The organism is Streptomyces sp. DG2A-72 (assembly GCF_030499575.1).
Classification (GTDB): Bacteria; Actinomycetota; Actinomycetes; order Streptomycetales; family Streptomycetaceae; genus Streptomyces.
Window position 1 is genome coordinate 452,023 of sequence record NZ_JASTLC010000001.1, and the last position, 55,592, is coordinate 507,614.

The window sequence follows — 55,592 nt, forward strand, 5'->3', positions numbered from 1 at the left end:
GGTAGGTGAGGTCAGTTCTGGTAGGCCGTGTCGTGGACGAGGGCGCGCTCACCCAGGTCGACCGGGGCCAGGATGGCCTCGGTGCTGCGCGGCTAGGTCAGCCGCCCCACCTCTATACGGCGGCCCTGGGGCGCCGCCCGGTAGGTGCCGTCGAACACTGATGAGGGGTCGTAACTCGCCCCTGGGAGAAACCCAGCCGGCAGCCGGCAGGGACTTCCGCCGCGCCGTCGATCTGTACGCCGCCCCAGTGCGCGGCCGTCACGGTCAGAGACGACCATGGCCTTGCCGTTCGCTCCGGCGATCTCCTCCCGACGGCCTCTGGGCCACGCTTCGTACGCGGCAGGAACGCCGCTTGCGCTGCTGCTGCCTGCCGCATCCGCGCCGAAGGTGGACCTAGGTGCAGTCATGGGAGTGCTCCTTCCTCGCCGCCGTGAACGCTCCGCCGCGGGGCTCTCGCGGCGGATTGTGGTGTGCAGGAGGGCTGTGCGGGCTCTGTCGCCCGGTCAACCGGGCCACTGCCTCAGGCGTCATCGCTTGCGCCTGAGGCAAGGCATGGGGTGCTGAGCTGCCGCACGGGCAAACCCCGTCGCGGATGGCGCGTCAGTTGCGGCGCGCGGCCCAGACCGTGCGCTCGGTACGTACCGCGAGGTCATCCCGGTGCAGGATGCTGTGCGGGCTGCTGGTGTCGAGCAGTCGGTCGAGCGCGGCGAGGTCTTCCGCCGCAAGCCCCGCGGCGGCAGCGCTGCGGATGCGCCGCAGTGCGCTCAGGGCGTAGCGGCCGATCGCCGTATTGCGGGACCCGTCGATGTCGACTGCGAGGGTGAGGTCGCCTTCGACGGTGAATCCGGCGGCGCTCAGCATGGGTCCCCAGTCGGCGCCGCGGTGGGGTACGTGCTCGGCATGGAAGCGGTCGGTCACGGCGTGGGCGCGCTCTTCCAGTCCCGGTCGGTCTTCGGGTGCGGTTTCGGGCAGGAAGCGGGGGAAGCCGGCCAGCTCGACGACGGCGAACAGGCCGCCGGGTGCGAGCAGGTCGTGGACAGTGCGCAGGGCGTGGTCGGGGTCGGCCATGTGGTGCATCGAGGCCGATGCCCACACCAGGTCGGGTGTGCCGAGATCGGGCCAGGTGACGTCGTCGAGGTCTGCCTGCACCGTACGTACGCGGTCGTCATCACCGCGGGCACACGCCTTCTCCCACAGTCGCTGCAGATGTCCGGGCGAGGCGTCGACGGCTATGACGTGCGCCTCGGGGAAGCGGTCGAGGAGCGCGAAGGTGCCCGCTCCCGTGCCGGAAGCCAGGTCCAGGATCTGGTGCGGGCCGGTCTTCAGGGGCAGCCACTCGGTGATGGCGGCGATGTGCTCGGCGAGGACTTCCGCGTCCAGGTCGAGGATCTCCGCCTGCCCGCTGTCGGTGCCGCGTTGCTGGTGGTGGCCGTGGTGGGAGGTATGCGTATGGGTCATACCGCGACAGTAAGCCGCTCATGCGTTTTCAGCATGCCTGCTTGCGGATTACGCAAGGTGATGGCCTTGCGTGCTGCCAGGCGCGCAAGATGCGCCCCTGCGGGCTGGCCGGCGGCAGCGGCTAGGGGCAGGTGCCTTGCGGGTCACCGTCTCCGTTGTCAGGCTGATCGCCGGTGTCGCGATGTCCGCGGCGGGCGTCGCGGTCGAAGATGCCCATGATCTCGCAGGGGCCGCCGTCGGCGCCGATGGCGTGCGGCATCATCGTCGGGAACTCGGCCGCCTGGTTGGTCTCCATACGGAAGCGGCGGTGGCCCAGCATCAGGATCGCGGTGCCGGACAGCACGACAAGCCATTCCCGGCCCGGGTGGGCGCGCATGCGCGACGGGTTGTCCGGCGGCGGCTCGGTCAGCCGCTGACGCATGACGCTCATGCCGGGCTCGCCCTTGATCGGCCAGCGCATCAGGCCGTGGGCACCGTGGATCATGGGGCTGATGACGACATCGTCGGCGGCGTTCTCGACGAGCTGATCGAGGGTGGTGTCCAGGGCGCGGGCCAGGGTGACGAGCTGGTCCAGCGCGAGGCGGCGCCGGCCGTTCTCGATGCGGCTCAGCGAGGACTGGCTGAGGTGTGCGCGGCTGGCCAGTTCCTCCAGGGACAAGCCCTGTGCGACCCGTAGAGCGCGGATGCGTTTGCGTACGAGGCTGTCCAGCGCACCATCTTCTTGCGTCATAGGCAAGAGTATATGCCCTTGATGCAACTCTGGATTAACGTCAAAGCCAGATGGCCCGGACGGGCTGGGGCCGCGCACGACAGAAAGGGCGCGAGAAGATGTCCGTGCAGACTTCCGCGTACGCGAGTGACGCACTGCCGGGTGAGACCGTGGGCGCCGTGGTGATCGGCGGCGGCGCCGCGGGCCTGAACGGTGCGCTGGTGCTCGCCTGCTCCCGCCGGGAGCAGGTGCGCCGGTACGACAGCCGGGTCGTCTTCGGCGAGGTGGCCTCGGCTGAGCCCGCCGCCCCCTCGCCCGACGGGGATCTGCGTTTCACCATCACCCTGGCCGCCACGGCATGCCGTGCGGTGGTGGCCACCGGCCTGCGGGACGTGCTGCCCGACGTCCCCGGGCTCGCCGAACACTGGGGACACAGCGTCGCACACTGCCCGTACCGCCACGGCTGGGAGGTACGCGACGAGCCCATCGGCGTCCTCGCCACCGGCCCTGCATCCATCCACCACGCCCTGCTGTTCCGCCAGTTGACCGACGACCGCGTCTACTTCACCCGCAACACCGCACTCGACGAGGACACTCGCGCCAGCTTCACCGCCCGGGGAATCCGTGTCGTCGACATCCCCTGGAAGAGGTCGTGAAGGCCGATGACGGCCGTGTCGCGGGCGTGCGCCTGGCCGACAGGGCGTTCAGGCCCGCCGCGTTCTCACGGTCGCCATCCGGATGCAGGTCCGCACCGAGGGCCTGGACGGACTGAAGCTGCCGACTGACCTGACCACCCAGGCCGGCACCCTGGCCGCATCCCACATCAACGCCCTGCTGGCCACGGCCGACACCGACGCGGCCCTCGCCACGGCCGAGAGCGGTACCGCCACCGCCTGACGTCGGCAGCGCGCACCGCTGCTCCTTCCATCCGCATCCGGCGTCCGGGCAGGGTCCGACGCCGAACTCCCCCATGCCCTTTTTGAGAGGAATCCATGAGTACGAACCAGCCCGCACAGGGGGCCGCCGCCGTAGCCGGCGGCGAAGGCGGCGCACCGGACGCGCGTCAGCTGCGCACCATCCTGATCGCCGTCTCCATCGCGCTGATGGCCGTCATCGCGTCGGTGTCCGGGCTGAACGTCGCCCAGACCCACATGGCAGTCGAGTTCGGTGCCTCACAGAACACGGTTCTGTGGATCATCAACGTCTACACCCTGGCCCTGGCCGCCCTACTGCTGCCGCTCGGGGCAATCGGTGACCGACTGGGCCGAAAGCCCATGCTGGTCGCCGGACTTGGCATCTTCGGTGTCGCAAACGTCCTGGCGGGCCTGGCCCCGACCGCCGAGATCATGATCGCGGCCCGTGTGACCGGCGGTATCGGCGCCGCGATGATCATGCCGATCACCCTTGCCGTCATCACCTCCACCTTCCCCGAGGAGCAGCGCGGCAAGGCGATCGGCGTGTGGACCGGCGTCGCCGGAGGCGGCGGCATCCTGGGCATGTTCCTCTCCGCCCTCCTGGTCGATGTCGCGGACTGGCGCTGGCTGTTCGTGCTGCCGGTAGCCCTGGTCATCGTGGCCCTGGGCATGACACTGAAGTCGGTGCCCAACTCCCGTGAGCGCTCGGCCCATTCCTTCGACACCATCGGCGCGCTGGTCTCCACCGTCGCCGTCATCGGCCTCATCTTCGTCCTGCAGGAGGGACCGCATCGCGGCTGGACCGCCCCCGCGACGCTGATCAGCCTCACCGTCGGCGTCATCGCCGGCATAGTCTTCGTGGCCTGGGAGCTGCACCGCCGGGACGCATCCCTGCTGGACGTACGCCTGTTCCGTGAGCGCGGCCTGGGCGGCGGCTCCATCACGCTGCTTGTGGTCTTCGGTGTCCAGGCGGGCATCGCCGTGGTCCTGTTCCCGTTCTTCCAGGCGGTGCTCGGCTGGTCGGGTCTGCTGTCGACGGTGGCCATGATGCCGATGGCCGTCATGATGATGACGACCTCCGGCCTGGCCCCCAAGACTGCCGCCCGCATCGGCTCCCGCTCGACCATGGCCGTGGGCATCGCGCTGGCCGGTGTCGGCCTGGTGCTGATGGCGCTGTTCGTCTCCGTGGACGGCGGCTACCTGACCATCCTGCCGGGCATGCTCGCCATGGGCATCGGCATGGGCCTGTCCATGACGCCTTCCACCGAGGCCATCACCAGCTCGCTGCCGCGTGAGAAACAGGGCGTCGCCTCCGCACTCAACGACATCACCCGCGAATTCGGCACCGCGCTGGGCGTCGCCATGCTGGGCGCGCTCCTGTCCGCCGGCTACCGCAGCGCCATCGACGACAGGCTTAACGGCGTCCCCCAGGGGACCGCGGACACCGCCCGCGAAGGCATCGCCAACGCCGTCGAGGTCTCGGGCAGCACGGGCTCGCACGCGCAGCAGATCGTCCATGGCGCCCAGCAGTCCTTCGTCGACGGCTGGCAGCAGGCCATGTGGGCAGGCGTCGCCGTCATGGGCGCGCTGTTCGTCTACATCGCCCTGCGCGGCCCGAAGAACCCCGCCCCCGTGGCGGTGGACGAGGCCGCGGCCGCGGCCGCCGAGACGATCGCCGCCCGGTGATCGCGTAGGAAGCACAGGCCGGCTTGAACAGAGGGCCTCTTGGATTCATGGCAGGGCGGCGGCAGACAATGCCCGCCGCCGCCCTGCCCCGGCTCAGCGGCGCACGCGCCACAGTCACAACGCCCACCCCACCCCGCAGACCGAAAGCTGGGCCCCACGAAAACGTCGCCGTATTCGGTGAGCCGTGGTGGCAGGTGAGGAGCGCAGGAGCGTTCCTCCCAGGGCGCCGGCATAGGGTGCGCCCGTGGACCGGATCTTGGTAGCGGGTGTCACCGGTGCGGGCAAATCGACGCTCGCCCAAACCTTGAGCAGTCGTCTGGGCCTGCCCTACCACGAGATGGACGCGCTGTACTTCAACGGCCCCGACTGGGCCACCAACAGCAAGTTGACCGAAGACGTATCAAGGCTCACCGCCGAGCCTCGCTGGATCATCGACTCTCTCGGCTATCCGGAAGTCCGTGACCTGCTCTGGGACCGGGCCGACACCGTGATCTGGCTGGACTATCCCAAACGCATCATCATGCCCCGCGTACTGCGCCGGTCCTTCCGGCGCACCCTAAGACGCGAGGTCCTCTTCGGCGGCAACAGGGAAACCTGGACGGGCTGGCTGAGCCGGGAACACCCGGCGTGGTGGGCCTGGTCCCAACACGGGGACCGCCGCCGCGAAGTCGAGCACCCTGTCCGCGATCCCCGCTTCGCCCCTCTCGACACCCTCCGCTTCGGCCACCCCAATGACACGGCGGCCTGGCTGGCATCCCTGTGACCCGGTAGGCCAGGCAGCTGGGCCCTGCTTCGTCAACGGGCCGGCATCCAGCAAGAGCGGCGCTGATCCCGGTCACCACCCGGTGAGTCGGCGGCCGGCCAGTGCACCGGCCACGGCCAAGGAGCCGACCTGAGCCGCGAGGTCTGCCCCGGCAGAAGTCCGCACTGGTTGCTACCGATCTCGGGACCATCCGCTGTCCAGGCCTGGGCCGTCATCCGAAAGGTCCCTCCCCGGACCATGAGGCACTCGGCCCCGATGCCTCAGACAGTGCAACAGTTGTCAACAGCCGCCACCAAGCTGGTGCGTCAACGGCAAAGGAGGTGACACCCGAGTCATGAGCCAGGAGTTCTGGCGGACGATCCGGACGGCCTTCGAGAACGACAATTGGACCGCCCGCCTCGTCGTGATTCTCTTCACGACCAGCCACTCCGTGTCGCGGCCTGTAGCCGCAGTCCGCCACACCATCCATCCCTGAGCGGGAACGGCAGAATGCCCTTGTGCAAGGGCCGTTCACCGGAAGGCCGCTGCTGTCCAGGGCAGCCCCGACGACCCCGGACGGCTGGGGTGAGCGGCGGAAGCACCAGCGGTGGCCGGTGCTATTCCTGCTCCACGGCTGCTGCGACACGTATGACGGCTGGACCCGCGAAACCGATGTCGCGTCGCTGCCGCAGCTGCGCAACACACTGGTCGTCATGCCCGAGAGCGGACCGGCCGGGTGGTACCGCGACTGGTGGAACCACGGCAACGGCGGTTCGCCGGCGTGGGAGAGCTTCCACCTGCGCGAGCTGCGCCCGTTGCTGGAGCACGGCTATGGTGCCGGCCACCGCCGGGTGATCGCCGGGCTGTCCATGGGCGGCCTCGGCTCTCTGCTCTACGCCGCGCACCATCCCGGCATGTTCCGGGCAGCGGCGAGCTACAGCGGCGTGGTGCATCCCCTGTACGGCGACTTTCCGTACGGACTGATGGACTTGTTGACGGAGTTCGGCGAGGACCCGCTCGCCCTGTGGGGCGACCCGGTGGCCCAGCGCGCCATCTGGGAGGCGCACGACCCGTACTACCTCGCGAACCGGCTGCGTTCGATCCCCGTGTTCCTGTCGAGCGGCAACGGCACCGCCGGCCCGTTCGACCCGCCCGGTGCCCACGACGACCTCGAGGCACTGCTCAACGACATGAACCACGCTGTCGCCGGCCGACTGAAGGCCGCCGGAGTGCGGCTCACCACTGACTTCTACGGACCCGGCACCCACGACTGGCCCTATTGGGAGCGCGCACTGCACCGCTCCCTGCCCCTGCTGCTGCACGCCCTCCAGCCGGGCCGTGACTGAGCTGCTCCGTTACACCAGGTGCGGCTGAGCAGGCCAGTTGGTGGTGGCCGCGCCCTCGTGATGCCTACACAGCAGCAAGGCAATCGGAGGCCGGCCCGCGCACGCACGACCCTCGTGGGAGCGGGGCATATCGGTGAACCACCGGCGTTTCTCAGCGCCAGGGATCGAGGGCGTGTTTGCCAAGGGTCTGGCCCGCTTCGAGTTGCTGCAGCACCGTCGGCCCCTCGGCCAGGGGATGAACCCTTGGGGTGCCAGGCGGGTATACGCCTTGGGCGATGAGTGCCTCGAGTTCGACGAGCAACGATCGATAGATGGACGGGGCCGCGGCCGCCAGCGCACCGATGTGCAGGCCCTTGACCTGGACCTGGTGGGTGAAGACCAGGTCGTGCGTGCTGAGGCCGGCATCGCCGGAAGCGGCACCGAACACGACGACGCGACCGGTAAAGGGTTTGGTGACCGACAGGCTGACCTCGAACGTGGCACGTCCCACCGATTCAAGGACCAGGTCGACACCGCCGGTCAGACGGGTGATCGCCTCGGCCAGACCTGGGTGTGCGCGGTCCAGGACCTCGTCGGCGCCGAGCGCTCGGACGGCGTCGTGCTTGGCTGGTGACGCCGTGGCGATCACGTGCGCACCGTAGTGGCGGGCGAGGCGGACAGCGGCCTGCCCCACGCCTCCGGCGGCGGCATGAACGAGCACCACGTCACCTGACTTGATCTCGCCCAACGGCTTCAGCGCCGCCAAGGCGGTTGCCCAGTTCAGCACCAAGCCGAGGACTTCGGCTTCGCTCCAGCCGGAAGGGACAGCAAGCGCACCCGCGGCCAGCATCGTCATGTACTGCGCGAAGGCGCCCGGTCCAGTGCCCACGACGTGGGTGCCGAGTGGGAGCGGGCTCTCGATTCCCGGGCCGGCCTCCACAATCTCGCCGGCGGCTTCGAAACCCGCCACGTAGGGCGCCTGCGGACCTCCTCTGTAGCTGCCGTGGGTCTGCATCACGTCCGCGAAGTTGACCCCCGCCGCGCCCACTCGGATCAGGTACTCGCCGGACCCTGGGGCGGGGAGGCGGTGATCTGTCGTGAGGGTCAGATCCGTTGGTCCTCGGCGTGACCTCTGGACCAGTGCCCGTACCGTCTGCTCAGCGGTGTGCCGCTGCTCATCGATCTCCATGCACGGGACCGTAGAAGCCTCACACCGACGTCAAGGTCAAGTCGCGGTCATCGATCAGTCCGGCGAGCCTCTCGCAAGTAGGCGTCGAGTGCCGCCCGCTGATCGCTGAGACTGACGATGCGCGCGGCGAGGCGATCGCGATACCTCTGCACCTCCTGCAGGAATTCCGCGCACACCACCTCCACGTCAGCGTCAGCTCCGGCAGTGAGGTGGGGCAGGACTTCCTTGATCAACCGCACGGGCAGCCCGGACTCCAGCAGTGAGCGGATGACGCGGACCCGGTCGATGGTGGACCGGCAGTAGTCACGGTACCCATTGCCGCATCGACCAGGAACGATCAAGCCCTCGTCCTCGTAGTAGCGCAAAGACCTGGCACTCACGCCGCTGGCTCTGGACGCTTCGCTGATCTTCATGCCCGTACAACGTCTGGGCGTTCCGCGATCTTCCAGCGCTCCGCGCTCCAACGAAGCGAAGACCCCGCTCAGGCGTCAACAACGTTCGTGTCCCGTCCTGTTGCTCACGTCATGCGGTGTCTGCGGATCCACGCGGCCTGACCGCCGTCGACGAGCAGGTCGGTGCCGTTGACGTACAGCGAGTCCGGGCCGGTGAGGCAGGCCACCGCGGAGGCGATCTCCTGGGGTGTCCCGGACCGGCCCGTGCCGCAGGCCTCCAGCAGCTTGAGCATGTCCGCATGACTCGTGCACCACGCCGGCTCCAGGCGAGGGCGGCAGCCTCGACCCGCACATGGTTGGCCCGTTTGGAGAGGATGTACGCCTTGATCCCGTCGTCTCCGACAGCGGTGAGGAAGTCCAGTGCGAGGAGTTCCTCCGCAGGCGCCGTCGCCAGCACGGACTCCTGCTCCTCGCTGAGCGAGGCGTAGTGGCCGGCCATGCTGGAGACGCACACCATCGCGGTGCCCCGGACGGCCAGTTGCTCGAAGGCGTCCAGCACATGGGCCGTGCCGACCATGTTCACCTCGAGGATCGTGCGGGCGGAGGCGGTTGCCGCGGAGAGGCCCGCGGTGTGTACGACCGCTGTCAACCGCCCGGCGTCGGCGACGGCTTCGGCGAGCCGATGGACCGACGCCCGGTCACACACGTCCACGACCATGCCCTCGACCTCGTACCCCTCGGCACGCAACGCATCGACGGCGCGGCCGAGTTGGCCGCGTGAGGCCTCGGCGAGGAACACGATGCGGCCGCTGCCGAGCCGGCGTGCGACCGCCGTCCCCATGCCGCCCGCGCCGGTGACCACTACGACGTCACGATGCCTGCGCAGCAGTGCCACCGCCGCCCGGTCGAGCTGCACGCCGGCCGGCGCCGCCAGCACGGCATGCCGCCGGGCACTGGCGTTCAGGTAGGCGACACGGGTGAGGGCCCGCTCGATCTCGACCGCTTCCGGTGACGGGGCGACCGTCAGCGATAAGGGCGACATGCCGAGCACCCTCCCCTTCTGCTTGCCCGACTCAAGCATTCCATCCCCTGTTGCTTAACTCAAGTAATGCATACCTGCTTGCCTGACTCAGCAGAAGACCTGCGTACGCGCCGCACCGGCCGCAGCACTCGCCTTGCGCCGCATGCGACCGACCAGGAAGCTCACCGCGCTCAGCGTGCAGCGCTCGGCAGGCTGCGGTCTGTCGTCCGGGGGGACGGTCAGGGGCTCGGAGTCACGGGAGCCAGCCAGATGCCGACGACCGCGTCCGTGAGCCCGGTCGCGGCGTCGTTCCAACTGGCCCTCGGGGTGGGAGCGTTCTCGGCGAGCGCGCGCTCCCGTTCGGCGGAGACGTGCAGGATCAGATGGCGTGCCATGTCGCCGCGTTCAGCACGCACGTCGGCCGGCAGCTCGGGCAGACAGCTCCGCAGACCGTCGATGACCTGCCGCAATGTGGGCGAGCCGAGAGACTCCTCGATCATGATCTCGTACAGCGTGGGGTCGGTCATCACCTGGGCGCAGAAGCGGGCATACCAAGTGGGGCTGCCCAGGGCCGCGAGGTGTTCGGGCACGGGGCGCACCAGGCAGTCCACCCAGTCGCGTACGTCGGTGGAGTCGTCGATCCCGGCCAGCAGCCGGGACCGGATCTCCTCGATGCGCCCGTCGTGCTTGCGGACGATGGCGCGGATCAGGTCGGCCTTGGTGCCGAAGTGGTAGCCGACGGCGGCGTTGTTGCCCTGCCCGGCGGCCTCGCTGACCTGACGGTTGGACACCGCGTACACGCCACGCTCGGCGAACAGCCGCTCGGCCGCGGTCAGGATCAGCTCGCGGGTCGCGTTGACCTGTTCCGCACGTACCGCCCTACCTACCATGATCACCACTTCGCGGGGACTTCCCTCAGCCCTCCGACTGCCAGTCCCTCGAGCCGCCGCAGGTCCGCCGCGTCGACGGCGAGTTCCAAGGCCGGAAGCCTACGCAACAGCACGTCGATGACGGTTTGCAGCTCCGTGCGGGCCGACGCTTGGCCGAGGCAGGCATGGAGGGGCCTACCAGCCGGGGCTCGTGCAGCCGCCGCCCGCGGACCGCTGACGCGTCACTTCGCGGAGAGTTTCTCCAGCCACTGCTGAAGCAGCGCCGCCTCCGCCGGGGTCAGTTCCTGCGGCTGTTCGGCCCGCAAGCGGGCTGCGAGTGTGGCAGCCGCCACGGGCACGGCTCCGTCCTCACGGCGTACGGCCGAGTCGCCCGGGCGGGTCAGCGAGCCGATCACGGCGTCGCGCAACCGGGCCGAGAACTGTGGATCGGGGTACTGCTCGGGCCGGGTGAGCATCGACAGGGCGGCTCCGACGTTGGCCGACATGATCACCCGGGTCGCGAGGGCGGGCGGGACGGTCAGCCGTCCGGCCGCCGCGCACCGCTCCAGGATGCCGTGCAGCAGGTCGTGCGCCTCCTTGGCCGCGGCGGGCGGTGCGGTGAGTTCGGGTGAGTACATCAGGCGGTAGTGATTGGGGTGGTCCAGCGCGAACCGCATGTGATTGTCCCAGCCGCTCCGCAGGTCGGCGACCGGATCGTCGCTGGGGCGAGCCGCCCGCTTGGACGCGAGGTACTGCTCGAATCCCCGGTCGACCACCGCGGACAGCAGCCCGGCCTTGTCGCCGAAAAGCCGGTAGAGCATCGGCGCACCCACTCCGGCCGCCTCGCACACGGCGCGCGTCGAGACATCGGCGACCGTTGCGGCGGCGAGCAGTTCGGCAGCCGCTTCAAGGATCTTTTCCCTCGCATCCATGCGTTCACAGTACGCCATTCGTAGCATCGATACGAGTTTGGGGTTACCAACACTACGAGGCCATGTTATCGTCGATACGTAATCGACGTAGCACTGCTACGAAAGGACCCGTCATGACCACTCCGCAGCAGACAGACCAGCGCGTCGCGATCGTCACCGGCGCCTCGCGCGGCATCGGACGCCAGGTCGCCCAGCAGCTCGCCGCCGACGGATTCGCCGTCGTCGTCGGATACGCGGGCAACAAAGGCGCGGCCGAGGAGGCCGTGCACACCATCGAGGCTGCCGAGGGCACCGCCGTCGCCGCCCGCGCGGACGTCGCCGACGAGGCCGAGGTCGCCGCCATGTTCGACCTGGCGGAAGCCACGTACGGCGGCGTCGACGCGGTCGTGCACGCGGCCGGACGGATGGCCCTCTCCCCCGTCGCCGAGCTCGATCTCGACGAGCTGGACGCCCAGTACCGCACCAACGTCCGCGGCGCCTTCGTCGTCGACCAGCAGGCCGCGCGCCGACTGCGTCCTGGCGGTGCTCTCGTCAACTTCTCGACCTCGGTCGTCGGACTGCTCTTCCCGGGCTACGGCGCTTACGCCTCTGGCAAGGCCGCGGTCGAGGCCCTCACCCGGATCCTCGCCAGGGAGCTGCGCGGCCGTGACGTGACCGTCAACGCCGTCGCCCCCGGCCCCACCGCCACCGACCTGTTCCTCGACGGCAAGGACGAGGAGACCATCGCCCGCCTCGCCGCGCAGCCCCCACTGGAGCGCCTGGGCACACCCCAGGACATCGCCTCCGTCGTGTCCTTCCTGGCCAGCCCGGCCGGCCACTGGGTCAACGGACAGGTGCTGCGCGCCAACGGAGGCATCGTCTGACCCCCGCCGCCGTTTGCCGCCCAAGCCCATTGCCCCTGGCCCTTCCTCGCCCCTCACTGCCCAAGGACCCGTCATGAACGACAGCAAGGTAGTCCTCGTCACCGGCGCCTCCAGCGGCTTCGGCGCCCTCACCGTCCGCGCGCTCGCCCGTGGCGGCCACACCGTCTACGCGGGCATGCGCGCCCTCGGCACCCGCAACGCCCAGGCCGCCGCGGACCTCGCCGCCCACGCCGCCGAACACGGCGTCGACCTGCGGGCAGTGGAGCTGGACGTCGCCCGTCAGGACAGCGCGGACGCGGCCGTCGCCCGCGTCATCGAGGAGCAGGGCCGTCTCGACACCCTGGTCCACAACGCGGGGCACATGATGCTGGGCCCGGCCGAGGCCTTCACCCCCGAGCAGCTCGCCGCGGTCTACGACACCAACGTGCTCGGCACCCAGCGCGTCAACCGGGCGGCGCTGCCCCACCTGCGTCGCCAGGGCCAGGGGCACCTCGTGTGGATCGGCTCCTCCAGCACCCGCGGCGGCTGTCCGCCCTTCCTCGCCCCCTACTTCGCGGCCAAGGCGGCGATGGACGCCCTCGCCGTCAGCTACGCGGCCGAGCTCATACGGTTCGGGGTCGACACGACGATCGTGGTCCCCGGCGCCTTCACCTCCGGCACGAACCACTTCGCGCACGCCGGCTCCCCCGCCGACACCGACCGGGCCGCCGCCTACGACGCCTGCTACAAGCCGCTGATGGACGACGTCAACCTACGGCTCGCCGGGCTGATCCCACCGGACGCGGACGCTTCGGAGGTCGCCGACGCCGTCGTACGGGCCGTCGAACTGCCCGCGGGACGACGGCCGTTCCGGGTTCATGTCGATCCCAGCCGGGATGGCAGCGAGGTGGTCTCCGCGGTGGCCGACCGGATCCGGGCGGAGTTCTTCCACCGGGTGGGCCTCGCCGACCTGCTGACGCCCGCAAGCAGTCTGCAGGCAGCGCCGTTCAGGGGAAACCGGCGGGCGGGACGAGTGGCGGCGGGCGGGTCCGTCGACAACTGAGCCGTGACCACCCTGCCGCTGATCCCGCCCATGCTCGCCACGCCGGGCACCCTGCCGCCCGCCGCTCAGGACGCGCGCTGGGCCTACGAGACCAAGCAGGACGGGCAGCGTGTGGTGGTCTATCTCGCCGGGGACGGCAGCGTGGTGCTGCGCGCGCGGTCCGGGGAGGAGATCACCGGCGCCTACCCCGAACTGCGGCCGCTGGGCGGGGCGCTCGGCGTCACGCCGGCGGTGCTGGACGGGGAGATCCTGGCGCTGGACGAACACGGCCGGGCCGACTTCCAGCTGCTCCAGTCCCGGATGGGCCTGGCCCACGCGCCCGCCCGCGCGGCCCGTCTCGCTGCTCGAAGCCCGGTTCATCTCGTGCTGTTCGACGTGATGCACCTGGGAGGGCGCTCCCTGCTCCCTCTCTCCTATGCCCGGCGGCGCGGGGAGTTGGAGGCGCTGGGCCTTCAGGGACCGTTCTGGTCGACGCCCGCCGCGCTGGTCGGCCATGGCGAGCAGGCCCTGCGGGCCACGCGCGAGCACGGCCTGGAGGGGCTGGTCTGCAAGCGGCTCGACTCGGTGTACGAGCCCGGGGTGCGCTCCCGGTTCTGGATCAAGATCCGGAACACGCGCAGTGCGGACATCGTCGTCGGCGGCTGGGTGCCCGGCAAGGGCCGGCTCCTGACCTCGGGCCTGCCCGGCGCCGTCCTGGTCGGCCAGCGGGCCGCGGGCCGGCTGCGTTACGTCGGCAATGTGGGCACGGGCTGGAGCGAGCCCGAGCGGGAGCAGCTCGCCGGGCTGCTGCGGGCCGCCGCATCGGACGTCTGCCCCTTCGACCCCGTCCCGCAGGTGGCCGGCGCGCGCTGGGTCCGGCCCCGGCTGGTCGGCGAGGTCCGCTACAGCACCCGCACCAGGGCGGGGATGCTGCGCCAGCCGTCCTGGCTCCGGCTCAGGCCGGATCTCACACCGGAGGAGTCGGCGGCGGACCTACCTGACGAACCTGTGTGACACAGCGTCACCTCTTCCCATCTATTGGGCTGCGCTTCACCACTGGGACGCCTGTGACCTCTTGGCCGGAAGGGAGGAGTCCGGGATGCTGAACTCCCCTTTCCCCCACAGCCGTTGGGCTGCGCCCGAACCAAGAGGAGGACGCAGTGTCGTCGAAGAAGTCCGCCGTACACCACCGGAGATGGCTCACCGGCCTGGGCGGTGCCGTCGCTCTCGTCGTCGCCATCCCCACCACCGCATTCGCGGCTCCCCCCACAGCGCTGCCCGCCAACGCGGAGTCGGCCGAGCAGACGTACCAGCCCGCGTTCGACTACGACACGGACGGCTGCTACTCCACTCCGGCCATCGGCCCGGACGGCACCCTCAACGGCGGCCTCAACCCGACCGGTGCCCTGAACGGCAACTGCCGGGACGCCTCGGACCTGAACAACACCAACGGGTACTCGCGCTACAAGTGCAACAACGGCTGGTGCGCCTACATGTACGGCCTGTACTTCGAGAAGGACCAGGCCGTCGCGGGCAGCAGCATCGGCGGGCACCGGCACGACTGGGAGCACGTCGTCGTGTGGGTGCAGAACAACGCGGTGCGGTACGTGTCGACCTCGAACCACGGCTCGTTCACCGTCAGCGCCGCCTCGTCGGTCCGCTTCGACGGCACGCACGCGAAGATCGTCTACCACAAGGACGGCATCAGCACGCACTGCTTCCGCCTGGCGAACTCGAACGACGAGCCGCCGGAGAACCACGAGGGCACCTGGCAGTACCCGCCGCTGGTCGGCTGGAACGGCTACCCTTCGGGCGTCCGCGACAAGCTCGTCGCGGCCAACTGGGGCAGCGCGAACTTCGGCCTGAAGGACGGCAACTTCAACTCCCACCTGGCCTCGGCGAAGCCGTCCGGAATCGCGTTCGACCCCAACGCCTGATCCCGGCACCGAGCACCGGCCCGCTCGTTCTCCAGGCTTCCGGAGCCACCCCGGCTCCGGGAGTCCGGGAGGACGGCACATGGCGGTCGACGAGCAGCAGCGGATCTCACGGCGGCGTTTCCTGGCCGCGCTGGGAACGGCCGGTTCCGGCGCCGTCCCCGTGCGTGCGCGGGCCGCGGCCGTGGGGAACGGCTACACCATGCCCTCCCTCGTCTTCGAAGACCCGGCCACCCAGCGGCGGCTCGGCGCCCTGTACGCGCAGGCACTGTCGGACCTCGCCGGCGCGCACACCGTCCCCGCCGACCCGTCGGTGTACGACAGGGCCGGACTGCTCGCCCACCCGCCCGGCACCGTCGTACGGGCCGGTGGCGGGTATCCCGCACCGCAGCGGTGGACCCGGGACGCGGCCGTCAACGCGTGGCATGCGGTGAGCCTGCTGGCGCCGGAGGTCGGACGCAACACGCTGTGGTCGGTCGTCGAGCGCGGCCCGGACGGGCTGATCGTCCAGCAGGACAACCAGTGGTGGGACCAGATCGTGTGGGTCCCGGCCGCCTGGCACCACTACCTCGTCACCGGCGACCGAGCCTTCCTCGCCAAGGCGTACGAGACGTCCGTCAACACCCTCGCCGCGCGCCGGGCGCGTGACGCCGACGCCTCCCACGGCCTGTTCCGCGGACCCGGCTTCATGAACGACGGGATCTCCGGTTACCCGGACCCGCCCGCGTCGGACCGCGTCCGCTCCTCGTTCGTCCTCGACCATCCGGGCACCGACCGTCTGATGTGCCTGTCGACCAACTGCCTCTACTACGGCGCCCAGTCGGCCCTGGCCGCCATGGCGGACGTACTCGGAAAGCCGGACCGGGCGGCGTCCTCGCGTGCGGACGCCGCAAAGCTGCGCCGGGCCGTCGACCGGCATCTGTGGCGGCCCGAAGCCGGAACATACGCCTACCTCCTGCATGGCAACGGGCAGACGGACACGTCGCAGGAGGGCGCCGGGCTCGCACTGGCCCTTGCCCTCGGTGTCGCGGACCGCGACCAGGCCCGTCAGGTCCTGGACACCACCCACTGGCAGCCGCACGGCATCGTCAACGTCTGGCCGCACTTCCCGCGTTTCGACGACACCAGACCCGGGCGGCACAACGTCATGGTCTGGCCGATGGTGCACGGCCTGTACGGACAGGCCGCCGCCGGCGCGGGCCGCACCGATCTGTTCGCACGCGCGGTGGACCTGCTCGCCGCCCTCTTCTCCGGCACCGGTTTCCACGAGCTGTACGACTCGGTGAGCGGAGCCGTCGACGGTGGCTGGCAGGCCGGTGGGAGCGGACGCGCCGAGCACTTCGTGTCGCAGCCCGATCAGACCTGGTCGGCGACGGCGTATCTGCGGCTGCTGCACGAGGGCCTGTTCGGGCTGACCTTCACCGAGGACGCGCTTCGGCTGCGCCCCTGTCTGCCCGAGGGGTGGGGTCCGGTGAGCCTGCGCGGACTGCGCTACCGGGGCATGACGCTCGACATCGCCTTGACCGGGTCCGGCAGCCGGGTGCGGTCCTGCACGGTCGACGGACGCGGCGGCGAACCCGTGGTGGCCGCGGACGGGACGGGGCATCACACGGTCGAGCTTGTGCTCGACGGCGATCTGCTGGAGCCCGGCGAGCACCTCTCGTGACAGTGGACGATCAAGCCGCCGCACCCGATGATGGACGCATGGATCTTCACGAAAAGCTCCCCTCGGCGATCGACACCACGTCCCTGCTCGGCCTGTCCGAGGGCCATCACGGGCGCGCCACCCGGCCGTTGGGCACGCGAGAGATCGCCGGTCACCTGGTGAAGTCGTACGCCATCGAGGCGCCCGGCCGTACGGTGACCGAGCGGGACGCCGAAACCGCGCTGCGGATCGCCGAAGACCACCTGGCGCTGGGCCGGTTGCGTGGATCGCTCGGACTCGCCGTGCTGATCGTGCACGCGGGCGGCGACGGGGACTACGTGCTGGTCCACACATGGATCGAGGGCTGCATGTCCGATCTCGCCGTGTTCGCCGGCCCGGTGGGGCAGCCCGAGTTGCTGCGGCCCGGGCGGGCCGGGCTGACCCCGTGCGTGTGGGAGGCGGCCGTGCTGTCGTACGAACGGGATGTCTACGCGCGGCGCGTCCTCGACGGTACGGGGACGGTCGCGGACCGTCTCGCCGCCTGGAGCGCGGACACCGTCGAGGCGGACTTGCGGTGACTTTGCGCGTCAGACCCGCCGAGCCCGCCGATCTGCAGCGCGTGGCCGAACTCGCCGCCCAGCACGCGGCCTACGAACGCGCCACGCCACCCGCCCCCGACCTCGCCGCACGGCTCGCGGGGCTGCTCTTCGGCACCCCGGCACCGCGCCTGCGCTGCCTGGTGGCCGAACTGCCCGGCGGCGAACTGGTCGGCTACGCCACCTGCGCGCTCGAGATCTCCACCTGGGAGGGGAGCGAGTACCTCCACATGGACTGCCTCTTCCTCGCCCCCGGCCATCGCGGCCTCGGCCTCGGTCCACTGCTGATGGACGCGGTGGTCGACGAGGCCCGGCGGCTGGGCATCACCGAGGTCCAGTGGCAGACACCCGCCTGGAACGAGGGTGCGGTCCGCTTCTACGACCGGTTGGGCGCCCGGGCGAAGGACAAACTCCGGTACAGCCTCCAGGTCGTCGGCTGACGGCGGTCGAGCCGTCCGCGCCTGGCGGATCACGCGGAGGGTCTATCGTGTCCGCATGCCCGTGCCCGATCTGATTCGTATCGTCTCCCGGGACTCGCCGATGGCGCTCGCCCAAGTGGAGCGTGTCCGCGCCGAGTTGACCGCCGTCCATCACGGTGTACGCACCGAGGTCGTGCCGGTGAAGACCACCGGCGACAAGTGGCTCGGCGATCTGTCGAAGGTCGAGGGCAAGGGGGCGTTCACCAAGGAAGTGGATGCCGCGCTGCTGGCCGGCGAGGCCGATCTCGCGGTGCACTGCGTGAAGGACGTGCCCGCCGACCGCCCCCTCCCCGCGGGCACGGTGTTCGCGGCGTTCCTGAAGCGGGACGACATCCGTGACGCCCTCGTCCATCCCGGCGGCCTCACCCTGGACGAGCTTCCCTCCGGCACCCGGATCGGCACCTCCTCGGTGCGCCGGGTCGCCCAACTGGCCGCCACCCACCCGCACCTGCAGTGCGTGCCGTTCCGCGGCAACGCCAACCGGCGCCTGGCGAAACTGGCGGCCGGTGACGCGGACGCGCTGCTGCTGGCGGTCTCCGGGCTGGAACGCATCGACCGACGCGATGTGATCAGCGAGGTGCTCTCCCCCGAGGTCATGATGCCGCCGATCGGCGCGGGCGTTCTCGCCCTGCAGTGCCGGGAGGGCGACACCGAGCTCATCGACGCGGTCAGCGCCCTCGGTCATCCGGACACGCATCGGGAGGCCACCGCGGAGCGTATGTTCCTGCACGTTCTGCAAGGACACTGCAACAGCCCGATCGCCGGATACGCACAGGTCGACCGAAGTGGCGAACTGTCCCTGCGTGCCTGTGTGTTCACGCCCGACGGCAAGACCCGCCTCAACGCCCACGAATGGGCCGGGCGGCTCGACCCCGCCACCCTCGGCACCTCGGTCGCCGTGGCGCTGCTGCGTCAGGGTGCCCGCGAGATCATCGACGGCATCCCGCACTGACGCTCAGGCGGTTCCTTCTTCCGCCTGCTCCCGCAGGAAGTTGCTGATCTGGTGCGCCAGACTCTCCCGGCCGGAAGCCGTGTGCGCACCGGCCTGCCCCTCGTCGAGGCCGACGCCGCCCGCCCACAGCCTGCGGTCGGTCCACTCCTCGTCGACCCGCAGCTGGACCTGGACGTCCACCTGGCTCAGGGCGGCTTCGGGACCCGCCGCGAACAGCACGGCGGTGGCGCGGCGCAGCGGGTAGACGTCGAAGCCCTCGATGAACTGCGAGTTGCGCCAGTCGATGAACGCGCTCTCGCCGTCGGGGCCGACCCGCACGTCGATCTGCCCGTCCTCGAGGTGGATCCCGAAGTGCCGCTCGCCGCGGTTCTCGACGGTCACCCGGACAGTGAAGTACGTCAGCCCTTCGGCGGCGTCGTCACGTCCGCGCGGCGGCTCGGCCGCCCGGAGCTGGTGGACGCGGACGCGCAGACCGGCCTGCTCGTCGTACTCCTGCCAGTCCCCGACCACGTTCGGCTCATACACGGTGCACCTCTTCGACCTCAGAGAGCTGCTTCCTATCTGTGCGCTCAGCGCACTGTCAAATGAGCAGAATGGGCTGTGGCCAGCGATTTCGCCCCCTAGATCACTGATCAAGCGCTGCGCAGGAAGAATCCGCCCCCGGACGGTCCGGCCGCCCTCGCGGGCGTGCCGCACATCACGTCCGAAGGCTTGATCAGCGGGCGAGCCGGCCGAGGAGCGCGGAGGCCGCGGTGATGCCGAGTGCGGCGGCCACGACGAGCACCGCGAAGTCGGTCGCCAGGTGTGCTTCGGTACCGAGGAGGAGGCCGCGCAGGGCATCGACCTGATAGCTCAGCGGGTTGACCTTGCTGACCGCCTGGAGCCAGCCCGGCATGACGGAGAGGGGGTACAGGGCGTTGGAGCCGAAGAACAGCGGCATCGTGATGGCCTGCCCGAAGCCCAACAGCCGGTCGCGGCTGAGCACGATCCCAGCGATGGTCATCGACAGGCAGGAGAAGAAGGCCGACCCGAGGACGACGACCGCCGCGACGCCGAGCAGCCGCAGCGGGTTCCAGGTCAGTGCCACGCCGAGCACGGCGGCGATGGCGATCACGACGACGGCCTGGATCAGCGCCTTCACTCCGGCCGCGAACGCCTTCCCGGTGATCAGCGCGGCCCGCGGGGTCGGTGTGACGAGGAGCTTGTTGAGGATCCCGGCGTCGCGTTCCCAGATGATCTGGATGCCGTAGAAGATGGCGATGAACATCGCTGACTGGGCGATGATGCCGGGCGCCAGGTAGTCGATGTAGGGGATGCCCTCGGTGGGGATCGCCTTGAAGCGGGTGAAGGTCTGGCCGAAGATCAGCAGCCACAGGGTGGGCTGGACGGCGCGGGTGTACAGCTCGGTGCGGTCGTGGCGCAGCTTCTGCAGTTCGACGGCGCACATCGCCACGACCCGGGCGGGCAGCAGGCGCCAGCCCGCGCGGGGCTCCGGGGTCTTCAGCAGCAGCCCGAACGCGGGGTCAGCCGGCACGGCGTGCGGTGCGGCGGGTGCTTCGGACATCGCGGAAACCTCCTGACTGGTCGTCGAGGCCGCTGCCGGCGATGTCCCGGAAGACGTCCTCCAGGGTGGGCAGCGTGTCCGTGCCGCGGCGGGCGGCGAGCCCCCGGCGCAGTTCTGCGGGCGTGCCGAGGGCGCGGATGCGGCCGTGGTGCATCAGGCCGACCCGGTCGCAGTACTGGTCGGCCTCGTCCATGTAGTGGGTGGTCACCAGCACGGTCATGCCGGTGGCCGCACGGACGGCGTTGATGTGTTCCCACACGCTGGTCCGCGCGATCGGGTCGAGGCCGATGGTCGGCTCGTCGAGGATGAGCAGCCGGGGCGCGCTGACCAGGGCCTGCGCGAGTTCGAGCCGCCGGATCATGCCGCCGGAGTACGTCCCGGCCAGCCGGTCGGCGGCGTCGGTGAGGCCGACCGCGGCCAGGGCCTGCCGCACACGCTCGGCGCGTTCGCGGCGCGGCACGTCGAAGACGCGGGCGAACAGGGCGACGTTCTCCCGGCCGGTGAGTCCGGCGTCGGCGGACAGCTGCTGCGGGACGTAGCCGAGCAGCCGTCGTACGGCCATACGGTCCTTTGCGGCGTCGTGCCCGAAGACGCGGACCATGCCGGCGGGGACCGGCAGGAGGGTGGTCATGCAGCGGATCGCCGTGGTCTTCCCGGCGCCGTTGGGGCCCAGCAGCCCGAAGCACTCGCCCTCCAGGACGGCCAGGTCGAGCCCGTCCACGGCGTTCGTGTCGCCGAAGGCGTGGGCGAGCCCGGTACAGGAGATGGCGGCGGGCGGCTCGGCTGATGCGTCCGGGGTCATGACTCCTCGGCCTCCTCGTGCAGCTGAACGGCGAGGGTGCGCAGGGCCGGGATCGCCGCCCGGAGCGCCGCGCGGTCCGCCTCGTCGAGCCGGGCCACCTGTTGTCGTACGAGGTCCGCGCGGCGGGTACGCCATTCACGCAGCCGGGTCCGCGCCGCGGGGGTGGGCACCAGGCGCGCGGCCCGGCGGTCGGCCGGGTCCGTCTCGCGGATCAGATAGCCCTCCGTCGCCAGCCGGTTGACCAGCGTCGACACCGAGTTGCTCGCCAGATACAGGTCCTTGGCCGCGTCCGAGATGCCGATGCCGGGGCGGGTCACGACCAGCCGCAGGAGTTCCACTTCCGCTCCGCGCAGCTGTGGTGCGGCCATCTCCCGGCGCAGCCGGCGCCGGATCAGCCGCTGCACGCCGACGAGCGCGTCGGCCAGCTCGTCCGGGAAGGTCTCGTCGTCCATGCGGCCGAGATTAGCTCTCTAACAGAGGTAATTGCCTCCTCATTGCCTCAAGAGCAGGTCAAGAGTCGATATGCACCGAATTGTTTGCATTACCCCGAATGGGGGAATCCACCTTTCAGTGCTTCGGACCGGAGGCACGTCCGTGGAGGCCGGGATTGGTCCCCGGTGCCTTTCGTTCTGGTCCGAGCCCGCGCCTCCCGTGGTGACTGTCCATCCAGCACACCTGCTGAGGGAGGTGCGCACGATGCGTAGCGCCGGCGGAATGAAGCAGCATCCGCATGATGACGCCCCCGACACAGCGGCCGCGTTCGTACGGCTGTCGCAGCTGCCCGAGGGGCCGGCGCGCAGGGCACTCCGGGACGAGTTGGTCGAGGCCTGGCTGCCCATGGCGGAGCGGATCGCCGTCCGCTTCAAGGGGCGCGGAGAGTCCCTGGAGGACCTTTACCAGGTGGCCGCTCTGGGCCTGGTGAAGGCCGTCGACCACTACGACCCGTCGCGTGGCCGGGCCTTCGAGGCGTATGCCGTGCCGACCGTGACCGGGGAGATCAAGCGGCACTTCCGCGACCACATGTGGACGCTGCACGTGCCGCGCCGCGTGCAGGACCTGCGCAACCGGGTCCGGCGTGCGGCGAAGGAGCTGGCCCAGACGACTCCGGGGCGCGCTCCGACCGTCGCCGAGATCGCCGAGCACGCGCAGCTCAGCGAGGACGAGGTACGGACCGGCATGGAGGCCCTGGAGTGCTTCACCGCGCTGTCGCTGGACGCGGAGATGCCCGGCACGGACGGGTACGCGCTGGCGGACGGGCTCGGCGGGCCGGACCCGTCGTACGACGTCGTCGTCGACCGGGTGGCCGCCGGGCCCGTCCTGAAGGCGCTTCCCGAGCGTGAGCGGACCATCCTCTATCTGCGGTTCTTCGGCGGTATGACGCAGAGCCGCATCGCCCAGCAGCTCGGGATCTCGCAGATGCATGTCTCCCGGCTGCTCAGCGGCTGCTGCGCCCGACTGCACGAGGAACTCCTCGTCGAGGCCCGCTGACCGTGGCCGCGGGCCTCGACGCACACCGTTCCCGGCTCACCGCTCCGGCGGTGCGCCGGGGATCTCCGTGGGGCCGTAGCGGTCCAGGCCCTCTTCCAGTTCCACCCTGATCTCCAGCGGGATGACGCCGCTGCGGCCCCAGATCAGGATGAGTTCCGCGACATTGCGCAGTTTGATGTTCGTGTGCTGGGAGATGTCCTTGAGGATCTTCCAGCCCTCGCCCGGAGTCACCCGGCCGAGCGCGACGATCATGCCGATCGCCTGGTCCACGACAGCGTGCGAGGCGACCGCTTCCTTGAGTTGATCGACCTCTTCCTGCAGCTCGAAGATCCGCTCCGAGCCCCCGTCGGTGGGCATGGGCACCTCCGGTCGGTTGCGCCGATCTGCCGTTTCCGACTCTACGCCTGGGTACTCGGCAGGCGCCCGGAGCGGTTCCGGTTGGACACTGGTACGACCACCGGTGGGCTGCCGGTCGACGAGACCAGGACGCGACTGCAATGAACAAAGACATCACACTCTCCCGTGGTGCGACGGACGTCGTCTCCACCCACTCCGTGTTCGGCGCGCCCTGCTGGGTGAGCCTGACCAGCCGCGATCTCGAGGCCACCGAGTCGTTCTACGCGGCGGTGCTGGGCTGGCGCTGGCGCACGGCCAAGCTCGGCGACCGCTTCCGCGTGGCCCTGGCGGGCGGCACACCGGTCGCCGGGATCGCCGGGGTCGCCACGATGTGGCAGATGGCCGTGGCGTGGACGCCCTACTTCGCCGTGCCCAGCGCGGACGAGGCCGTGGCCCGCGCGCAGGAGCGCGGCGGCACGGTGGCGGTGGGCCCGATCTCCTTTCCGCCCGGGCGTGCGGCGCTGCTGGCCGACCGGGACGGCGCCACCTTCGGGATCTGGGAGGGCGAGCTGGTCGGCAACTGGGAGACCTGGCGTCGCTCGGCACCGACCTTCATCCGGCTGCACACCCGCGACGCCTTCGACTCCGCCATCTTCTACGGCGAGGTCCTCGACTGGGCGTCGGACCGCCCGGGCTGCTGCGAGGTCCACTACGAGGGCGGCGAGGTCGTCCTGCGCAGCGGTGGCGATGTCGTGGCCCGCATCGAGTCGGGGGCGCTGGGGACGGCCCCGGACCCCACGATCCGGCCGCACTGGCAGGTCCACTTCGCGGTCACGGACGTCGCGGCCTGCGCCCGGGCCGCGGAGCTGAACGGCGGCAGCGTGCTGTCGGAGAGCGCCGAGGAGGCCGTGCTGCGCGACGCCGACGGCGCGCAGTTCACGGTGACCTCGCGGCGGGCCCGCTGATGCGCTGATCCTCAGCCGGCCGAGTGGGAGGGCCGCGACAGCAGGACCAGGCTGCGCGCCTCGACGGTCATTCCGGTGCCCGCCTTGTGCTCCGACTCGTCGGGAGCGCCCGGCTCGGCGGTGTCGATCAGAGTCGTCCAGCGCTCGCCGTAGGTGACGTCCGGCAGCTGGAATTCGACCGGCTCCCAGTAGCTGTTGAGCAGCAGCAGGAACGAGTCGTCCACGACGGGCCGGCCGCACGGGTCGGGTTCGGCGATGGCGTCTCCGTTGAGGAACACACCGACGGAGTGCGCGTCGGAGCGCCGCCAGTCCGCGTCCGTCATCGCCTGCGCGTCCGGCAGCAGCCACACCAGGTCGGGCACCGGCTGGCCGGCGTGGGTGACGGTCTCGCCGCGGAAGAACCGGCGGCGGCGCAGTACGGGGTGGTCGGCGCGCAGACCGATGACGTACCGGGTGAAGTCCAGCAGGTCCTGCTGCTCCTCGGTCAACCGCCAGTCGATCCAGGAGATTTCGTTGTCCTGGCAGTAGGCGTTGTTGTTGCCGCGCTGGGTGCGGCCCAGTTCGTCGCCGTGGCAGAGCATCGGGATGCCCTGGGACAGCAGCAGCGTGGCCAGGAAGTTGCGCTGCTGCCGGGCACGCAGTTCCCGCACGGCCCGGGCGCGTGTCTCGCCCTCGACACCGCAGTTCCAGGACCGGTTCGTGCTCTCACCGTCGCGGTTGCCCTCGCCGTTGGCCTCGTTGTGCTTGTCGTTGTACGACACGAGGTCGCGCAGCGTGAACCCGTCATGGGCGGTCACGAAGTTGACGCTGGCGCGCGGCCGGCGCCTGTTGTGCTGGTACAGGTCGGCCGAGCCCGTCAGCCGTGAGGCGAACTCGCCCAGCGTATGCTCCCCGGCCCGCCAGAAGTCCCGTACGGCATCGCGGTACTTGCCGTTCCACTCCGACCACAGCGGCGGGAAGTTGCCGACCTGGTAGCCGCCCTCCCCCACGTCCCAGGGCTCGGCGATCAGCTTGACGCGGCTGATCACCGGGTCCTGCTGGATCAGGTCGAAGAAGGCCGACAGCCGGTCCACCTCGTGGAACTGCCGGGCCAGCGTCGCCGCGAGGTCGAAGCGGAAGCCGTCGACATGCATCTCCGTGACCCAGTACCGCAGCGAGTCCATGATCAGCTGGAGCACGTAGGGGTGCCGCATCAGCAGGCTGTTGCCGGTGCCGGTGGTGTCGTAGTAGTGGGTCCAGTCGCCGTCCACCAGGCGGTAGTACGAGGCGTTGTCGATGCCGCGGAAGGAGAGGGTGGGGCCCTTCTCGTTGCCCTCGGCGGTGTGGTTGTAGACGACGTCCAGGATCACTTCGAGCCCGGCCGCGTGCAGCGCCTTCACCATCGCCTTGAACTCGGTGACCTGCTGGCCGCGGGTGCCGTGGGCGGCGTAGGCGTTGTGCGGGGCGAAGAAGCCGATGGTGTTGTAGCCCCAGTAGTTCGACAGGCCGCGGTCGCTGAGCACGCCGTCCTGCACGAACTGGTGCACCGGCATCAGCTCCACGGCGGTCACGCCGAGGGAGGTGAGGTGCTCGACGATCGCGGGGTGGGCGAGCCCGGCGTAGGTGCCGCGCAGGTCGGGGGGCACTTCGGGGTGGGTGCGGGTGAGGCCCCGGACATGGGCCTCGTAGATCACGGTGTCGGCGTACGGCCGTCGGGGCGGGCTGTCGTCGCCCCAGTCGAAGGCCGGGTCGGTCACCACGCCGAGCATGGTGTGTCCGGCGCTGTCGGCCGGGGCGGGTCCGTTCGCCGCCCGCTCGAAGAGGGAGGCGTGGTTGTCGACCTGTCCGTCCACGGCCCTGGTGTACGGGTCGAGGAGCAGCTTCTTCGGGTTGCACCGGTGGCCCGCGGCGGGGGCCCAGGGGCCGTGCACCCGGTAGCCGTAGCGCTGGCCGGGGCCGACGCCGGGGAGATAGCCGTGCCAGACGAAGCCGTCGACCTCGGTGAGCGGGACCGTCCGGTGGGTGCCGTCGTCGTCGACCAGGATCAGCTCGACGCGTTCGGCGACTTCGCTGAAGAGCGCGAAGTTGGTGCCCTTCCCGTCGAAGGCGGCACCCAACGGGTAGGGGTGCCCGCTCCACGCGGGCACCCCTGACTTCCGCTTCCGCTTCGCGGTCACCGGGCCTCCTCCAGGGCGCCGTCCGCCGTACGCACGGAGCCGGCGAGGACCGCCGCCGGCACCTCGCGGGGCACCTGGAGGACCTCCCGCAGGCTCGGCGCGGGGGCCGTCGGCACCAGCGGGACGCGTGCGCCGGCGCGGGCGCGCTGGGAGAACCAGATGACCTTGCTGCCGGTGTCCGTGGCGCAGCAGCCCCAGCCGTCGCTGGTGGCGGCGAGCCGTTCGAGGCAGGCGCGCAGATCCTGGTCGGGGCGCAGATCCCGGTCGTTGTCCCCGACGGCCGTGATGAGGTGCTGGCCGTTCCACCACATCTCGATCGACGTGTTCTTGTCCGTCGCGTGCTCGTCGATCGCCTTCAGCAGCATCTCGGCGCCGCCGCAGACCGGCTCGACGAGGGTTTCGAGGTCCCAGAACCTGAGGTGAGCTGCCAGGATGCGCCTGACCTGTCCGACGCGTTCCGGGCTGACTTCCACATCGAGGTGGTAGTAGCAGGCACTTGCGGTCTTCATCGTCGTTGGCTCCTCACCGGCGAAGCTCGCGCTCCTCCTCGTCCCTGCGGAACGGGCCCGAATACGAAGCGTGAGCGTTGATCGCTTCTGAGTCACCTCAAGAGTGGGAGCGCTACGCCATTCGTGCAACACGAGCGCACATCCGAGACGGGTGAGGCACATCCGAGGTGGTTGAAGGTCCAACAAGACGTTGAGTCATCGCGCGTGCACCATGTGTGAAGGCCCCGTCCGTGTGTCGGAGCCGCGATCCGGAGGTGAATCTGCGCCATGCTGCTCCCCGCCAAAGCCGAGGTGGCCCGGCAACTGCAGCGGTACCGGGCCTGGGAACGAGCGATGCTCGCGGCTCCCGCCGACCGTACGGTGCGGGCCACCTTCGAGGACTCGGGGTACACCCTCTGCGTCCTGATGGGCAAGCGGTGCGCGCGCGAGGCCGCCGACGCCGCCGAACGCTATCTGCGCACCGGCATGGTCACCTACCTGCGGGAACAGACCGGACGGGTCGGGCGGAGCGGTACCCGGCGGCGAGGTCCGCCGTGGCGGCGGAGGCGTTCCCCGGCGGGGAGATAGACCGGGAGGCAGGCGGAGCCCCTTCCGGCGCAGTTCTGAAACCACCGGCCGGGCGGCGTGCCCGGCCACGAGCATGGCGGAGGTGTCATCCCATGAGTCCCACTCCGGCCATCGGCCGCATTCCTGTCCTCGGCGTCCGTCCGGCCGTGGAGTGCGGCAGGCACCCCGCCAAGGCGGTCGCGGGGGAAACCTTCCAGGTCACCGCCACCGTGTTCCGCGAGGGCCATGACGCGGTCGCCGCGAACGTCGTCCTGACGGACCCCGAGGGCCGACCCGGCCCCTGGACACCCATGCGGGAGCTGGCGCCCGGCTCCGACCGCTGGGGCGCCGACGTCACACCGGACGCGGTGGGCCGCTGGACGTATCACGTCGAGGCCTGGAGCGACCCGGTCGCCACCTGGCGCCACACCGCCCGCATCAAGGTGCCGGCCGGGATCGACACCGGCCTGGTTCTGGAGGAGGGCGCCGAACTGTACCGCCGGGTGGCAGCAGGCGTGCCTGCGGACGCGGGCCGGGCGACGGTACTGACGGCAGCCAAGGCGATGCTCGACGACTCGCTGCCGTCCGCCGTGCGCCTGGCGGCGGCCTTCGGGCCGGAGGTGGACGGGGTGCTGTCGCGGTATCCGCTGCGGGAGTTGGTGACGGCGTCGGAGGCGTTGCCGTTGCTGGTGGAGCGGGAGCGGGCGCTGTTCGGGTCGTGGTACGAGTTCTTCCCGCGTTCGGAGGGCACGCCGGAGTATCCGCATGGGACGTTCCGGTCGGCGGCGCTGCGGCTGCCGGTGATCGCGTCCATGGGCTTCGACGTGGTGTATCTGCCGCCCGTCCATCCGATCGGCAGGACGTTCCGCAAGGGCCGCAACAACACCCTCGACCCGAGTGCTCAGGATGTGGGGGTGCCGTGGGCGATCGGGTCGCCGGAGGGCGGGCACGACGCGGTCCATCCGGAGCTGGGGACGTTCGAGGACTTCGACTGGTTCGTGGCCCAGGCGCGTTCGCTGGGGATGGAGGTGGCGCTGGACTTCGCGTTGCAGTGTTCGCCGGATCATCCGTGGGTGCACAAGCATCCGGAGTGGTTCCATCACCGCCCGGACGGGTCGATCGCGTATGCGGAGAATCCGCCGAAGAAGTACCAGGACATCTATCCGATCGCGTTCGACGCGGACATGGACGGGCTGGTCGCGGAGACGCTGCGGGTGCTGCGGTTGTGGATGGGCCATGGGGTGCGGATCTTCAGGGTGGACAATCCGCACACCAAGCCGGTGGTGTTCTGGCAGCGGGTGCTGGCGGACATCGGGCGCACCGACCCGGATGTGATCTTCCTGGCGGAGGCGTTCACTCGTCCGGCGATGATGCACACGCTGGCGCAGATCGGGTTCCAGCAGTCGTACACGTATTTCACCTGGCGTAACGGCAAGCAGGAGCTGACGGAGTATCTGACGGAGCTGTCGGGTGAGGCGGCGGCGTACATGCGGCCGAACTTCTTCGTCAATACGCCGGACATTCTGCATGCGTATCTGCAGCAGGGCGGGCGGCCGGCGTTCGAGGTGCGGGCGGTGCTGGCGGCCACCCTGTCGCCGACCTGGGGCGTGTACAGCGGCTACGAGCTGTGCGAGAGGGTTCCGCTGCGCGAGGGCAGCGAGGAGTACCTCGACTCGGAGAAGTACCAGCTCAAGCCCCGCGACTGGGAAGCGGCCGAACGCGCGGGGGCCACCATCACCCCACTGATCACCCAACTCAACACCATCCGGCGACGCCACCCCGCACTGCGAAGGCTCAGGAACCTCACCTTCCACGAGACCGACAACAATGCCCTCATCGCGTACAGCAAACGCACGGGCGACGACACGGTGATCGTGGTCGCGAACCTCGACCCTCACCACGCCCAGGAGGCCACGGTCTCGTTGGACATGCCGCAACTCGGCCTGGACTGGCACGAGTCGGTGTCCGTGCACGACGAGCTGTCGGGTGAGACATACCGGTGGGGCAGGACCAACTACGTCCGCCTGGAGCCCGGCCGGGCTCCCGCGCATGTGCTCCACGTGGAGCGGGCGCCCAACGGAGGGTCGGCAGCGTCATGACCGTCAACCAGCCCGTCCCGGACACCTTCGAGGACACTCCGGCCAGGGACCGCGACCCGGACTGGTTCAAGCGAGCGGTCTTCTACGAGGTCCTCGTCCGCTCCTTCCAGGACAGCAACGGCGACGGCGTCGGTGACCTCCGCGGCCTGACCGCCAAGCTGGACTATCTCCAGTGGCTGGGCGTGGACTGTCTCTGGCTGCCGCCCTTCTTCCAGTCGCCCCTGCGGGACGGCGGTTACGACGTCTCCGACTACACGGCCGTCCTGCCGGAATTCGGTGACCTCGCCGACTTCGTGGAATTCGTCGACGCCGCCCATCAACGCGGTATGCGCGTCATCATCGACTTCGTCATGAACCACACCAGCGACCAGCACCCGTGGTTCCAGGAGTCCCGCATCAATCCCGACGGGCCGTACGGCGACTACTACATGTGGGCCGACGACGACAAGCAGTTCCAGGACGCCCGGATCATCTTCGTCGACACCGAGGCCTCCAACTGGACCTTCGACCCGGTCCGGGGCCAGTACTTCTTCCACCGGTTCTTCTCCCACCAGCCGGACCTGAACTACGAGAACCCGGCCGTCCAGGAGGAAATCCTGGCCGCCCTCAGGTTCTGGCTGGACCTGGGCATCGACGGCTACCGGCTCGACGCCGTGCCGTATCTGTACGCGGCCGAGGGCACGAACTGCGAGAACCTCCCCGCCACGCACCAGTTCCTGAAACGTGTCCGCCGTGAGATCGACGCGCTGTATCCGGACACCGTGCTGCTGGCGGAGGCGAACCAGTGGCCGGAAGACGTCGTCGACTACTTCGGCGACTACGCGTCGGGCGGGGACGAATGCCATATGGCCTTCCATTTCCCGGTCATGCCGCGGATCTTCATGGCCGTACGCCGGGAATCCCGCTACCCGGTCTCGGAAATCCTCGCCAAGACCCCGGCGATTCCCTCCAACTGCCAGTGGGGCGTCTTCCTGCGCAACCACGACGAACTCACCCTGGAAATGGTCACCGACGAGGAACGCGACTACATGTGGGCGGAGTACGCGAAGGACCCGCGTATGCGCGCCAACATCGGCATCCGCCGCCGCCTCGCCCCTCTCCTCGACAACGACCGCCACACGATCGAACTGTTCACGGCCCTGCTGCTCTCCCTCCCGGGCAGCCCGATCCTGTACTACGGCGACGAGATCGGCATGGGCGACAACATCTGGCTCGGCGACCGCGACGCCGTCCGCACGCCCATGCAGTGGACCCCGGACCGCAACGCGGGCTTCTCCACCTGTGACCCGGGCCGGCTGTTCCTGCCGACGATCATGGATCCGGTCTACGGCCACCAGGTCACGAACGTCGAGGCGTCCATGTCCTCGCCCTCGTCGCTGCTGCACTGGACCCGCCGCATGATCGAGATCCGCAAGCAGAACCCGGCCTTCGGCCTCGGCTCGTACACCGAACTGCAGTCCTCCAACCCGGCGGTGATCGCCTTCCTGCGCGAGTACGAGGACGACCTGGTGCTGTGCGTGAGCAACTTCGCGCGGTTCGCGCAGCCCACCGAGCTGGACCTGCGCGAGTTCAGCGGCCGGCATCCCGTTGAGCTCTTCGGCGGAGTCCGCTTCCCCGCCATCGGTGAACTTCCGTACCTGCTGACCCTGGGGGGCCACGGCTTCTACTGGTTCCGGCTCGTCCGAGTCGCATCCCGCATCGGCCGACGCCACTGAGTGGGCGCCGAGGAAAGGACGCGTCACCATGCCGAAGACCGCATCGCTGCACCCCAGTCGTACGGCTGTCGCCGGGCCCATGGCCTCGCTCGCCGGGCTGCTGCGCGAATGGCTGCCGCGGCAGCGGTGGTTCGCGGGCAAGGACCGGCCCGTCACCGACCTCGCGCTGCTGTCCATGACGGAGCTGTATCCGGGCTGTCTGCACCTGCTGGTGCACGCCGGCCCTCCGGCCGTGCCCGCCCCCGGCGGCGCGGGTGCCGCTCCGGCCGGTGACTGCTACCAGCTGCTGCTCGGTGTGCGCAGGCATCTGTCGCCGCGTCTCGGCCGGGCCCTGATCGGGCGGGCGGAGGACGGGCCGCTGGCGGGCCTGACGGTGTACGACGCGCTGCACGACCCGCGCTCGGCGCAGCTGCTCCTGGAGCGGCTGCGGCATCCCGGCACGGTGGGCCCGCTTCGCTTCGAGGCCGACCCGGCCGCGGAGATCCCCGCCGGACTGCCGCCCCGGCTGCTGGACGCCGAGCAGTCCAACTCCTCGCTGGTGTACGGCGACGCGTACATCCTGAAGGTCTTCCGGCGCATCCAGCCGGGCGTCAACCCCGACCTGGAGGTACCGGGCGCGCTGGGCGAGCTGGGCTGCCGCCGGGTGCCCGCGCCGGTGGCCTGGTTCCGGACCACGCATCCGCAGGAGGCGACGCTCGGCGTGCTGCAGCCGTATCTGCGGGACGCGTCCGACGGATGGACCCTGGCGCTGCACGCACTGTCGTCCGGTGCCGACTTCACCGCGCAGGCGCACCAGTTGGGGCAGGCCATGGCCGAGGTGCACCTCGCGCTGGCGTCGGCCTTCCCGGCGGGCGCGCACGAGGAGCACGGCCGCACGGCGGCTGCGATGATCTCGCGGCTGGACGCCGCCGCGCACTGCGTACCGGCGCTGCGACCGTTCGTCCCCGGCCTGCGGACCGCGTTCTGCGCGCTCACGACCTGCGACACCGGGCCGCCCGCCCAGCGGATCCACGGCGATCTGCACCTCGGGCAGGTACTGCGCGCCGGGCGCGAGTGGTTCGTCATCGACTTCGAGGGCGAGCCGTCCCGGCCGCTCGCCGAGCGGTGCAGCGCCCAGTCGCCGGTGCGGGACATCGCGGGCATGCTGCGCTCCTTCGACTACGCGGCCCGGCAGCGCCGGCCGTGGCGTCCCGAGTGGGCCCGCCGCTGCCGGGAGGCCTACTGTGCGGGCTATGCCGCCCGTTCGGGCTGGGATCCGCGCAAGAAGCACGGGCTGCTGCGCGCCTACGAGACCGACCGCGCCGTGTACGAAGTGCTGTACGAAGCCAGAAACCGTCCGGACTGGCTCTCCGTGCCGATGGCGGCGATCGAGCGTCTCGCCGTGAGAGGAAGCTGAAGCCGTGGCCCTGCGTGACACCTCCCTCCCCGAGCCGTCCGGCCCGCTGCCACCCACGGCCGCGCCCCTGGACCCCGCCGACCGTGAACGCCTCCTGGCCGGCGCCCACCACGACCCGCACGCCCTGCTCGGCGCCCATCCGGTGCCGGGCGGGGTCGCCTTCCGGGCGTTGCGTCCGTTCGCCCGCGCGGTGAGCGTCGTGATCGACGGGCAGCGCACCGGGCTCGTCTCGGACGAGGACGGCCTCTTCTCCGCCGTACTGCCGCTGGACGCGATTCCGTCGTACACGCTGGTGGTTGCCTACGAGGACGATGAGTACGAAGTCCACGACCCGTACCGCTTCCTGCCCGCCCTCGGCGACCTCGATCTGCATCTGATCCGCGAGGGCCGGCACGAGCAGCTGTGGCGGGCGCTCGGCGCCGAGCCGATGACCCACCAGGGCGTCACCGGCACCCGCTTCACCGTCTGGGCGCCGAACGCTCAAGGTGTGTGCGTGGCCGGGGAGTTCACCTGCTGGGACGGTACGGCGTTCCCCATGCGGTCCCTCGGTTCGTCCGGCGTGTGGGAGCTGTTCCTGCCCGGCATCGGCGAGGGCACGCGCTACAAGTTCGAGATCACCTCCCGGTACGGCGGCCGCTTCCTCAAGGCCGACCCGATGGCCCGCCGTGCGGAGGTCCCGCCTGACACGGCGTCCGTGGTGACGGCGTCCGACTACGAGTGGGGCGACACTCAGTGGCTGGCGCGGCGCGGGGACGTGCCCGTGCATGTGGCGCCGTTCTCCGTGTACGAGGTGCACCTGCCGTCCTGGCGGCCCGGCCTGACGTACCGTCAACTGGCCGAGGAGCTACCGGCCTACGTCAAGGACCTCGGCTTCACCCACGTCGAACTGATGCCGGTCATGGAACACCCCTTCGGCGGCTCCTGGGGCTACCAGGTCACCTCGTACTACGCCCCCACCTCCCGCCTCGGCACCCCCGACGACTTCAAGTACCTGGTGGACGCCCTGCACCGGGCGGGTATCGGCGTGATCATGGACTGGGTGCCCGCCCATTTCCCCAAGGACGACTGGGCGTTGGCCCGCTTCGACGGGGATGCGCTGTACGAGCCGGGAGACGACCGGCGGGCCGAGCATCCGGACTGGGGGACGTACGAGTTCGACTTCGGGCGCACCGAGGTGCGCAACTTCCTTGTCGCCAACGCCGTGTACTGGTGCGAGGAGTTCCACATCGACGGGCTGCGGGTGGACGCCGTCGCCTCGATGCTCTACCTCGACTACTCGCGCGACTCCGGTCAGTGGACGCCCAATGTGTACGGAGGGCGTGAGGATCTGGACGCGGTGGCGTTTCTGCGGGAGATGAACGCGACCGTGTACCGGCGGGCCCCAGGGGTCGTGATGATCGCCGAGGAGTCGACGGCGTGGGACGGGGTGACCCGGCCGACCGACAGCGGCGGCCTGGGCTTCGGCCTGAAGTGGAACATGGGGTGGATGCACGACTCGCTGGGCTACATCGCGCACGAGCCGGTCCACCGCAAGTACCACCACAACGAGATGACGTTCTCGATGGTCTATGCGTACAGCGAGAACTACGTCCTGCCCATTTCGCACGACGAGGTCGTCCACGGCAAGCAGGCCCTGGTCTCGAAGATGCCCGGCGACTGGTGGCAGCAGCGCGCCAACCACCGCGCGTACTTGGGCTTCATGTGGGCCCACCCCGGCAAGCAACTCCTCTTCATGGGCCAGGAGTTCGCCCAGGGCGCCGAATGGTCCGAGGCACACGGCCCGGACTGGTGGCTGCTGGATCCTGACTACAGCGCCGAGGCCGACCACCGAGGGGTGCGAGACCTGGTCCGCGACCTGAACACGATCTACCGGGCCACCCCTTCCCTCTGGCAGCGCGACACCGAACCGTCCGGCTTCCAGTGGGTGGTCGGGGACGCCGCCGAGGACAACGTCTTCGCCTTCCTGAGGTACGACACGGAGGGCACCCCCCTCCTGTCCGTCTCCAACTTCTCCCCCGTCGTCCGCCACGACTACCGACTCGGCGTCCCCGACACCGTCCCCGCCTGGCACGAAACCCTCAACACGGACGCGGCGAAGTACGGCGGCAGCGACGTCACCAACCCCGGTCCGGTCACACCGCAGGACGGGCATCTCCGGATCACGCTGCCGCCGCTGGCCACGGTGTGGTTGACGCCGTACACCGTGTGACGCTCGGGCGGAGGCGACTTCTCCGTTCCCGGCACCACGGGCTGTCACCTGGGCTAGATTCGAGCCCGCCGATAACTGTGCTCGTCGGCGAAGTCACACCCCGTACACAGCAGCAGGAGCAGCGCATGCGCGACTTCGCCCTCGCTCCACCGTCCACCACGCCCATGACCGGCGGACTCGCCAACAGCATCTTCGAGACAGCGGACCTCCGGCCCACCCTCCCGGTGCTGGCGCGCCGCCCCCACCCTTCCTCCCAGGCCTGGGAGGAGGTGATCGCCGTCGAACTCCGCGACGAAGTGGTCGACTTGGCCAAGGGGCTCATCGCGTGCGGGATCCTGCCGGGCAACCGCGTGGCGATCATGGCGTGCACCCGCTACGAGTGGACGGTACTCAGCTACGCCCTGTGGGCCGTGGGCGCCGAGGTCGTGCCGATCTATCCGACGTCGTCGCGCGACCAGATCGAGTGGATCCTGCGGGACGCCGCCTGCGTGGCCATGGTCGTGGAGGACGAGCAGGCCATCATGACCGTCGGCTCCGTGTGCTCAGGGCTGCCGCTGCTGCGCCACGTCTGGCAGTTGGACGCGGGGGCGCTGGACCAGCTCACGGAACGGGGCGCTTTCATCCCGCTGGCCACGGTCGACTCACTGCGCCGCATCGTGATGCCGGACTCCACGGCCGTCATCGCCTACACGTCCGGCACGTCGGGGCATCCTCTGGGGTGCGCGCTGAGCCACCGCGCGCTGGCGAGCCCCTGCGACACGCTGCTCGCGGGCTGGGGCCACACGGCGGCACCGCCGGGCGAGCAGCCGTCCGTGCTCGCCTTCCTGCCGTTCTCGCACGTCTACGGCCTCATGATCCAGAGCCTGTGTCTGCGCGGCGGAATTCTCATGGGCCACCAACCCGACATCAGCGAGGCGGCACTTGTATCGGCCCTGCGGTCCTTCCGGCCGACGTACTTCTACGCCGTTCCCTCGGTCTTCGAGAAGATCTACAAGAACTTCCTGCGCACGGCCCAGCAGACGGGCCGTGGCGCCCTGTTCGAGAAGGCGGCCGACACGGCACGGGACTTCGCCACGGCATGCGAACGGCAACGGCTCGGCGAGGGACCGGGGCCGGCCTTCGACCTGCGGCTGCAACACGCGCTGTTCGAACGGACGGTGTACCGCAAGCTCAGGACGGCGCTGGGCGGCCGGGCACGCCGCGCGACGTCGGGCGGTTCACCGCTCAACCGCGAACTGTCCCTTTTCTACGAGGGCATCGGCATCTATGTCCACGACGGTTACGGCCTCACGGAGACCTGCGGCGGCATCACGATGCAGCCGCTGGGCCGGGAGCGGTCCGGAACCGTGGGGAAAGCGCTGCCGGGCACGGACATCCGGGTGGCCGACGACGGGGAGATCCTGGTGCACGGTCCCTCCGTCTTCCAGGGCTACGTCAACAACGAGGCCGCCACCCGGGCCGCGCTCCGCGGCGGCTGGCTGGCGACCGGCGACATCGGACGGCTCGACCCCGAGGGGTATCTGACGATCACCGGCCGCAAGAAGGACATCATCATCACCAGCAGCGGCAAGAGCGTGGCGCCCGCGCCGCTGGAGCAGCGGCTGCGGATGCATCCCCTGGTCCATCAGGCCGTCGTCGTCGGCGACAACCGGCCCTGCGTCGGCGCCCTGATCACCCTGGACCCGGAGTTCCTGGCGCACTGGCGCGGCGCGCTCGCCCTGCCGAGCGACACGCCGAGCCGGGACGCCCGGGAGGAGAACGCGCTGCGGGAGGAGATCGCGCGTGCCGTGGCGGCGGCCAACAGCGCCGTGTCCCGCTCGGAGTCCATCCGTGTCTTCCGGGTGCTGTCGGAGCCGTTCGCCCTGTCCAACGGGCTGCTGACACCGTCGATGAAGCTGCGCCGGGACGCGATCGTCGAGCACTACGCGTTCGAGATCGACGCCATGTACCAGGCGCGTTCACGCAGTTGGCGGCGGACCGCGCCGGACGAGACCGCGGGCTGGGAGGAGTCGGACAACGTGTTCCGGTGATCTGCCGCCTACTCCCCGGTAGTCAGCCGCACCACGTTGGACTGCTCACCGAGGACGAAGGCCCGGATCCGGTAGGAGGCGCGTTTCTCACCGGGCAGGGTGGCCGGCTCGGTCGAGGTGACGTCCGGGTCGAGCACCGCGATCGGTTCATACCGGGCGCCGAGGTGGGACCGCGGTAGGACCGCAGCCGGTAGTGGAACGTCGTGTGCGGTAGGAGGTCGGGGTGCCGGTAGGCCGTCACCTGCCGGGGCAGATACGGCAGCACGGTGTACGGGCCGTCCTCCTCGGTGGCGAACTCCAGGACGTGGCCGGCGACGCCGGGCCGGTCGTCGTGCCAGGTCAGGTCGGCGTCGGTGGGTGTGGTGAGGGCGGCCTCCAGCGGCCGGTCGGGTTGTGGCGCGTGGGTCGTGCAGGCCGACAGCACCAGGAACAGCGCTGCCCGCACCGCGATACGTGACGTTCTGGGCATACGACTGCTTGCGCCTACTTGCGCCAGAACCGATGGAAGGTCTGTTTGAGGCTGATCCTGGTGCCGCTGAGGTCGGTGATGCGGAAGTAGCCCTCGAACTGCCGGGTGCCGCCGGTGTAGGTGGCGTAGCGCCGTTCAGCCCGTTGGTCTCCGCTCGCTGTCGAGCAGGTGAGCCGGAAGGTCAGGCCGTCGACCTGTCCGCACATCGCGGTGGTCACGGTGAGCGTCCGCAGGCGTGGGTACATCCTGCCTCCTGGGATGGGGGCGATCTAGATGGTCACGTACATGAATCTCGAACCCTGTCCTGAACGAACGTTTCCGGACGGTAGGACCAGACCAATCGCCCGTCAAGGCATCGCGCACACACCTCATTCACACCCGCCCGGTGCGACGGGGCACCGGGCGGGGCATGGTGGTCATCGACGCGTTCGTCTGCCTGCCGTACCCGGCTGGCGGAACGGCTGAAGGCACGGTGGGATCGATGAGGTGCGAACCAGTGATCCAGGGGCATACGAACCGCGTCCAGTGGGACCGCCTGGAGCCGCAGAAGGGATGGACACCGTGACACGACCCAGGATCCTGGTGGTTGGCGCAGGCTTCGCCGGAGTGGCGTGCGTACGCCGCCTGGAACGCAAACTCGCCCCCGACGAGGCCGACGTCACCCTGGTGACGCCGTTCGCCTACCAGCTCTATCTGCCGCTGCTGCCCCAGGTCGCCTCCGGCGTGCTGACGCCGCAGTCGATCGCCGTATCGCTGCGCCGCAGCAAGAAGTACCGCACCCGCATCCTCCCGGGCGGTGCGATAGGCGTGGACCTCAAGGCCAAGGTGTGCGTCATCCGCACCATCAACGGCCAGATCGTCGACGAGCCGTACGACTACATCGTGCTGGCACCCGGCAGCGTCACCCGCACCTTCGACATCCCCGGGCTCACGGACCACGCGTTCGGCATGAAGACCCTCGCCGAGGCCGCCTATATCCGCGACCACGTCATCTCCCAGCTGGACCTCGCCGACGCCAGCCAGGATCCGGCCGAACGCGCCGCACGGCTGCAGTTCGTGGTCGTCGGCGGCGGATATGCGGGCACCGAGACCGCCGCCTGCCTCCAGCGCCTCACCCACGCCGCCGTCAAGCGCTACCCCCGCATCGACCCGGCGCTGATCAAGTGGCATCTGATCGACATCGCGCCGAAGCTGATGCCCGAGCTGGGCGACAAGCTCGGCCGCAGCGCCCAGGAGATCCTGGGCAGGCGCGGGATCGAGATCTCCCTCGGCGTCTCCATCGACAAGGCGGGACCCGAGGAAGTCACGTTCACCGACGGGCGCGTGATCCCCACCCGCACGCTGATCTGGACCGCCGGCGTGGTCGCCAGCCCGCTCATCGCCACCCTCGACGCGGAGACGGTCCGGGGGCGGCTCGCGGTCACCGCCGAGATGAACCTGCCCGGCCACGACGGTGTCTTCGCGCTCGGCGACGCGGCCGCGGTGCCCGACAAGGCCAAGGACGAGGAGGGCGCGGTCTGCCCGCCGACCGCGCAGCACGCCATGCGCCAGGGAAAGCGCGTCGCCGACAACGTCATCGCGACGCTGCGCAACCAGCCGATGGTGCCGTACGTCCACAAGGACCTCGGCCTTGTCGTCGACCTCGGCGGAAAGGACGCCGTGTCCAAGCCGCTCGGCATCGAACTGCGGGGCGTGCCCGCGCAGGCGGTGGCCCGCGGCTACCACTGGTCGGCGCTGCGCACCAACGTCGCCAAGACGCGGGTCATGACGAACTGGGTGCTCAACGCGCTCGCGGGCGACGATTTCGTGCGCACCGGCTTCCAGTCCCGCAAGCCCGCCAAGCTCCATGACTTCGAGTACATCCATTCGTACCTGACGCCCGAACAGGTGCGGGCACATGTCGAGGGCACGGACCGGCAGGACCAGTGACGCCGCTGTCCGCGGCTGACCGGCGCTCCTGAGCGATCCCGCGGCGTGCGATGCTGAGCCCGGATCTTGGCGGGCGGCGGGAGTGAGTACGGCGGCGTGATAGGAGCGGGACAAAGGGAGCGGGCGCGGCTGCGGGACCTCGCGGCGGCGTCCGACCCCGGCCTGCTGCGGCTGACCGCCGGGCTGCGGACGGTGGGCGCCATCGCCCTCGCGCTGGCCGTGCTCGCCCTGCTGGGGTCCGACGTGACCCATCTGGTCGCGGGAGCCATGGCGGCGATGGTCGCCACCTTCGCCATCCGGGAGAAGCAGCGCGCCCAGCAGGCCGTCACGCTCGCGCTGGGGCTGCCGGTGGCGCTGGCCGCCGTGAGCCTGGGGGCGCTGCTGCACTCCCATGTGGCGGCCGGTGACGTCTTCTTCGTCATGCTGGTCTTCGCCGGTGTGTATGTGCGCAGGTTCGGCGACCGGGGCACCGCGCTCGGGCTGATCGGCTTCCAGGTGTACTTCCTGTCCCTGTTCGTCGGCGCCACCGTCTCGGCCCTGCCCGAGCTGTGCGGTGCGATCGTCGTCGCCTTCCTGTGCAGCGCCGCCATGCGTTTCGTGGTCGTGCCGCAGACGGCGGCGGGGACGCTGGAGCGGCTGCGGGAGGCGTTCCGCGCCCGGCTGGCCCAGCTCGTGTCCGCCCAGCTCGACCTGCTGGACGCCGGTCCCGACGACGTCGACAAGGCGCTGGAGGACGTACGCGACGGCACGGCGCGGCTGCACGAGACGGCCATGCTGATCCAGGGCCGGCTCGACGACGGGACGTCCGACGAGACAGTGGCGCGGCTGCTGCAACGCCGGGTCGCCGATGCCGAGATCGCCGCCGAACGGCTCGGCCTGTTGCTGCTGACCGCGCGCAGCGCCGAGCGGGCGGACACGCTCACCCTGCATCTGCCGGGCGCGCCCGCCCCGACGGGCAGCCCTCTTCCGGTGCGGGACGAGGCGACCGCGACGCTGCGCCGCGACCTGGACGCGCTCCGCCTGCTGGTCCAGCGGCCCGTCTCGCAGGACACCGGTACGGGACTGGCTCACGTGCGCAACCGGCTGCTCGGCTACCGCGAAGAGGAGAACCTGCCGCCCGCGCCGCCCGCCGTCCAGGACGTCTTCCGCGGCATCGGCGAGGCCGCCCGCGCGGTCCTCGGGCTGCGGATCGCCCTCGACGGTCCGCAGGACGACTCGGACGACAGCCCGGCGACGGCCCGTTCACGCGAGGAACTCGACGCCGAGGACGCGGCCATCACCGGCGCCGAGGAGAGCGAGCCGACGGAGTCGGGGCTGCGCCGCCCCACGACGCGGGCTGCCGTGCAGGTGGCCGTCGGCTCGGCGCTCGCCATCGCCGGTGGCGAGCTGCTCTCCAGCCAGCGCTGGTACTGGGCGGTGCTGACCTGCTGGATCGTCTTCATCAACACGGCGTCGACGGGCGAGATCCTGGTCAAGGGCTACCGCCGGCTCCTGGGGACCGTGCTCGGTGTCGTGGCCGGGATCGTGCTCGCGGGCCTCGTCGCCGGGCACACCTGGCCGGCGTTCGCGCTGGTGCTGCTGTGCGTCTTCGCGTCGTTCTACACGGCGCCGCTGTCCTACACGCTGATGTCCTTCTTCATCACCGCCGCACTCGGCCTGCTCTACACCTTGCTGCACACCTACAGCCTCTCGGTGCTGCTGCTTCGCGTGGAGGAGACGGCGCTCGGCGCGGCCTGCGGGATCGTCGCGGCGGCGCTGGTGCTGCCGGTCCACACGGACCGCCGTACGAACGACCTGCTGGGAACGGTGCTGGAGCGGCTCGGCGATGTCGCCGAGGCCGCCATCGACCAGCTCAGCGGCGGGCCGGAGGCCGATCTGCTGGACAAGGCGCGCGACCTGGACGAGGCGCTTGCCGATCTGAGCGCGGCCACGCAGCCGCTCACCCACCCGATCACGCCCCTGCGGACGCGACGCGACACCGCGCGCTATGTGGTGGCACTCCTGGAGACCTGCGCGTACCACACGCGGGCGCTGGCCGCGACCGCCGAACTCCTGCCCACCCACCCGTCGATCGCGGCGGACCCCCGGCTGCGACGGGCCGGACGGCGGATCGCGCACAACATCGAGGCCATCGCCGCGCATGTCGCGGACCAGCACAGCACCGCCGAGGTCGAGACCGGGCCCAGCATCGCCTCGCTGCTGGAGCCCGACATCCCCGGCACTCCCCGGTTCGGCCGGGTCACCGACCGCGTGCTGCGCCATCTGCAGCGCCTGGACGAGGGCTTGGTCGGTCTGGCACGACCGTTGAACGTGCCCGTCGAGGCGCGGTCGAAGAAATGACGCGGGCGTTCAGGACAGCGGCACCACGGCGGTGATGCACTTGCCGCCCGACGGCAGGTCCGCGACCCGTACATCGCGGGCCAGGCGGAGGACGATCGGCCAGCCGCGCCCTCCCAGCCGCTGCCGCCCTTCCGCGTCGACCGGCGGCTCGGTCACCGGCAGGGCGTCGCTGCGGTCGCAGACCGAGACCCGTACCGCGGGTCCCTCGACGTCGACACGGAAGTCCGTGACCCCGCCGCCGTGCAGGATCGCGTTGGTCGTCAGCTCCGTGGCGACGAGCAGAGCGTCCGACAGGGCGTCGGCGCCGCACGCGGTTCCGGTGGCGCGGCAGCATTCGGTCACCACACGCTCCACGGTTCTGCGCGCCTCGGCGGGTGCATAACTCCGCCCGGGGCGGCTCAGGGCCGACGCGCCGGGGCCGGTCCTGCGATCCTCGTACATTCCTCTGGCTCCTGTTCGGTACGGAAAGAAGCCGGGCCCGGCTGTGCAAGAGGTCACAGTTGTTCGGCTCACCGCTGCGCCTCCCGCCAAACCTCTGCCCGGGAACAGAAGTGCGTGTCGTCGCCGCCTGACATGGGGGTACCCGGATCGCATGACGGATGTCGTGGACTCGGACGAACTGCTGCGGCGCATCCAGCGGGCCAGGGCCTACGCGGAACAGGAGAAGCGGATGTGGCGGTCGCGCACCGACGCGCTCACGCCCGCCGACCCCGACAAGGCCCGGGACGCGGCCGTACGGACGCTGGCGTACGAGGCCGTGCTCGGGGTGCTGGACGAGATCGTCACCCCGGGCAGGCACAGCGAGGAGGGCTGACCCGGGGACCGGGGCGGATTGTCTGCCGTGCCGCCGGGAACCCGGATGCGCATGACGGCCGATCACGCACGCGCACCGGTCCTGGAGGCCCTGGACGACTATCGGCGCAGGGAGCGCCTGTCGTTCACACCGCCCGGGCACAAACAGGCTCGCGGGGCCGACCCGGCGGTGCGGGCGGTGCTGGGGGACGCGGTCTTCCTCAGTGACGTCCTGGCGTCGGGCGGTCTGGACGACCGGCTCCACCAGGGGCGGGTCCTGGAGCGCGCCGAGGAGCTGATGGCCGACGCGGTGCACGCCGAGCACACGTTCTTCACCACCTGCGGCAGCTCGCTGTCCGTCAAGGCGGCGATGCTCGCGGTGGCGGGTCCGCACGAGAAGCTGGTGCTGGGGCGCGACGTCCACAAGTCCGTCGCGTCGGGACTGATCCTGTCCGGGATCGAGCCGGCGTGGGTCGAGCCGCAGTGGGACGGTGCCCGGCATCTGGCCCATCCGCCGTCCGCGGAGGAGTTCGAGCGGGCCCTCGACCGCCACCCCGACGCGAAGGGAGCGCTGGTCACCAGCCCAACGCCGTACGGCAGTTGCGCCGGCCTGAAGGCGATCGCGCGGCTCTGCCACCGGCGCTCGCTGCCGCTGATCGTCGACGAGGCCTGGGGCGCACATCTGCCCTTCCATGACGATCTGCCGTCCTGGGCGATGGACGCGGGCGCCGACATCTGCGTGACCAGCATCCACAAGATGGGCAGCGGCCTGGAGCAGGGCTCGGTCTTCCATCTGCAGGGCGACCTCGTCCCGCCGGAGCTGCTGCGGCTGCGGGCGGACCTGCTGGGCACCACCAGCCCGTCGGTGCTGATCTTCGCCGGTCTCGACGGGTGGCGCCGGCAGATGGCCCTGAGGGGGAAGGAGATCATGGGCGCCGCACTGGAACTCGTCGCCGAGGTCCGGGATGCCGTCGAGCAGATCGACGGGATGCACGTCAACGACCGCGACGACTTCTGCGGTGCGGGACTCGCCGCCGACTTCGACCCGCTGCCGGTCGTGATCGACATCGACGGTCTCGGCATCACCGGGTACCAGGCCGCTGACTGGCTCCGTGCACACCGCGGCGTGGACGCCCACCTGGCCGACCACCGGCGGATCGGCATGCAGATCACCCACGGCGACGACGCGGAGACCACCGGCGAGCTGCTCGCCGCGCTGAAGGACCTCGCGCAGGCCGCGCCCTTGACGCCCCCGGCCCCGCGGGTCGACGTCCCGGCACCGGCGGAGCTGCGCCTGGAGCAGGCCATGACACCCCGGGACGCCTTCTTCGGACCCACCGAGGACGTTCCGGTGGACGCGGCCGCCGGGCGCGTCGTGGCCGAGATGATCACGCCCTACCCACCGGGGATCCCGGCCGCGCTGCCCGGCGAACGGCTCACCGAACCGGTGCTGCGGTACCTGGTCACAGGCCTGGCCGCGGGCATGAACCTCCCGGACCCCAGCGACCCGGCCCTGGACACGGTGCGAGTGGTGAAACCCGGGCCCGACGTGAAACGGGTCACGTGACCGGCTTCCAGGTGCGCAAAAGCCCCGGAGATGGTTTACGGTTCATTCATACGTGGTGACGGGGTCGACCGTATCCGTCCTCCGACACCACCCTTAACGGCCCTGGCTGGTCTCCCCCGTCCAGCCAGGGCTTTTTCATGCCCGCCGCGGGTACTCGGGGTTGTCGTCCGCAACTGCTGTCCGCCGAGGTGCTCCCGGCGTCGGCAGCGGCTGAAATGGGCGTAGGGAAAGCACCGGATCCGATCGCCGGCGAGGAGTCCCGCGTCATGACCAAAGCGATAAAACTGCTGACCGCCCTGCCTCCGCCCCAGCGGCAGCGTCTGATGGCGCTCGCGCGGGAGGTCTCCTTCCCGGAGGACTGCCGGATCTTCGAGGCGGGCGGCCGGGCCGACCGCTTCTGGGTCATCCGCTCGGGCGCGGTCTCGCTCACACAGCGGGTGAACTCCCTGCAGCGGGTCACCGTGGCGAGCCTCGGCGCGGGCGATCTGCTCGGCTGGTCCTGGCTGTTCCCGCCGCACGAGTGGGACTTCGGCGCGGAGGCGTTCAGCCCCGTACGCGCCTACGAGTTCGACGCGGCGGCCGTGCTCCAGCTGTGCGAGGAGGATGCGCAGCTCGGGCTGTCGCTGGTGCGCAACGTGGCGGAGATCCTCGCGCACCGGCTGGAGACGACCCGGGGCAAGCTCATGGAGCAGTACGCGATGCACCGGCGGGGCCTGTAGGGCGTCAGACGCGGTAGCGGCGCAGTGCGGGCATCGCCGCGGCCAGGCCCAGCATCACGGCGACGACCAGGATGCCGCCGCCCGCCACCGCCGTACGCGGACCGAAGGCGGAGCCCGCGGTGCCGTGCAGCAGGTCGGCGAGGCGTGGGCCGCCGGCGACGACGACCGTGAAGACGCCCTGCATCCGGCCGCGCATCTCGTCCGTGGCGGCGGACAGCAGGATCGCCCCGCGGAAGACCATCGAGACCATGTCGGCGACCCCGGCCACGGCCAGGAACGCCACCGCGAGCCACAGACTGCCGCTCAGTCCGAAGCCGGTGATGGCCACGCCCCAGGCGACGACCGCACCGATCACCATCCAGCCGTGCCGGCGGACCCGGGAGAACGTGCCGGAGAACAGCCCGCCCAGCACCGCGCCGATGGGGATCGCCGCGAACAGCAGGCCGAGCGCGAGCCCTTCGCCGTACGACGCGTAGGTCTCGGCGGCCAGCTGCGGGAACAGGGCGCGGGGCATGCCGAGGACCATCGCGACGACGTCGGCGAGGAGGGACAGCAACAGCACCTTGTGCAGCGAGATGTACCGGAACCCGGCCCCGATCTCACGCAGCCCGGCACGGCGGGCGGGCCGGCCGTCCAGCGGCGGCAGCGAGGGCAGTCGTACGACGGCCCAGACCGCGACGCACAGGGCGAGGGCGTCGATCAGATACAGCTCGGGCAGGCCGATGACCGGGATCAGGGCGCCGGCCAGGAGCGGGCCCGCTACCAGGCCGGTCTGCATGACGGTGGAGCCGAGGGCCTGCGCGGCGGGCAGTTCGTCCGCGGGGACCAGGCGGGCGATCGAGGCGCTGCGGGCCGGGGCGTTGAGGCCGAAGAAGGCCTGCTGCAGGGCGAGCAGCACCATCAGCACCGCCACCGAGCCCAGCCCGGCGGCGGCCTGGATCCAGAACAGCAGCGAGGTGACGGCTATACCGCTGTTGGTGATCAGCAGCAGCCTGCGGCGGTCCATGGTGTCGGCGACCGCGCCGCCCCACAGCGCGAACACGACCAGCGGCAGAAGGCCGGCCAGGCTGGCGTAGCCGACCCAGGCCGACGAGCCGGTGATGTCGTAGATCTGCTTGGGCACGGCGACAGCGGTGAGCTGGCTGCCGACGGCGGTGACGATGGTCGAGCTCCACAGGCGGCGATAGGCGGGGCGGCGCAGCGGACGGGTGTCCAAGGCCCAGCGGCGCCAGCCACGGCGGGGCGGTCCCGCCTTCTCGGCGGCCTCGGAGTCGGAGTGGGGGCTGCTCTCGCTCGTGTCCACGGGGTCCCTGGATGCTCGCTACATCTTTCGAATCGAGGGATCACTATGGCACCACTGGCTCAGCGCACGGTCCGCGGCCTCAGGTTCCGGCAATGAGCGTCGCGCCGAGGGCGATCATCGTCGCGGCGACCAGAGCGTCCAGGACCCGCCAGGCGGCGGGCCGGGCGAGGAAGCGGCTGAGCAGCCGGGCACCGAAGCCCAGGGCCGCGAACCAGCAGAGGCTGGCGCAGACCGCGCCGAGTCCGAACGTCCAGCGCAGCGGGCCGCGGTCGGCGGCGACGGAGCCGAGCAGGAACACCGTGTCGAGGTAGACATGCGGGTTGAGCCAGGTCATGGCCAGGCAGGTGAGCACGGCACGCCTGCGGGAACCAGCGGCCTCCCCCTCCACCTTCAGGGCGCCCGGCCGGAACACCCGCCGTGCGGCGAGTGCGCCGTAGCAGAGCAGGAACGCACCGCCGATCCAGCCGACGGCGGTCAGCGCCCCCGGCCAGGCGACCACCACGGCACCGACACCGGCGACGCCCAGCGCGATGAGGGCCGCGTCGGAGAGGGCACAGATCGCGACGACGGGGAGGACCGCGTCGCGTCGGATGCCCTGGCGCAGGACGAAGGCGTTCTGGGCGCCGATGGCGACGATGAGCGAGAGGCCGGTGCCGAATCCGGCAGCCGCGACGGACAGTGCGTGGGACATGGCATCGACGCTAGAGAAGGCGCCGCCTGGAGTACAGCTAAAGATTCTTACGTATCATTAGCGTTCGTGATGACAGACCTGCCTCTCGACCAGGTACGGACCCTTCTCGCCGTGGTGGACGAGGGCACGTTCGACGCTGCGGCATCCGCTCTGCATGTGACGCCGTCGGCGGTCAGCCAGCGCGTCAAGGCACTGGAGCAGCGCACCGGGCGGGTGCTGCTGACGCGGACGAAGCCGGTGCGGGCGACCGAGTCGGGCGAGGTGGTCGTGCGGTTCGCCCGCCAGCTGGCCCGGCTGGAGCGCGATGCGCGCGCCGAGCTGGGCATGACGAGCGCCGGGGAGCCGACCCGGGTGTCCATCGCCGTGAACGCCGACTCCCTGGCCACCTGGTTCCTGGGCGCGCTCAACCGCCTGCCCGCCGAGCCCCGGCTCTGCTTCGAGCTGCACCGCGAGGACGAGGACCACACGGCGGCGCTGCTCCGGGAGGGCCAGGTGATGGCGGCGGTGACCTCCTCGCCGGACGCCGTGGCGGGGTGCTCGGTGCGGGCGCTGGGCCGGATGCGCTACGTCGCGGTGGCCAGTCCGGAGTTCGCCGAGGCGCATCGCGGCGGGCCGCTGCGGGACGCGCCGGCGGTGAATTTCGACCGACGGGACGACTTCCAGGACGGCTTCGTGCGGCGATTGCCCGGCGGAGATGGGGACGGACACGGCGGAGCGAGCCCGGTGCGGCACTTCATCCCCACCTCGGAGGGCTTCGCGGCGGCCGTCGCCGCCGGTCTCGGCTGGGGCATGCTGCCCGAGGCACAGGCCGTGCCGCTGCTCCGTGCGGGGCGGCTGGTTCAACTGGCGCCGGAGCGGCCGGTGGACGTGCCCCTGTACTGGCAGCAGTGGAAGCTGGATTCGCCCGCACTGGCGGCGGTGGCGGACGCGGTGTCGGCGACGGCTGCTGAGACGCTGCGCTCCTGAGGCGTGTCTGAGATGTGATCACAGTGCCGGCCGTATCAGGACGGCGCCCGGCTCATCGGTCTGTCAGGCGGCCGTCCCGCCCGCGTTGCGGATCAGCCGCTGGAGCACCTTCACCGTGGTGACGTAGTCCGTGTCGTCGATGCCCTCGTGCAGGGCGGCACGGATCGCGGGGGCGTTGCTCGCGAGATCGACGCGGGCCTGTTCCCCCTCCGCGGTGAGCCACAGCCGGTCCTCGGAGTCCCGGGTCAGCCAGCCGCGCTCCACGAGCACCTCGGCCTCCGCCGCCAGATCGTCCTCGGGCCGGATGTAGGAGGCCATGGCCGCCCGCAGCTCGGACAGGGTCATCCCCTCGCCGTCGGGCGAGATGTCGTTCTCCGACAGGTTGCGCAGCAGCCAGAACTGGGGCTGGGTGTAGCCCTTTTCGGCCTGCCGGGCCCGGGTGTACGCGATGAGCGCCTCGTAGGCGACACCGGTCCAGTAGGCGGCGGGCTGTCCGGCGAGTTCGGCGTCGGAGATCTCCTGGGTCGTCATGGGGTGTGTCCTCCAGTACGCCGGGTGCGGAGCTCGCACGCCGTGCAGGTCATGCGGAGACCGTAGGACCTCAAGTGCGGTTGAGGGCAAGGGCGTGATCTTCCTCGCCCCGGGGCCGGAGGCTACGAACCACTACGCCGTCGGACCGCCCGGCAGCCGCAGGGTGAAGACGCTGCCCTTGCAGGGCTCGCTCACCGCCTCTGCCGCTCCGCCGTGGGCCGCGACCAGATGGCGGACGATGGGCAGGCCGAGCCCGCTGCCGCCCGTGCGACGGCTACGGGACTTCTCCGCTCGCCAGAACCGGTCGAAGACGTGCGGCAGTTCCTCGGGCGTGATGCCGGTGCCGGTGTCGGCGACCTCGATGACGACGTGGTCCCCGTCCTGGCGCGCGGCCAGGGTGACGATGCCGCCGGCCGGGGTGTGCCGCAGCGCGTTGGAGACCAGGTTGCCGAGCGCCTGCCGCATCCGGACCGGGTCGGCGTCCAGCCAGGGCGTGCCGTCGATGTCGGTGCGCAGTTCGACGCCGGCCGCGTCGGCGGCGACGTGGTGGGCCGCGGCAACCTGGTGGAGGAGTTCGTCGCAGCGCACGGGCTCGCGGTACAGGCGCAGGGTGCCGGCGTCGGCGTCCGCGAGGTCCCGCAGGTCGTCGATGACGCGCTGGAGGACGACGGCCTCCTCGTGCAGCGCGGCCAGCAGGGCGGGGTCCGGGTCAACGACTCCGTCGCGGGTGACCTCCAGCCAGCCGCGGATATTGGTGAGCGGGCTGCGCAGTTCGTGGGCGATGTCGCTGACCATGGCCTTGCGCTGGGCTTCCAGGCGTTCGCGGCGTTCGGTCAGGTCGTTGAAGGCCGCGGCCAGGATGCCGGTCTCGTCCCGGGTGGTGACGGGGACGCGGACATGGCGGTCCGGGGGCTGCTGGGCCGCCGCGGTCAGCGCGCGCAGCGGCCGTACCAGCCGGGTGGCGACCACGGCGGTCACGGCCACGGTGACGGCGAGCACCAGCCCCGCGGTGCCCACGACCTTGGCCTTGTTGGCCGGGGACATGTCGAACCGCACGGCAGGGCTGCCCCCGCCGCCCAGGAACAGTTCGGCCACCGGCGCCGTATAGGGGTCGAGCTGGGCGCGACGGGCGTCGTCGACACAGGACTCGGCCTGCCGCATGTCCTTGACGCCTGTCTTGTCGTAGCCGGACGTGATGGACGGGCTCCGGAAGAGCAGGCCGGGCAGGGCGTCCCCCAGGGACAGGGGCAGCCGGGGATCCACGCCCGCCCGGATCAGACAGCCGCGCGCGAGCGTGTGGAGCGCGGTCAGCGCCTTTTCCTCCGTGCGGGTCGGCGTGTTGAGCAGGCCGTCGCCGCACGGCTCCGGCACATAGCCGGGCTGACCCGCACCGTCCGCGTCGGCCAGGACCGGGCGGCCGCTCGGCGTGCGGGTGAGGCGGGTCTCCAGGCCGTAGTGGGCGAAGCAGCTCTGTCGTTTCCGGGCCAGGAGGTCGAGCCTCGTGCGTTCCGCCGTCGTGAGCCGGTACGGGCCGACCACGCGCGGGTCGGTGCCGCCGAGTTGGGCGCCCCGCTCGCTGGAGGTGTCGGTGCGCAGCGGGTCCACGGTCGCGGCGGCGGTCGGTGGCAGGGAGGTGCCGGGCGGCGCCGAGTCGGCGATGGTCCTCCGGTCGGGGGTGGTCAAGGCGATACGCCGGCCTGTCCGCGCCGACAGCTCCCGCACGGTCGTGGCGACTCCCCGCCAGTCGCGATGGGTGGCCGCGTAGCCGCTGAGCTCGGCCAGGACCTCCATGTCCGCGGCGAGGGCCTGGCCCTGTTCCTCTCTCAGCGCGCGGGTGGTGGTCGCCACGGCCAGCCATGCGGTCGCCGCCACCGAACACACGGCGATGAGGCCGGAGGCGATCAGCAGCCGCACCAGGAGGCGCTTGCGCAGCGGGATGCGCTCGCTCATCAGCGGCCGCCGCTGAGCTTGTAGCCGACGCCGAACACGGTCAGCAGCCGGGCCGGGCGGCGCGGGTCGGCCTCGATCTTCTTGCGCAGGTTCATGATGTGGACGTCGACGGCCCGTTCGGTGGAGGCCCGGTCGGTGCCCCGGGTGATCTCCAGCAACTGCCGCCGGGAGAACACCCGTTCCGCTTCCCCGACCATGGCCAGCAGGATCTCGAACTCGGCCGGCGTGCACTCCACCGGCGCCGAGTCGCAGCGCACTTCGTGCCGTACGGGATCGACCGAGAGACCCGCGGCGTGTACGACCGGATCCTCGCGCCGGTCCGCGGGCACCCGTCCGCTGCGCCGCAGGACGGTCCGGATGCGGGCCATCAGCTCGCGCGGACTGTACGGCTTGGTCATGTAGTCGTCCGCGCCCAGCTCCAGGCCGAGCAGGATGTCGTCCTCGGTCGAGCGGGCGGTGAGCATCAGGACGGGGATGTCGTCGTCCGCGCGCAGCACCCGGCACACCCCGAACCCGTCGATCACCGGGAGCATCAGATCCAGGACGACAAGGTCAGGGGCAAAACGCCGCGCCGCGTCCAGCGCGGCCCGTCCGTCGTGGACCACGGTGGCGGTGTGACCCTCCGCGAGCAGGGAGCGTCGTATCAACTCGGCCTGCATCTCGTCGTCCTCGGCGACCAGCACATGTGCGCACACGCGGCGGATCCTAAGCGGTTCAGCGGGCCAGGGACGCGGCGTCGCCCATGACGACGACGGGGTTCAGCCGCGGGTCCAGCGCCAGCAGCAGCTCCTTCATGTGCTCCTTGGCGATGCTCACACAGCCCTGCGTGGGGCCGTCGTGGTCGACGTGTAACCAGATCCCGCCGCCGCGGCTCGCACCGAGCGGGCGGGTCCAGTCCAGGGGCGAGGTGCCGGGCTGCCGGTTGTAGTCGATGGCGATGACGTAGTCGAAGGAGCCGGCCAGCGACTCACCCTCGAAACCGGTGCCGGGTGAGGTGAAGGCGGTGGAGCGGTCGTACGGCAGCTTGGTTCCGGGGTCGTCGAGCAGGCCGCCGGCGTCCGTGAGGGTGTAGACGCCGATGGGTGAGCGCAGGTCGCCGATCCGGTGGTCGTCGGTCCAGCCCTTGAGGGCGTTGTGGGCGGGCCGGCTCGTGCCCGCCTGCCAGCCGTCGGCGGTGCGCTCGTACAGAACGACGGTGGAGCGCGAGGAGTCCTTGCCCCGACCGGTCACGACGACGGCCTGCCGGGCGTCGGACGGCACCTTCGCCCAGGTCTTCGGCCCGAGCCCGGGCAGCTGCTGTGGTGCCGTCTCGACGGAGATCTTGGGGGCGGGGGTGTCCGGCGCGGTGGGCTGGGCGGTCACGGTCTCGTGGTCCGGTGCGGCCGAGGCACCGCCGCCGCATCCGGTCAGGAGCAGGGACACGGCGAGCAGGGCCACGCCGGGCTTGCGTGTGATCATGGCTCGACCTTGACCAACACTTGTGAGGAACTCGTCAGGTTCTGAGGGGTGTTCGGTCACGAGTCTTCGGCACTTGCGGGTCGGGGGCGGGCTACAGCTTCAGGGTAGGCGTCGCTCCGTCCATGTTTCGACTCCGTTCAGGTCAAGTCGTACCGCCTTGCCCGCCGCACTCCGCAGTACGCTCCCGGCACGTCCCCGTCGAAAGGCCCCACCGTGAGCGTTCGCGTCCGTCGCGTCTACGATCCGCCCGAGCCGCAGGACGGCGTGCGTGTCCTGGTCGACCGGCTGTGGCCGCGCGGACTGTCGAAGGACGCGGCGCGGGTGGACGAGTGGCCGAAGGCGCTCACTCCGTCGACCGAACTGCGCCGCTGGTACCACGCGGGCGAGGGGTCGTACGAGGAGTTCAGCCGTCGCTACGAGGCAGAACTCGCCGCGCCCGAGGCCGCTGAACTCCTCGATTCCATCCGGGAATTGACCCGCAAGGGGCCGGTGACCCTGCTCACCTCGGCCAAGACTCCCGAGGAGAGTCATGCCGCCGTGCTGGCCCGCCTCCTCCAGAACTGAGGAGACGGGCCCAAAGTCTCAGCCCGTCTGCTGCGCCGCCGCCCGCCCCGCCGCGCGCCCCGAGAACAGGCAGCCGCCGAGGAAGGTGCCCTCCAGGGCGTTGTAGCCGTGGACGCCGCCGCCGCCGAAGCCGGCTACCTCGCCGGCCGCGTAGAGGCCGTCGACCGGCTGTCCGTCGGCGCCCAGGGCGCGGGATTCGAGGTCGGTCTGGATGCCGCCGAGGGTCTTGCGGGTCAGGACGTGCAGCTTGACGCCGATCAGGGGTCCTGCGGCCGGGTCGAGGATGCGGTGCGGGGTCGCGACCCTGCCGAGGCGGTCGCCGATGTAGCGGCGGGCGTTGCGGATGCCCTGGACCTGGGAGTCCTTCGCGTAGGGGTTGGCGATCTGCAGGTCGCGTGCCTCGATCTGGCGCCGTACCTCGGCCGCGTCGAGAAGCGGCTTCTCGGTCAACTGGTTCATCTTCTCGACCAGTTGGTCCAGGGTCGGGGCCACGACGAAGTCCGCTCCCTTGCGCAGGAACGCGTCGACCGGTCCCGGCGCGCCCTTGCCCAGCACGCGCTCGCGCAGGAACGCCTTGCGGTCCTTGGAGGTGATGTCGGGGTTCTGCTCGGAACCCGACAGGGCGAACTCCTTCTCGATGATCTTCTGGGTGAGGATGAACCAGGAGTGGTCGTATCCGGCGATGTCCCCGGTGGTGCGCAGATGCTTGAGGGTGCCGAGGGTGTCGTAGCCGGGCAGGCACGGGTCGGGCAGTCGGCGGCCGAGAGCGTCGAACCACAACGAGGACGGGCCGGGCAGGATGCGGATGCCGTGGCCGGGCCAGATCGGGTCCCAGTTCTGCAGGCCCTCGGTGTAGTGCCACATGCGGTCGCGGTTGACCAGCCGTACGCCGGCCCGGTCGCTGATGTCGAGCATGCGGCCGTCGACGTAGGCCGGTACGCCGGTGACCATCTCCGTGGGCGCGGTGCCGAGGCGTTCGGGCCAGTAGCGGCGGACGATGTCGTGGTTGGCGCCGATGCCGCCGGTGGTGACGACGACGGCCTGGGCGGTGAGTTCGAACTCGCCGATCCGGTCGCGGTTGGAGGCGACACCGCGGGCCGAGCGGTCCTCGGCGAGGACCGTGCCGCGCACGCCGCGCACCGAGCCCTCCTCGACGACGAGTTCGTCCACCTGGTGCCGGTGGTAGAAGGTGAGCAGCCCGTCGCGCGCCGCCTGCTTGGCGTGGCCGACGAAGGGCTCGACGACACCCGTGCCCGTGCCCCAGGCGATATGGAAGCGGGGGACGGAGTTGCCGTGCCCGTCGGCCCGCAGGTCGCCGCGCTCCGCCCAGCCGACGGTGGGCAGGAACGAGATGCCGTGCCCGGCGAGCCACGAGCGCTTCTCCCCCGCCGCGAACTCGACGTAGGCCCGCGCCCAGCGCACCGCCCAGGAGTCCTCGTCGTCGACGCGGTCGAACTGCGCGCTGCCCTGCCAGTCGTTCCAGGCGAGGTCGAAGGAGTCCTTGATGCCCAGGCGCCGCTGTTCCGGGGAGTCGACCAGGAACAGCCCGCCGAAGGACCAGAACGCCTGGCCGCCGAGGTTGGCGGCGTTCTCCTGGTCGACCAGGGCGACCCTGCGGCCCCGGCTGGTGAGTTCGTGCGCCGCGACCAGGCCGGCGAGGCCCGCTCCGACGACGATGACATCGGCATCCATGGCGAGAAGTCCCTTTCCTCATACGGCGGCGTCGCTGCCGTCGGTCAGCAGCGCGGTGAGCAGTTGCTTGAGCCAGACGCGAGCGTGCTCGACGTCCCGGTCCAGCAGCAGTTGGGTGGTGACCCCGTCGTACGCGGCTACCACCGCGTGCGCGGCGGCGTCGATGTCGCCCAGTACGGCGGGCAGTTCGGTGTGGCCCCGGGCGCGGGCGAGCCGTTCCGCGATGGCGCCGCGCAGCCGCGCCCGGTGCTCCAGCAGGGTCCGCGCGACGTCCGGGTCACGGGCGGCGTGCACCAGGAAGTCCGTCTTCACCAGCAGCCAGTCCCGGTCGAGCAGCAGCACCTCGGTGACGCGGTCGACGGCGGCGGGCACGTCGAGGTCGGGGCCGTCGAGGGCGAGCGCCCCGGACACCTGCTCGGCGATCAGGTCGGCGCGCTGCCGGTAGAGGGCGAAGAACAGCTCGTCGAGGCTGGCGAAGTTCGAGTAGAAAGCGCCCCGGCTGTACCCGGCCGCCTCGCAGACCTCCTCGATCGAGACCCGGCCGAAGCCCTTGGCCGCGAAGACCGCGAACGCGGCGTCGAGCAGGTTCGCGCGCGTGCGGACACGGCGCCTGGTCACGCGCCCGGTCGTCGCCTCCGCCACCATGCCCCGCCTTTCGTTCGATACGGGAATGTATCCGATACACGAACGTATCCAAAGGGCGGGGACATCAAGAGTTCACGCATTCTCATGGGAACAAATTTTCGAATAAGGGGTACGCTGGATCCATGACCACGCACCTCCAGGGCTCGCTCTTCGACCAGGCGGACCGGCTCCGGCTCGGCTCCCTCGACGGGATGCGCCGCACCGAGCTGGGCCGCGGCGCGTGGATCGACGTCCTGCCCGGGTGGCTCGAAGGCTCCGACGCCCTGTTCGAACAGCTGGCGGACGAGGTGCCGTGGCGTGCGGAACGGCGCACGATGTACGACCACGTAGTCGACGTACCTCGACTGCTGGCGTTCTACGGCGCCGACGACCCGCTGCCGCACCCCGTGCTGGACGAGGCGCGCGACACGCTCTCGGCGCACTACGCCGACGAACTCGGCGAACCCTTCACCACGGCCGGCCTGTGCTATTACCGCGACGGCCGCGACAGCGTCGCCTGGCACGGCGACCGGATCGGACGGGGCGCCCGGGAGGACACGATGGTCGCGATCCTCTCCGTCGGCTCACCCCGTGATCTGCTGCTGCGTCCCCTGCGCGGCGGCGGCGACACGATCCGGCGTCCGCTGGGCCACGGGGACCTCATCGTGATGGGCGGCTCCTGCCAGCGGACCTGGGAGCACGCCGTACCGAAGACCGCACGGGCCGCGGGACCGCGCATCAGCGTGCAGTTCCGCCCGGACGGCGTGCACTGAGGCGGAGAGGCGGCCGCTTCGGATGCGCGCGGGGGCTGCCTCCGGGGGACGGTGCCGGAGGCAGCCTCACCCCCTGACGGAACCCTGTCGTCCCTTCGCCGGGCTCGGCTCCCGGTACTCGATCCGCAGCCGCGGCCCGGGCGGTTTCGCCCGTGAGCGCCTGCCTTCGGCGACGAACCAGGCCGGGCATGGTCCGCTGCTGTGCTGCAGCGCCGTAAAGGGTCGCGGGGCTGTATTGATGTGCGGCTATCGCCGCCCGGCCGGTCGGGGGCGCGTTGCTGCCGGCTGGTGCAGGGTGGGACGCGTCGATTCCCTCAAGTACCCCGTGATCGTGGCCTGTTCCCCAGGCGGTGACCCTCCGGGCGCCGGGCCGCTCGCCTTCTGCTTTGCTGGTGCCGTCGGGCAGGGACCTCACACGCGGGACGATCATGCGGGCAGCAGTGGAGCAAGTCGCCGACGGCACCTACCTGGTGCACGGCAGCAACACGAACTGGGTGATCCTGAGCGAGGGGGACGCCGTCACGCTGATCGACACGGGCTACCCCGGGGACCGGGAGCTGCTTCTCGCTTCCCTTGCGGAGGTGGGCAGTTCGCCGGAGGCGGTGACGGCGGTACTGATCACGCACGCCCACAACGACCACCTGGGTTCCGCCGAGCACCTGCGTGGCACGTACGGCACGCC

54 protein-coding genes and 2 pseudogenes (1 of these 56 running past the window's edge) are annotated in these 55,592 nt (G+C 70.6%); 30 read left to right on the top strand and 26 right to left on the bottom strand.

The features are described 5' to 3' along the window. Positions 1-600: 600 nt before the first annotated feature. A complete protein-coding gene (locus QQY66_RS02405) occupies positions 601-1,458 on the bottom strand; it encodes a trans-aconitate 2-methyltransferase (RefSeq protein WP_301977337.1) in 858 nt (285 codons plus the stop codon). 121 nt (positions 1,459-1,579) lie between these two features. Then, complete coding sequence (locus QQY66_RS02410) at positions 1,580-2,188, bottom strand: helix-turn-helix domain-containing protein (protein ID WP_301977338.1); 609 nt, start codon at positions 2,186-2,188, stop codon at positions 1,580-1,582. 98 nt (positions 2,189-2,286) lie between these two features. Between QQY66_RS02410 and QQY66_RS02415 the strand changes: the two are divergent. The 5 genes and pseudogenes from QQY66_RS02415 to QQY66_RS02435 all read left to right on the top strand — a co-directional run bounded on the left by QQY66_RS02415 (position 2,287) and on the right by QQY66_RS02435 (position 6,855). Further along, a pseudogene (locus QQY66_RS02415) lies at positions 2,287-3,064 on the top strand (NAD(P)/FAD-dependent oxidoreductase). A 95-nt stretch (positions 3,065-3,159) separates the two neighbouring features. Beyond that, the gene (locus tag QQY66_RS02420) at positions 3,160-4,767 is read left to right on the top strand and encodes an MFS transporter (protein WP_301977339.1); all 1,608 of its coding nucleotides are present in this window, start codon (positions 3,160-3,162) and stop codon (positions 4,765-4,767) included. A gap of 244 nt (positions 4,768-5,011) precedes the next feature. Further along, the gene (locus tag QQY66_RS02425; protein ID WP_301977340.1) at positions 5,012-5,530 is read left to right on the top strand and encodes an adenylate kinase; all 519 of its coding nucleotides are present in this window, start codon (positions 5,012-5,014) and stop codon (positions 5,528-5,530) included. A gap of 334 nt (positions 5,531-5,864) precedes the next feature. After that, a complete protein-coding gene (locus QQY66_RS02430) occupies positions 5,865-6,005 on the top strand; it encodes a hypothetical protein (RefSeq protein WP_301977342.1) in 141 nt (46 codons plus the stop codon). Positions 6,006-6,027: 22 nt separating this feature from the next. Then, complete coding sequence (locus tag QQY66_RS02435) at positions 6,028-6,855, top strand: alpha/beta hydrolase family protein (protein ID WP_301977343.1); 828 nt, start codon at positions 6,028-6,030, stop codon at positions 6,853-6,855. 151 nt (positions 6,856-7,006) lie between these two features. Here the strand turns inward: QQY66_RS02435 and QQY66_RS02440 are convergent, their stop codons facing one another. The 6 genes and pseudogenes from QQY66_RS02440 to QQY66_RS02470 form a co-directional block, all read right to left on the bottom strand. Next, on the bottom strand, positions 7,007-8,023 hold the full coding sequence (locus QQY66_RS02440; RefSeq protein WP_301977344.1) for a zinc-binding dehydrogenase: 1,017 nt from the start codon (positions 8,021-8,023) through the stop codon (positions 7,007-7,009). 47 nt (positions 8,024-8,070) lie between these two features. After that, on the bottom strand, positions 8,071-8,436 hold the full coding sequence (locus QQY66_RS02445) for a MerR family transcriptional regulator (protein ID WP_301977345.1): 366 nt from the start codon (positions 8,434-8,436) through the stop codon (positions 8,071-8,073). 109 nt (positions 8,437-8,545) lie between these two features. Next, positions 8,546-9,457, bottom strand: coding sequence for an SDR family NAD(P)-dependent oxidoreductase (locus QQY66_RS02450; RefSeq protein WP_367666958.1), 912 nt, complete (start codon positions 9,455-9,457; stop codon positions 8,546-8,548). 218 nt (positions 9,458-9,675) lie between these two features. Continuing rightward, positions 9,676-10,326: a TetR/AcrR family transcriptional regulator gene (locus QQY66_RS02460; RefSeq protein ID WP_301987124.1), complete on the bottom strand. Its 651-nt coding sequence runs from the start codon at positions 10,324-10,326 to the stop codon at positions 9,676-9,678. A gap of 2 nt (positions 10,327-10,328) precedes the next feature. After that, positions 10,329-10,493, bottom strand: a pseudogene (locus QQY66_RS02465) (cytochrome P450); the annotation flags it as partial. A 54-nt stretch (positions 10,494-10,547) separates the two neighbouring features. Further along, positions 10,548-11,237: a TetR/AcrR family transcriptional regulator gene (locus QQY66_RS02470; RefSeq protein ID WP_301977346.1), complete on the bottom strand. Its 690-nt coding sequence runs from the start codon at positions 11,235-11,237 to the stop codon at positions 10,548-10,550. Positions 11,238-11,350: 113 nt separating this feature from the next. Here QQY66_RS02470 and QQY66_RS02475 point away from each other — a divergent pair, with 113 nt between their 5' ends. The 8 genes from QQY66_RS02475 (at position 11,351) to hemC (ending at position 18,727) form a co-directional block, all read left to right on the top strand. Beyond that, positions 11,351-12,100: an SDR family oxidoreductase gene (locus QQY66_RS02475; RefSeq protein WP_301977347.1), complete on the top strand. Its 750-nt coding sequence runs from the start codon at positions 11,351-11,353 to the stop codon at positions 12,098-12,100. 73 nt (positions 12,101-12,173) lie between these two features. Further along, positions 12,174-13,142 carry an SDR family oxidoreductase gene (locus QQY66_RS02480; RefSeq protein WP_301977348.1) on the top strand — a complete coding sequence of 323 codons (969 nt, stop codon included), beginning with the start codon at positions 12,174-12,176 and terminating at the stop codon, positions 13,140-13,142. A 30-nt stretch (positions 13,143-13,172) separates the two neighbouring features. Next, positions 13,173-14,135 carry an ATP-dependent DNA ligase gene (locus QQY66_RS02485; protein WP_301987126.1) on the top strand — a complete coding sequence of 321 codons (963 nt, stop codon included), beginning with the start codon at positions 13,173-13,175 and terminating at the stop codon, positions 14,133-14,135. Positions 14,136-14,281: 146 nt separating this feature from the next. Further along, positions 14,282-15,058: an NPP1 family protein gene (locus QQY66_RS02490; protein ID WP_301977349.1), complete on the top strand. Its 777-nt coding sequence runs from the start codon at positions 14,282-14,284 to the stop codon at positions 15,056-15,058. A 79-nt stretch (positions 15,059-15,137) separates the two neighbouring features. Continuing rightward, positions 15,138-16,721 carry a glycosyl hydrolase family 65 protein gene (locus QQY66_RS02495; RefSeq protein WP_301977350.1) on the top strand — a complete coding sequence of 528 codons (1,584 nt, stop codon included), beginning with the start codon at positions 15,138-15,140 and terminating at the stop codon, positions 16,719-16,721. A gap of 38 nt (positions 16,722-16,759) precedes the next feature. Further along, positions 16,760-17,278: a hypothetical protein gene (locus QQY66_RS02500; RefSeq protein WP_301977351.1), complete on the top strand. Its 519-nt coding sequence runs from the start codon at positions 16,760-16,762 to the stop codon at positions 17,276-17,278. Beyond that, a complete protein-coding gene (locus QQY66_RS02505) occupies positions 17,275-17,736 on the top strand; it encodes a GNAT family N-acetyltransferase (protein ID WP_301977352.1) in 462 nt (153 codons plus the stop codon). The genes QQY66_RS02500 and QQY66_RS02505 overlap by 4 nt, the downstream gene beginning before the upstream one ends. A 55-nt stretch (positions 17,737-17,791) precedes the next feature. After that, positions 17,792-18,727: a hydroxymethylbilane synthase gene (hemC, locus tag QQY66_RS02510; RefSeq protein WP_301977353.1), complete on the top strand. Its 936-nt coding sequence runs from the start codon at positions 17,792-17,794 to the stop codon at positions 18,725-18,727. Between the two features lie 3 nt (positions 18,728-18,730). Here the strand turns inward: hemC and QQY66_RS02515 are convergent, their stop codons facing one another. From QQY66_RS02515 to QQY66_RS02530, 4 genes are all read right to left on the bottom strand, one after another. Next, the gene (locus tag QQY66_RS02515) at positions 18,731-19,252 is read right to left on the bottom strand and encodes a hypothetical protein (protein ID WP_301977354.1); all 522 of its coding nucleotides are present in this window, start codon (positions 19,250-19,252) and stop codon (positions 18,731-18,733) included. A 190-nt stretch (positions 19,253-19,442) separates the two neighbouring features. Next, positions 19,443-20,291, bottom strand: coding sequence for an ABC transporter permease (locus QQY66_RS02520; protein WP_301977355.1), 849 nt, complete (start codon positions 20,289-20,291; stop codon positions 19,443-19,445). Beyond that, the gene (locus QQY66_RS02525) at positions 20,251-21,093 is read right to left on the bottom strand and encodes an ABC transporter ATP-binding protein (RefSeq protein ID WP_301977356.1); all 843 of its coding nucleotides are present in this window, start codon (positions 21,091-21,093) and stop codon (positions 20,251-20,253) included. The genes QQY66_RS02520 and QQY66_RS02525 overlap by 41 nt, the downstream gene beginning before the upstream one ends. Then, entirely contained in the window at positions 21,090-21,545 is a 456-nt protein-coding gene (locus QQY66_RS02530) for a MarR family winged helix-turn-helix transcriptional regulator (RefSeq protein WP_301977358.1), read from the bottom strand. Before QQY66_RS02530 ends, QQY66_RS02525 begins: the two co-directional genes overlap by 4 nt. A 244-nt stretch (positions 21,546-21,789) precedes the next feature. On the opposite strand from QQY66_RS02530, the gene QQY66_RS02535 reads away from it, so the two are divergent. Then, positions 21,790-22,581, top strand: coding sequence for an RNA polymerase sigma factor SigF (locus QQY66_RS02535; RefSeq protein WP_301977359.1), 792 nt, complete (start codon positions 21,790-21,792; stop codon positions 22,579-22,581). A 36-nt stretch (positions 22,582-22,617) separates the two neighbouring features. On the opposite strand, the gene QQY66_RS02540 is transcribed toward QQY66_RS02535, so the two are convergent. Further along, complete coding sequence (locus QQY66_RS02540; RefSeq protein WP_301977360.1) at positions 22,618-22,938, bottom strand: ANTAR domain-containing protein; 321 nt, start codon at positions 22,936-22,938, stop codon at positions 22,618-22,620. Positions 22,939-23,078: 140 nt separating this feature from the next. Between QQY66_RS02540 and QQY66_RS02545 the strand changes: the two genes are divergently transcribed. After that, positions 23,079-23,882, top strand: a complete 804-nt coding sequence (locus QQY66_RS02545) for a VOC family protein (protein ID WP_301977361.1) — start codon at positions 23,079-23,081, stop codon at positions 23,880-23,882. A gap of 11 nt (positions 23,883-23,893) precedes the next feature. Here QQY66_RS02545 and glgX read toward each other — a convergent pair whose 3' ends face one another. Together glgX and QQY66_RS02555 are read right to left on the bottom strand one after the other, a co-directional pair. Then, positions 23,894-26,038, bottom strand: coding sequence for a glycogen debranching protein GlgX (gene glgX / locus QQY66_RS02550; protein WP_301977362.1), 2,145 nt, complete (start codon positions 26,036-26,038; stop codon positions 23,894-23,896). Then, positions 26,035-26,547 carry a pep a2 gene (locus QQY66_RS02555; protein ID WP_301977363.1) on the bottom strand — a complete coding sequence of 171 codons (513 nt, stop codon included), beginning with the start codon at positions 26,545-26,547 and terminating at the stop codon, positions 26,035-26,037. Before QQY66_RS02555 ends, glgX begins: the two co-directional genes overlap by 4 nt. 267 nt (positions 26,548-26,814) lie before the next feature. Here QQY66_RS02555 and QQY66_RS02560 point away from each other — a divergent pair, with 267 nt between their 5' ends. The 6 genes from QQY66_RS02560 to QQY66_RS02585 all read left to right on the top strand — a co-directional run bounded on the left by QQY66_RS02560 (position 26,815) and on the right by QQY66_RS02585 (position 36,542). Beyond that, positions 26,815-27,114: a DUF5133 domain-containing protein gene (locus QQY66_RS02560; RefSeq protein ID WP_301977364.1), complete on the top strand. Its 300-nt coding sequence runs from the start codon at positions 26,815-26,817 to the stop codon at positions 27,112-27,114. A gap of 92 nt (positions 27,115-27,206) precedes the next feature. Beyond that, positions 27,207-29,192: an alpha-1,4-glucan--maltose-1-phosphate maltosyltransferase gene (locus QQY66_RS02565; protein ID WP_301977365.1), complete on the top strand. Its 1,986-nt coding sequence runs from the start codon at positions 27,207-27,209 to the stop codon at positions 29,190-29,192. After that, complete coding sequence (gene treS / locus QQY66_RS02570) at positions 29,189-30,907, top strand: maltose alpha-D-glucosyltransferase (protein WP_301977366.1); 1,719 nt, start codon at positions 29,189-29,191, stop codon at positions 30,905-30,907. Before QQY66_RS02565 ends, treS begins: the two co-directional genes overlap by 4 nt. 28 nt (positions 30,908-30,935) lie before the next feature. Continuing rightward, entirely contained in the window at positions 30,936-32,303 is a 1,368-nt protein-coding gene (locus tag QQY66_RS02575) for a maltokinase (RefSeq protein WP_301977367.1), read from the top strand. Between the two features lie 4 nt (positions 32,304-32,307). Then, entirely contained in the window at positions 32,308-34,512 is a 2,205-nt protein-coding gene (gene glgB / locus QQY66_RS02580) for a 1,4-alpha-glucan branching enzyme (protein ID WP_301977368.1), read from the top strand. Between the two features lie 125 nt (positions 34,513-34,637). After that, positions 34,638-36,542 (top strand): long-chain fatty acid--CoA ligase, encoded by a 1,905-nt coding sequence (locus QQY66_RS02585; protein ID WP_301977369.1) that lies wholly within the window; start codon positions 34,638-34,640, stop codon positions 36,540-36,542. Between the two features lie 22 nt (positions 36,543-36,564). On the opposite strand, the gene QQY66_RS02590 is transcribed toward QQY66_RS02585, so the two are convergent. Both QQY66_RS02590 and QQY66_RS02595 read right to left on the bottom strand, forming a co-directional pair. After that, positions 36,565-37,011, bottom strand: coding sequence for a hypothetical protein (locus QQY66_RS02590; protein WP_301977370.1), 447 nt, complete (start codon positions 37,009-37,011; stop codon positions 36,565-36,567). Positions 37,012-37,025: 14 nt separating this feature from the next. After that, entirely contained in the window at positions 37,026-37,256 is a 231-nt protein-coding gene (locus tag QQY66_RS02595; protein ID WP_301977371.1) for a hypothetical protein, read from the bottom strand. Between the two features lie 307 nt (positions 37,257-37,563). On the opposite strand from QQY66_RS02595, the gene QQY66_RS02600 reads away from it, so the two are divergent. Next, positions 37,564-38,940: an NAD(P)/FAD-dependent oxidoreductase gene (locus QQY66_RS02600; protein ID WP_301977373.1), complete on the top strand. Its 1,377-nt coding sequence runs from the start codon at positions 37,564-37,566 to the stop codon at positions 38,938-38,940. Between the two features lie 96 nt (positions 38,941-39,036). Continuing rightward, positions 39,037-41,280: an FUSC family protein gene (locus QQY66_RS02605; RefSeq protein WP_301977375.1), complete on the top strand. Its 2,244-nt coding sequence runs from the start codon at positions 39,037-39,039 to the stop codon at positions 41,278-41,280. Positions 41,281-41,289: 9 nt separating this feature from the next. On the opposite strand, the gene QQY66_RS02610 is transcribed toward QQY66_RS02605, so the two are convergent. Next, positions 41,290-41,721 (bottom strand): ATP-binding protein, encoded by a 432-nt coding sequence (locus QQY66_RS02610; RefSeq protein WP_301977376.1) that lies wholly within the window; start codon positions 41,719-41,721, stop codon positions 41,290-41,292. Between the two features lie 151 nt (positions 41,722-41,872). On the opposite strand from QQY66_RS02610, the gene QQY66_RS02615 reads away from it, so the two are divergent. The 3 genes from QQY66_RS02615 (at position 41,873) to QQY66_RS02625 (ending at position 44,358) form a co-directional block, all read left to right on the top strand. Further along, positions 41,873-42,094 (top strand): hypothetical protein, encoded by a 222-nt coding sequence (locus QQY66_RS02615; protein ID WP_301977377.1) that lies wholly within the window; start codon positions 41,873-41,875, stop codon positions 42,092-42,094. Between the two features lie 51 nt (positions 42,095-42,145). Then, positions 42,146-43,639, top strand: coding sequence for an aminotransferase class I/II-fold pyridoxal phosphate-dependent enzyme (locus QQY66_RS02620; protein ID WP_301977379.1), 1,494 nt, complete (start codon positions 42,146-42,148; stop codon positions 43,637-43,639). A 266-nt stretch (positions 43,640-43,905) separates the two neighbouring features. Further along, a complete protein-coding gene (locus QQY66_RS02625) occupies positions 43,906-44,358 on the top strand; it encodes a cyclic nucleotide-binding domain-containing protein (RefSeq protein WP_301977380.1) in 453 nt (150 codons plus the stop codon). Positions 44,359-44,362: 4 nt separating this feature from the next. On the opposite strand, the gene QQY66_RS02630 is transcribed toward QQY66_RS02625, so the two are convergent. Together QQY66_RS02630 and QQY66_RS02635 are read right to left on the bottom strand one after the other, a co-directional pair. Further along, positions 44,363-45,661: an MFS transporter gene (locus QQY66_RS02630; RefSeq protein ID WP_301977381.1), complete on the bottom strand. Its 1,299-nt coding sequence runs from the start codon at positions 45,659-45,661 to the stop codon at positions 44,363-44,365. Between the two features lie 79 nt (positions 45,662-45,740). After that, entirely contained in the window at positions 45,741-46,352 is a 612-nt protein-coding gene (locus tag QQY66_RS02635; protein ID WP_301977382.1) for a LysE/ArgO family amino acid transporter, read from the bottom strand. 69 nt (positions 46,353-46,421) lie between these two features. Between QQY66_RS02635 and QQY66_RS02640 the strand changes: the two genes are divergently transcribed. Continuing rightward, positions 46,422-47,318, top strand: coding sequence for a LysR family transcriptional regulator ArgP (locus QQY66_RS02640; protein ID WP_301977383.1), 897 nt, complete (start codon positions 46,422-46,424; stop codon positions 47,316-47,318). A 63-nt stretch (positions 47,319-47,381) separates the two neighbouring features. On the opposite strand, the gene QQY66_RS02645 is transcribed toward QQY66_RS02640, so the two are convergent. The 4 genes from QQY66_RS02645 to QQY66_RS02660 all read right to left on the bottom strand — a co-directional run bounded on the left by QQY66_RS02645 (position 47,382) and on the right by QQY66_RS02660 (position 51,257). After that, the gene (locus tag QQY66_RS02645) at positions 47,382-47,849 is read right to left on the bottom strand and encodes a MarR family winged helix-turn-helix transcriptional regulator (RefSeq protein WP_301977384.1); all 468 of its coding nucleotides are present in this window, start codon (positions 47,847-47,849) and stop codon (positions 47,382-47,384) included. Between the two features lie 132 nt (positions 47,850-47,981). Next, positions 47,982-49,799, bottom strand: a complete 1,818-nt coding sequence (locus tag QQY66_RS02650) for a HAMP domain-containing sensor histidine kinase (RefSeq protein ID WP_301977385.1) — start codon at positions 49,797-49,799, stop codon at positions 47,982-47,984. Then, the gene (locus QQY66_RS02655) at positions 49,799-50,494 is read right to left on the bottom strand and encodes a response regulator transcription factor (RefSeq protein WP_301977386.1); all 696 of its coding nucleotides are present in this window, start codon (positions 50,492-50,494) and stop codon (positions 49,799-49,801) included. The genes QQY66_RS02650 and QQY66_RS02655 overlap by 1 nt, the downstream gene beginning before the upstream one ends. Before the next feature lie 19 nt (positions 50,495-50,513). Continuing rightward, positions 50,514-51,257 carry a hypothetical protein gene (locus QQY66_RS02660; RefSeq protein WP_301977387.1) on the bottom strand — a complete coding sequence of 248 codons (744 nt, stop codon included), beginning with the start codon at positions 51,255-51,257 and terminating at the stop codon, positions 50,514-50,516. A 213-nt stretch (positions 51,258-51,470) separates the two neighbouring features. Here QQY66_RS02660 and QQY66_RS02665 point away from each other — a divergent pair, with 213 nt between their 5' ends. Further along, positions 51,471-51,821: a DUF488 domain-containing protein gene (locus QQY66_RS02665; RefSeq protein ID WP_301977388.1), complete on the top strand. Its 351-nt coding sequence runs from the start codon at positions 51,471-51,473 to the stop codon at positions 51,819-51,821. An 18-nt stretch (positions 51,822-51,839) separates the two neighbouring features. On the opposite strand, the gene QQY66_RS02670 is transcribed toward QQY66_RS02665, so the two are convergent. After that, positions 51,840-53,513 (bottom strand): FAD-binding dehydrogenase, encoded by a 1,674-nt coding sequence (locus tag QQY66_RS02670; protein ID WP_301977389.1) that lies wholly within the window; start codon positions 53,511-53,513, stop codon positions 51,840-51,842. Positions 53,514-53,531: 18 nt separating this feature from the next. After that, a complete protein-coding gene (locus QQY66_RS02675) occupies positions 53,532-54,158 on the bottom strand; it encodes a TetR/AcrR family transcriptional regulator (RefSeq protein WP_301977390.1) in 627 nt (208 codons plus the stop codon). 122 nt (positions 54,159-54,280) lie between these two features. Here QQY66_RS02675 and QQY66_RS02680 point away from each other — a divergent pair, with 122 nt between their 5' ends. Further along, positions 54,281-54,910, top strand: coding sequence for an alpha-ketoglutarate-dependent dioxygenase AlkB (locus tag QQY66_RS02680; RefSeq protein ID WP_301977391.1), 630 nt, complete (start codon positions 54,281-54,283; stop codon positions 54,908-54,910). 428 nt (positions 54,911-55,338) lie between these two features. After that, on the top strand, positions 55,339-55,592 hold the 5' portion of the coding sequence (locus QQY66_RS02685) for an MBL fold metallo-hydrolase (protein ID WP_301977392.1). The gene runs 493 nt beyond the window's last position; only the first 254 of its 747 coding nucleotides appear in the window; it begins with the start codon at positions 55,339-55,341; its stop codon lies off the right edge, out of view.

What these genes read in the sequence shown, in the direction of transcription:
- QQY66_RS02625 (WP_301977380.1), top strand. Translation starts at nt 43,906, where the DNA reads ATGACCAAAGCGATAAAACTGCTGACCGCCCTGCCTCCGCCCCAGCGG.
- QQY66_RS02500 (WP_301977351.1), top strand. Translation starts at nt 16,760, where the DNA reads ATGGATCTTCACGAAAAGCTCCCCTCGGCGATCGACACCACGTCCCTG.
- QQY66_RS02640 (WP_301977383.1), top strand. Translation starts at nt 46,422, where the DNA reads ATGACAGACCTGCCTCTCGACCAGGTACGGACCCTTCTCGCCGTGGTG.
- QQY66_RS02670 (WP_301977389.1), bottom strand. Translation starts at nt 53,513, where the DNA reads ATGGATGCCGATGTCATCGTCGTCGGAGCGGGCCTCGCCGGCCTGGTC.
- QQY66_RS02645 (WP_301977384.1), bottom strand. Translation starts at nt 47,849, where the DNA reads ATGACGACCCAGGAGATCTCCGACGCCGAACTCGCCGGACAGCCCGCC.
- QQY66_RS02440 (WP_301977344.1), bottom strand. Translation starts at nt 8,023, where the DNA reads ATGGAGATCGATGAGCAGCGGCACACCGCTGAGCAGACGGTACGGGCA.
- QQY66_RS02595 (WP_301977371.1), bottom strand. Translation starts at nt 37,256, where the DNA reads ATGTACCCACGCCTGCGGACGCTCACCGTGACCACCGCGATGTGCGGA.
- QQY66_RS02575 (WP_301977367.1), top strand. Translation starts at nt 30,936, where the DNA reads ATGCCGAAGACCGCATCGCTGCACCCCAGTCGTACGGCTGTCGCCGGG.
- QQY66_RS02535 (WP_301977359.1), top strand. Translation starts at nt 21,790, where the DNA reads ATGCGTAGCGCCGGCGGAATGAAGCAGCATCCGCATGATGACGCCCCC.
- QQY66_RS02590 (WP_301977370.1), bottom strand. Translation starts at nt 37,011, where the DNA reads ATGCCCAGAACGTCACGTATCGCGGTGCGGGCAGCGCTGTTCCTGGTG.
- QQY66_RS02420 (WP_301977339.1), top strand. Translation starts at nt 3,160, where the DNA reads ATGAGTACGAACCAGCCCGCACAGGGGGCCGCCGCCGTAGCCGGCGGC.
- QQY66_RS02555 (WP_301977363.1), bottom strand. Translation starts at nt 26,547, where the DNA reads ATGAAGACCGCAAGTGCCTGCTACTACCACCTCGATGTGGAAGTCAGC.
- QQY66_RS02450 (WP_367666958.1), bottom strand. Translation starts at nt 9,457, where the DNA reads ATGTCGCCCTTATCGCTGACGGTCGCCCCGTCACCGGAAGCGGTCGAG.
- QQY66_RS02485 (WP_301987126.1), top strand. Translation starts at nt 13,173, where the DNA reads ATGCTCGCCACGCCGGGCACCCTGCCGCCCGCCGCTCAGGACGCGCGC.
- QQY66_RS02405 (WP_301977337.1), bottom strand. Translation starts at nt 1,458, where the DNA reads ATGACCCATACGCATACCTCCCACCACGGCCACCACCAGCAACGCGGC.
- QQY66_RS02565 (WP_301977365.1), top strand. Translation starts at nt 27,207, where the DNA reads ATGAGTCCCACTCCGGCCATCGGCCGCATTCCTGTCCTCGGCGTCCGT.
- QQY66_RS02525 (WP_301977356.1), bottom strand. Translation starts at nt 21,093, where the DNA reads ATGACCCCGGACGCATCAGCCGAGCCGCCCGCCGCCATCTCCTGTACC.
- QQY66_RS02540 (WP_301977360.1), bottom strand. Translation starts at nt 22,938, where the DNA reads ATGCCCACCGACGGGGGCTCGGAGCGGATCTTCGAGCTGCAGGAAGAG.
- QQY66_RS02530 (WP_301977358.1), bottom strand. Translation starts at nt 21,545, where the DNA reads ATGGACGACGAGACCTTCCCGGACGAGCTGGCCGACGCGCTCGTCGGC.
- QQY66_RS02470 (WP_301977346.1), bottom strand. Translation starts at nt 11,237, where the DNA reads ATGGATGCGAGGGAAAAGATCCTTGAAGCGGCTGCCGAACTGCTCGCC.
- QQY66_RS02615 (WP_301977377.1), top strand. Translation starts at nt 41,873, where the DNA reads ATGACGGATGTCGTGGACTCGGACGAACTGCTGCGGCGCATCCAGCGG.
- QQY66_RS02475 (WP_301977347.1), top strand. Translation starts at nt 11,351, where the DNA reads ATGACCACTCCGCAGCAGACAGACCAGCGCGTCGCGATCGTCACCGGC.
- treS (WP_301977366.1), top strand. Translation starts at nt 29,189, where the DNA reads ATGACCGTCAACCAGCCCGTCCCGGACACCTTCGAGGACACTCCGGCC.
- QQY66_RS02610 (WP_301977376.1), bottom strand. Translation starts at nt 41,721, where the DNA reads ATGTACGAGGATCGCAGGACCGGCCCCGGCGCGTCGGCCCTGAGCCGC.
- QQY66_RS02650 (WP_301977385.1), bottom strand. Translation starts at nt 49,799, where the DNA reads ATGAGCGAGCGCATCCCGCTGCGCAAGCGCCTCCTGGTGCGGCTGCTG.
- QQY66_RS02520 (WP_301977355.1), bottom strand. Translation starts at nt 20,291, where the DNA reads ATGTCCGAAGCACCCGCCGCACCGCACGCCGTGCCGGCTGACCCCGCG.
- QQY66_RS02545 (WP_301977361.1), top strand. Translation starts at nt 23,079, where the DNA reads ATGAACAAAGACATCACACTCTCCCGTGGTGCGACGGACGTCGTCTCC.
- QQY66_RS02560 (WP_301977364.1), top strand. Translation starts at nt 26,815, where the DNA reads ATGCTGCTCCCCGCCAAAGCCGAGGTGGCCCGGCAACTGCAGCGGTAC.
- QQY66_RS02410 (WP_301977338.1), bottom strand. Translation starts at nt 2,188, where the DNA reads ATGACGCAAGAAGATGGTGCGCTGGACAGCCTCGTACGCAAACGCATC.
- QQY66_RS02680 (WP_301977391.1), top strand. Translation starts at nt 54,281, where the DNA reads ATGACCACGCACCTCCAGGGCTCGCTCTTCGACCAGGCGGACCGGCTC.
- QQY66_RS02620 (WP_301977379.1), top strand. Translation starts at nt 42,146, where the DNA reads ATGACGGCCGATCACGCACGCGCACCGGTCCTGGAGGCCCTGGACGAC.
- QQY66_RS02445 (WP_301977345.1), bottom strand. Translation starts at nt 8,436, where the DNA reads ATGAAGATCAGCGAAGCGTCCAGAGCCAGCGGCGTGAGTGCCAGGTCT.
- QQY66_RS02495 (WP_301977350.1), top strand. Translation starts at nt 15,138, where the DNA reads ATGGCGGTCGACGAGCAGCAGCGGATCTCACGGCGGCGTTTCCTGGCC.
- QQY66_RS02635 (WP_301977382.1), bottom strand. Translation starts at nt 46,352, where the DNA reads ATGTCCCACGCACTGTCCGTCGCGGCTGCCGGATTCGGCACCGGCCTC.
- QQY66_RS02480 (WP_301977348.1), top strand. Translation starts at nt 12,174, where the DNA reads ATGAACGACAGCAAGGTAGTCCTCGTCACCGGCGCCTCCAGCGGCTTC.
- QQY66_RS02600 (WP_301977373.1), top strand. Translation starts at nt 37,564, where the DNA reads ATGGACACCGTGACACGACCCAGGATCCTGGTGGTTGGCGCAGGCTTC.
- hemC (WP_301977353.1), top strand. Translation starts at nt 17,792, where the DNA reads ATGCCCGTGCCCGATCTGATTCGTATCGTCTCCCGGGACTCGCCGATG.
- QQY66_RS02585 (WP_301977369.1), top strand. Translation starts at nt 34,638, where the DNA reads ATGCGCGACTTCGCCCTCGCTCCACCGTCCACCACGCCCATGACCGGC.
- QQY66_RS02430 (WP_301977342.1), top strand. Translation starts at nt 5,865, where the DNA reads ATGAGCCAGGAGTTCTGGCGGACGATCCGGACGGCCTTCGAGAACGAC.
- QQY66_RS02460 (WP_301987124.1), bottom strand. Translation starts at nt 10,326, where the DNA reads ATGGTAGGTAGGGCGGTACGTGCGGAACAGGTCAACGCGACCCGCGAG.
- QQY66_RS02660 (WP_301977387.1), bottom strand. Translation starts at nt 51,257, where the DNA reads ATGATCACACGCAAGCCCGGCGTGGCCCTGCTCGCCGTGTCCCTGCTC.
- QQY66_RS02675 (WP_301977390.1), bottom strand. Translation starts at nt 54,158, where the DNA reads ATGGTGGCGGAGGCGACGACCGGGCGCGTGACCAGGCGCCGTGTCCGC.